General features: G+C 59.9%; 50 protein-coding genes, 1 tRNA gene and 1 riboswitch (1 of these 52 running past the window's edge). Of the genes, 27 read left to right on the forward strand and 24 right to left on the reverse strand.

The annotated features are described in order from the left end of the window. On the forward strand, positions 1-204 hold a 204-nt coding region (locus tag E4P32_RS24225), incomplete at its 5' end, for a hypothetical protein (RefSeq protein ID WP_209208172.1). 77 nt (positions 205-281) lie between these two features. Here the strand turns inward: E4P32_RS24225 and E4P32_RS16935 are convergent. Beyond that, positions 282-1,058, reverse strand: coding sequence for an enoyl-CoA hydratase (locus E4P32_RS16935; RefSeq protein ID WP_116436392.1), 777 nt, complete (start codon positions 1,056-1,058; stop codon positions 282-284). Between the two features lie 164 nt (positions 1,059-1,222). Between E4P32_RS16935 and E4P32_RS16940 the strand changes: the two genes are divergently transcribed. Then, complete coding sequence (locus E4P32_RS16940) at positions 1,223-1,660, forward strand: universal stress protein (protein ID WP_116436393.1); 438 nt, start codon at positions 1,223-1,225, stop codon at positions 1,658-1,660. An 85-nt stretch (positions 1,661-1,745) separates the two neighbouring features. Here E4P32_RS16940 and E4P32_RS16945 read toward each other — a convergent pair whose 3' ends face one another. Both E4P32_RS16945 and apaG read right to left on the reverse strand, forming a co-directional pair. Continuing rightward, complete coding sequence (locus E4P32_RS16945) at positions 1,746-2,948, reverse strand: murein transglycosylase A (RefSeq protein ID WP_116436394.1); 1,203 nt, start codon at positions 2,946-2,948, stop codon at positions 1,746-1,748. Between the two features lie 174 nt (positions 2,949-3,122). After that, the gene (gene apaG / locus E4P32_RS16950; protein WP_053195104.1) at positions 3,123-3,497 is read right to left on the reverse strand and encodes a Co2+/Mg2+ efflux protein ApaG; all 375 of its coding nucleotides are present in this window, start codon (positions 3,495-3,497) and stop codon (positions 3,123-3,125) included. 146 nt (positions 3,498-3,643) lie between these two features. On the opposite strand from apaG, the gene rpe reads away from it, so the two are divergent. From rpe to trpC, 7 genes are all read left to right on the forward strand, one after another. Beyond that, entirely contained in the window at positions 3,644-4,306 is a 663-nt protein-coding gene (rpe, locus tag E4P32_RS16955; protein WP_116436395.1) for a ribulose-phosphate 3-epimerase, read from the forward strand. Positions 4,307-4,326: 20 nt separating this feature from the next. Further along, entirely contained in the window at positions 4,327-4,995 is a 669-nt protein-coding gene (locus E4P32_RS16960) for a phosphoglycolate phosphatase (protein WP_116436396.1), read from the forward strand. A 288-nt stretch (positions 4,996-5,283) separates the two neighbouring features. Further along, positions 5,284-6,795, forward strand: coding sequence for an anthranilate synthase component I (trpE, locus tag E4P32_RS16965; RefSeq protein ID WP_116436397.1), 1,512 nt, complete (start codon positions 5,284-5,286; stop codon positions 6,793-6,795). After that, a complete protein-coding gene (locus E4P32_RS16970; protein ID WP_116436398.1) occupies positions 6,796-7,371 on the forward strand; it encodes an aminodeoxychorismate/anthranilate synthase component II in 576 nt (191 codons plus the stop codon). A 35-nt stretch (positions 7,372-7,406) separates the two neighbouring features. Beyond that, positions 7,407-8,444 (forward strand): anthranilate phosphoribosyltransferase, encoded by a 1,038-nt coding sequence (trpD, locus tag E4P32_RS16975; RefSeq protein WP_116436638.1) that lies wholly within the window; start codon positions 7,407-7,409, stop codon positions 8,442-8,444. 54 nt (positions 8,445-8,498) lie between these two features. Continuing rightward, positions 8,499-9,131, forward strand: a complete 633-nt coding sequence (locus tag E4P32_RS16980) for a LysE family translocator (protein WP_116436399.1) — start codon at positions 8,499-8,501, stop codon at positions 9,129-9,131. A gap of 25 nt (positions 9,132-9,156) precedes the next feature. Further along, on the forward strand, positions 9,157-9,957 hold the full coding sequence (gene trpC, locus E4P32_RS16985) for an indole-3-glycerol phosphate synthase TrpC (protein ID WP_116436400.1): 801 nt from the start codon (positions 9,157-9,159) through the stop codon (positions 9,955-9,957). 89 nt (positions 9,958-10,046) lie between these two features. Here the strand turns inward: trpC and E4P32_RS16990 are convergent, their stop codons facing one another. Further along, on the reverse strand, positions 10,047-10,808 hold the full coding sequence (locus E4P32_RS16990; RefSeq protein WP_116436401.1) for a 3-oxoacyl-ACP reductase family protein: 762 nt from the start codon (positions 10,806-10,808) through the stop codon (positions 10,047-10,049). 166 nt (positions 10,809-10,974) lie between these two features. On the opposite strand from E4P32_RS16990, the gene E4P32_RS16995 reads away from it, so the two are divergent. Then, a complete protein-coding gene (locus tag E4P32_RS16995; RefSeq protein WP_116436402.1) occupies positions 10,975-11,916 on the forward strand; it encodes a LysR family transcriptional regulator in 942 nt (313 codons plus the stop codon). A 4-nt stretch (positions 11,917-11,920) separates the two neighbouring features. On the opposite strand, the gene E4P32_RS17000 is transcribed toward E4P32_RS16995, so the two are convergent. The 8 genes from E4P32_RS17000 to E4P32_RS17035 all read right to left on the reverse strand — a co-directional run bounded on the left by E4P32_RS17000 (position 11,921) and on the right by E4P32_RS17035 (position 22,408). Next, the gene (locus tag E4P32_RS17000; RefSeq protein WP_116436403.1) at positions 11,921-13,378 is read right to left on the reverse strand and encodes a DHA2 family efflux MFS transporter permease subunit; all 1,458 of its coding nucleotides are present in this window, start codon (positions 13,376-13,378) and stop codon (positions 11,921-11,923) included. Positions 13,379-13,413: 35 nt separating this feature from the next. Continuing rightward, the gene (gene ubiB / locus E4P32_RS17005) at positions 13,414-14,985 is read right to left on the reverse strand and encodes a ubiquinone biosynthesis regulatory protein kinase UbiB (RefSeq protein WP_116436404.1); all 1,572 of its coding nucleotides are present in this window, start codon (positions 14,983-14,985) and stop codon (positions 13,414-13,416) included. Beyond that, positions 14,985-15,566 (reverse strand): sterol-binding protein, encoded by a 582-nt coding sequence (locus E4P32_RS17010; protein ID WP_233526763.1) that lies wholly within the window; start codon positions 15,564-15,566, stop codon positions 14,985-14,987. Before E4P32_RS17010 ends, ubiB begins: the two co-directional genes overlap by 1 nt. A gap of 118 nt (positions 15,567-15,684) precedes the next feature. Beyond that, complete coding sequence (locus E4P32_RS17015; RefSeq protein ID WP_116436405.1) at positions 15,685-16,656, reverse strand: TIM44-like domain-containing protein; 972 nt, start codon at positions 16,654-16,656, stop codon at positions 15,685-15,687. A gap of 35 nt (positions 16,657-16,691) precedes the next feature. Next, positions 16,692-17,426: a bifunctional demethylmenaquinone methyltransferase/2-methoxy-6-polyprenyl-1,4-benzoquinol methylase UbiE gene (ubiE, locus tag E4P32_RS17020; protein ID WP_116436406.1), complete on the reverse strand. Its 735-nt coding sequence runs from the start codon at positions 17,424-17,426 to the stop codon at positions 16,692-16,694. Between the two features lie 60 nt (positions 17,427-17,486). Then, the gene (locus E4P32_RS17025) at positions 17,487-17,903 is read right to left on the reverse strand and encodes a DUF971 domain-containing protein (protein WP_116436407.1); all 417 of its coding nucleotides are present in this window, start codon (positions 17,901-17,903) and stop codon (positions 17,487-17,489) included. A 60-nt stretch (positions 17,904-17,963) separates the two neighbouring features. Continuing rightward, positions 17,964-18,395, reverse strand: coding sequence for an HIT family protein (locus tag E4P32_RS17030; RefSeq protein WP_116436408.1), 432 nt, complete (start codon positions 18,393-18,395; stop codon positions 17,964-17,966). A gap of 2 nt (positions 18,396-18,397) precedes the next feature. Then, on the reverse strand, positions 18,398-22,408 hold the full coding sequence (locus tag E4P32_RS17035) for an FAD/FMN-binding oxidoreductase (protein ID WP_116436409.1): 4,011 nt from the start codon (positions 22,406-22,408) through the stop codon (positions 18,398-18,400). A gap of 369 nt (positions 22,409-22,777) precedes the next feature. Here E4P32_RS17035 and E4P32_RS17040 point away from each other — a divergent pair, with 369 nt between their 5' ends. Then, on the forward strand, positions 22,778-23,725 hold the full coding sequence (locus tag E4P32_RS17040) for a ZIP family metal transporter (RefSeq protein WP_116436640.1): 948 nt from the start codon (positions 22,778-22,780) through the stop codon (positions 23,723-23,725). On the opposite strand, the gene E4P32_RS17045 is transcribed toward E4P32_RS17040, so the two are convergent. After that, entirely contained in the window at positions 23,717-24,208 is a 492-nt protein-coding gene (locus E4P32_RS17045; RefSeq protein WP_116436410.1) for a YqaA family protein, read from the reverse strand. The two genes, E4P32_RS17040 and E4P32_RS17045, sit on opposite strands and share 9 nt — an antisense overlap. A 258-nt stretch (positions 24,209-24,466) precedes the next feature. Here E4P32_RS17045 and ilvA point away from each other — a divergent pair, with 258 nt between their 5' ends. The 6 genes from ilvA to rapZ all read left to right on the forward strand — a co-directional run bounded on the left by ilvA (position 24,467) and on the right by rapZ (position 30,586). Next, positions 24,467-25,993, forward strand: coding sequence for a threonine ammonia-lyase, biosynthetic (gene ilvA / locus E4P32_RS17050; RefSeq protein WP_116436411.1), 1,527 nt, complete (start codon positions 24,467-24,469; stop codon positions 25,991-25,993). Positions 25,994-26,055: 62 nt separating this feature from the next. After that, positions 26,056-26,910, forward strand: coding sequence for an NADPH-dependent 7-cyano-7-deazaguanine reductase QueF (queF, locus tag E4P32_RS17055; protein WP_116436412.1), 855 nt, complete (start codon positions 26,056-26,058; stop codon positions 26,908-26,910). 470 nt (positions 26,911-27,380) lie between these two features. Beyond that, positions 27,381-27,887, forward strand: a complete 507-nt coding sequence (locus E4P32_RS17060; RefSeq protein WP_116436641.1) for a hypothetical protein — start codon at positions 27,381-27,383, stop codon at positions 27,885-27,887. Between the two features lie 198 nt (positions 27,888-28,085). Next, positions 28,086-28,559 (forward strand): PTS sugar transporter subunit IIA, encoded by a 474-nt coding sequence (locus E4P32_RS17065; RefSeq protein WP_116436413.1) that lies wholly within the window; start codon positions 28,086-28,088, stop codon positions 28,557-28,559. 91 nt (positions 28,560-28,650) lie between these two features. Next, positions 28,651-29,589 carry an HPr(Ser) kinase/phosphatase gene (gene hprK / locus E4P32_RS17070; protein WP_034295585.1) on the forward strand — a complete coding sequence of 313 codons (939 nt, stop codon included), beginning with the start codon at positions 28,651-28,653 and terminating at the stop codon, positions 29,587-29,589. A 133-nt stretch (positions 29,590-29,722) separates the two neighbouring features. Continuing rightward, on the forward strand, positions 29,723-30,586 hold the full coding sequence (gene rapZ / locus E4P32_RS17075) for an RNase adapter RapZ (protein ID WP_199525696.1): 864 nt from the start codon (positions 29,723-29,725) through the stop codon (positions 30,584-30,586). 34 nt (positions 30,587-30,620) lie between these two features. Here the strand turns inward: rapZ and mutY are convergent, their stop codons facing one another. After that, positions 30,621-31,736, reverse strand: a complete 1,116-nt coding sequence (gene mutY / locus E4P32_RS17080) for an A/G-specific adenine glycosylase (protein WP_116436415.1) — start codon at positions 31,734-31,736, stop codon at positions 30,621-30,623. Further along, positions 31,733-32,563, reverse strand: a complete 831-nt coding sequence (gene mutM, locus E4P32_RS17085) for a bifunctional DNA-formamidopyrimidine glycosylase/DNA-(apurinic or apyrimidinic site) lyase (RefSeq protein WP_116436416.1) — start codon at positions 32,561-32,563, stop codon at positions 31,733-31,735. Before mutM ends, mutY begins: the two co-directional genes overlap by 4 nt. 279 nt (positions 32,564-32,842) lie before the next feature. Between mutM and E4P32_RS17090 the strand changes: the two genes are divergently transcribed. The 6 genes from E4P32_RS17090 to E4P32_RS17115 all read left to right on the forward strand — a co-directional run bounded on the left by E4P32_RS17090 (position 32,843) and on the right by E4P32_RS17115 (position 38,183). Next, on the forward strand, positions 32,843-34,609 hold the full coding sequence (locus E4P32_RS17090; protein ID WP_116436417.1) for a tetratricopeptide repeat protein: 1,767 nt from the start codon (positions 32,843-32,845) through the stop codon (positions 34,607-34,609). A gap of 45 nt (positions 34,610-34,654) precedes the next feature. Next, positions 34,655-35,290 (forward strand): outer membrane lipoprotein LolB, encoded by a 636-nt coding sequence (locus tag E4P32_RS17095; protein WP_116436418.1) that lies wholly within the window; start codon positions 34,655-34,657, stop codon positions 35,288-35,290. Between the two features lie 54 nt (positions 35,291-35,344). Then, entirely contained in the window at positions 35,345-36,214 is an 870-nt protein-coding gene (gene ispE, locus E4P32_RS17100) for a 4-(cytidine 5'-diphospho)-2-C-methyl-D-erythritol kinase (RefSeq protein ID WP_116436419.1), read from the forward strand. A gap of 83 nt (positions 36,215-36,297) precedes the next feature. Further along, positions 36,298-36,374, forward strand: a tRNA-Gln gene (locus tag E4P32_RS17105). A gap of 133 nt (positions 36,375-36,507) precedes the next feature. Beyond that, the gene (locus E4P32_RS17110; RefSeq protein ID WP_016832843.1) at positions 36,508-37,458 is read left to right on the forward strand and encodes a ribose-phosphate pyrophosphokinase; all 951 of its coding nucleotides are present in this window, start codon (positions 36,508-36,510) and stop codon (positions 37,456-37,458) included. Positions 37,459-37,574: 116 nt separating this feature from the next. Beyond that, positions 37,575-38,183, forward strand: coding sequence for a 50S ribosomal protein L25/general stress protein Ctc (locus tag E4P32_RS17115; protein WP_116436420.1), 609 nt, complete (start codon positions 37,575-37,577; stop codon positions 38,181-38,183). Between the two features lie 119 nt (positions 38,184-38,302). On the opposite strand, the gene E4P32_RS17120 is transcribed toward E4P32_RS17115, so the two are convergent. The 6 genes from E4P32_RS17120 to E4P32_RS17145 all read right to left on the reverse strand — a co-directional run bounded on the left by E4P32_RS17120 (position 38,303) and on the right by E4P32_RS17145 (position 48,898). Beyond that, positions 38,303-40,093, reverse strand: a complete 1,791-nt coding sequence (locus E4P32_RS17120; RefSeq protein ID WP_116436421.1) for a M61 family metallopeptidase — start codon at positions 40,091-40,093, stop codon at positions 38,303-38,305. 208 nt (positions 40,094-40,301) lie between these two features. Next, a complete protein-coding gene (locus tag E4P32_RS17125) occupies positions 40,302-41,765 on the reverse strand; it encodes a glutamate synthase subunit beta (RefSeq protein WP_116436422.1) in 1,464 nt (487 codons plus the stop codon). 113 nt (positions 41,766-41,878) lie between these two features. Further along, entirely contained in the window at positions 41,879-46,555 is a 4,677-nt protein-coding gene (locus E4P32_RS17130; protein ID WP_116436423.1) for a glutamate synthase-related protein, read from the reverse strand. A gap of 182 nt (positions 46,556-46,737) precedes the next feature. After that, entirely contained in the window at positions 46,738-47,475 is a 738-nt protein-coding gene (locus E4P32_RS17135) for a transposase (RefSeq protein WP_116436424.1), read from the reverse strand. Positions 47,476-47,576: 101 nt separating this feature from the next. Further along, positions 47,577-48,542, reverse strand: coding sequence for a TerC family protein (locus E4P32_RS17140; protein ID WP_116436425.1), 966 nt, complete (start codon positions 48,540-48,542; stop codon positions 47,577-47,579). A 35-nt stretch (positions 48,543-48,577) separates the two neighbouring features. Beyond that, on the reverse strand, positions 48,578-48,898 hold the full coding sequence (locus E4P32_RS17145) for a zf-TFIIB domain-containing protein (RefSeq protein ID WP_116436642.1): 321 nt from the start codon (positions 48,896-48,898) through the stop codon (positions 48,578-48,580). Positions 48,899-49,012: 114 nt separating this feature from the next. Here E4P32_RS17145 and nhaR point away from each other — a divergent pair, with 114 nt between their 5' ends. Beyond that, entirely contained in the window at positions 49,013-49,924 is a 912-nt protein-coding gene (gene nhaR / locus E4P32_RS17150; RefSeq protein WP_116436426.1) for a transcriptional activator NhaR, read from the forward strand. Between the two features lie 195 nt (positions 49,925-50,119). Here nhaR and E4P32_RS17155 read toward each other — a convergent pair whose 3' ends face one another. Then, entirely contained in the window at positions 50,120-50,983 is an 864-nt protein-coding gene (locus tag E4P32_RS17155) for a LysR substrate-binding domain-containing protein (protein WP_116436427.1), read from the reverse strand. A 222-nt stretch (positions 50,984-51,205) separates the two neighbouring features. On the opposite strand from E4P32_RS17155, the gene E4P32_RS17160 reads away from it, so the two are divergent. Next, positions 51,206-52,420, forward strand: a complete 1,215-nt coding sequence (locus tag E4P32_RS17160; protein ID WP_116436428.1) for a YbfB/YjiJ family MFS transporter — start codon at positions 51,206-51,208, stop codon at positions 52,418-52,420. Between the two features lie 75 nt (positions 52,421-52,495). On the opposite strand, the gene E4P32_RS17165 is transcribed toward E4P32_RS17160, so the two are convergent. Beyond that, on the reverse strand, positions 52,496-53,995 hold the full coding sequence (locus E4P32_RS17165; RefSeq protein WP_116436429.1) for an AMP nucleosidase: 1,500 nt from the start codon (positions 53,993-53,995) through the stop codon (positions 52,496-52,498). 586 nt (positions 53,996-54,581) lie between these two features. Between E4P32_RS17165 and E4P32_RS17170 the strand changes: the two genes are divergently transcribed. After that, the gene (locus tag E4P32_RS17170) at positions 54,582-55,649 is read left to right on the forward strand and encodes a type II asparaginase (protein ID WP_116436430.1); all 1,068 of its coding nucleotides are present in this window, start codon (positions 54,582-54,584) and stop codon (positions 55,647-55,649) included. 77 nt (positions 55,650-55,726) lie between these two features. On the opposite strand, the gene E4P32_RS17175 is transcribed toward E4P32_RS17170, so the two are convergent. After that, positions 55,727-56,302: a TMEM165/GDT1 family protein gene (locus E4P32_RS17175; protein WP_116436431.1), complete on the reverse strand. Its 576-nt coding sequence runs from the start codon at positions 56,300-56,302 to the stop codon at positions 55,727-55,729. A gap of 4 nt (positions 56,303-56,306) precedes the next feature. Next, positions 56,307-56,486, reverse strand: a riboswitch (yybP-ykoY riboswitch). A gap of 285 nt (positions 56,487-56,771) precedes the next feature. Here E4P32_RS17175 and E4P32_RS17180 point away from each other — a divergent pair. After that, on the forward strand, positions 56,772-57,671 hold the 5' portion of the coding sequence (locus E4P32_RS17180; protein ID WP_116436432.1) for a glucan biosynthesis protein D. The gene runs 714 nt beyond the window's last position; the window shows 900 of its 1,614 coding nt (coding positions 1-900); it begins with the start codon at positions 56,772-56,774; its stop codon lies off the right edge, out of view.

Consider the following 57,671-nt stretch of genomic DNA (forward strand, 5'->3'; position numbering starts at 1 on the left):
AACTTCTCACTTCCTGAAACCTTTTTTACTTCCTTTTCCCCACCTCCGGCGCGCTGCGTCTTGCTGTTTGCTGCGTCGCTCTGCAGCGGGGAGGCGAACTATAGCAAAGCTTTTCCCATCCGTGCAATACTTTTTGAAAAATTATTTAAACTTTTTATCCAACCGCTCCGCAAACCCGCTCCAGCTCTGGATTTGCAGCCGTAAATAATTTTAAAAACAAAAGCATGAAGCCCGCCCCTTGCGGGACGGGCTTCATTTTCAGTACAAATACCGGCAGCAGATTATTGATTCTTGAAGCTCGGCGCCCGCTTTTCCAGGAACGCCGCCATGCCTTCCGTCTGATCTTCGGTAGCGAAGCAGCTGTAGAACAAGGCGCGCTCATATTTGATGCCCTCGGTCAGCGTGGTTTCGTAGGCCCGGTTCACCGAATCCTTGACCATCGCCGCTACCGGTTGCGACATCTCGGTGATGACGATGGCTGCGGCCAAGGCCTCATCCATCAGCTTGTCGGCGGGGACCACGCGCGACACCAGTCCGGCGCGTTCGGCTTCCTGTGCATCCATCATGCGTCCGGTCAGGCACAGGTCCATGGCCTTGGCCTTGGAGACCGCGCGCGGCAGGCGCTGGGTGCCGCCGGCGCCGGGCACGATGCCCAGCTTGATTTCCGGCTGGCCGAACTTGGCGTTGTCGGCGGCGATGATGAAGTCGCACATCATCGCCAGCTCACAGCCGCCGCCCAGCGCGTAGCCGGCCACTGCTGCGATGACCGGCTTGCGCACGCGGCGGATGGTTTCCCAGTTTCGCGTGATGAATTCGCCTTTCAGCACATCCATGTAGTTATAGCGCGCCATCACCGAGATGTCGGCGCCGGCGGCAAATGCCTTTTCACTGCCGGTGACGATGATGCAGCCGATGTTTTCGTCGGCGTCGAAAGCCAGCAAGGCGTTGCCGAGGTCGATCATCAGCGCATCGTTCAGCGCGTTCAGGGCTTTGGGCCGGTTCAGGCGGATCACCGCAACCTTGCCAATGGTCTCGGTCAGAATGTTTTCGTAGCTCATCTGGTCTCCTCTATATAGGGGTAGCGCGATAGTTGAATGTACCTGCCGCGTCGATTGTAACGCCAATGAATTTGCGCCATGTCAAAGCCCCCAGGAATTTGTCCCGGCCGCCAAGGTCAGAGCCTATACTGGGGTATCCCTTCACAACAACAGAGGAGGATCATATGTTCAAGACCATTCTTGTCCCGACGGACGGATCGGAACGCTCCGACAAGGCCATCGCCAACGCCATCGACTACGCCCAGCACTGCAAGTCCAAGATCATCGGCATTTCTGTGGCCGAGCCCTATCCGTTCTCGCCGCTGGCCGAAAGCTCCATGGCAATTGACCCTGGGATCTACGAAGAGAATGTCCGCACCCTTGCGGAACAGCATGTGAAGAAGATTGCCGACGCCGCTCTGGCCGCCGGCGTGGAATGTGAAACCACGACGATACTGTCGTTCGCACCGGACGAAGAGATCGTCAACGCCGCCAAGAAATACGCCTGCGACGTTATCTTCATGGCCTCCCACGGACGCAGCGGACTCAGTCGACTATTTCTCGGAAGCAAGACACAGAAGGTGCTGGCGCACTCCACCATTCCCGTTCTCGTATTGCGCTGACCCTTACCAATAACAAAAAACCCGGCTTGCTCTATATAGGCAAGCCGGGTTTTTATTGGAAACGCCTCAATACAGGCGATCAACCTCAGGAATTCGGCAACAGCACCCACATCATGCCGCGCTGCTTCATGCCGCCGGCCTTTTCGCCCGCTTCATTGCCGAAACCCCAGAAGAAGTCAGCCCGCACCGCGCCGCGAATGGCGCCGCCGGTATCCTGCGCCAGCACCAGCCGCTGCAGAACCGCATCGCTATTGGGCTGCGTCGTCGCCAGAAACACCGGCGCCCCAAGCGGGATATGCTGCGGATCAACCGCAATCGAGCGCTGACCGGTCAGTGGCAAGCCCATCGCGCCTTTCGGCCCTTTAGACGGATCCGTGATTTTCTCTTCCTTGAAGAAGATATAGCTAGGATTGACATTCAACAGCTCGTTCTGGCGCGACGGATTGGCAATCACCCAGGCCTTGATGCCCTGCGCAGACGCCTGCGACAGAGTCATTTCACCCTTGTCGACCAGATAACGGCCGATCGACTTGTACGGATAACCGTTCTGATCGGCATAGGCCAGGCGCACGGTTTCCTGCGTATCGGTCAGCTGGACGCGGCCCGAACCCTGCACCTGCAGGAAGAAGGCCTCCACCGGATCATCCACCCAGACCAGCTCCTTGCCCGCCAGCGCGCCCGATTGCAGCAGCTCGGCGCGCGAGGAATACGGCACCACCTTGTTACCGACCACGCGCCCACGCAGGCGCATGTTCTTCAGCTCCGGATACAGGCTGGCCAGGTCAATGGTGAGCAAATCGTCGGGTGCTCTATATAGAGGGGTCTGATACGGCCCGCCGCGCTTGCGCGAACCGCGCAGCAAAGGCTCGTAGTAACCGGTCACCAGCCCGGTGTCACTGCCGTCCGGGTTGAATACCTTGTACGGCGTGAAGCCGGATTCGAAAAACGCGCGAATCGCACCCTCGTCATCGGCATTGACCTGGCGCGCCGCGGTGCAGGCGTTTTTCCATTCGGTGCGGCGGATCAGCGTCTGGCACGAGGTCAGGAAAGCCGGCCAGGCGTCGCGCAAGCTATCCCGGTCCCAGCCCGGCATGGCGGCGAAGCTGCTCTTTTGCATTCCCTGAGCCTGGCCTTCCGGCTGAGCCGGGGCGGTCGGCTTGGACGGCGTCACGGGCGGCGTCGGCTTGGCCGGCGGTAACGGCGTGGTGCTGCAGGCGGCAAGGGATACGGCGACGATGACGGCTAATGCGGGTAAACTGCGGCGGATGCTCGTTTGAATAAGTGACATTGAGGAAACATGAAATGTGGTGGTTAATACTCGAAGCCGGCGCAGCCTTCTTTATTTTCGTATTCATTGTCTGGTGGACCATGTTTTCCGGACGCAAGCCGGATCGATCCGCTCAGGCAAAAAATCCCGTCGATAAAAAAGACGACAGCCAGGCTTGAACCCTGGTGCAAACGCTTAATGCAGCGTGCGCGGCAGCGACAGGATGAACTCCGGGATCTTCACGTCGAACTGCTCGCCGTCCTCGGCGACGCAGAAATACTCTCCGTGCATCGAACCCTGCGGCGTCTGCAACGACGTGCCGCTGGTGTATTCGAACTGTTCCCCCGGTTGCAGGAAGGGCTGATGCCCGACGACACCCAGACCACGCACCTCTTCGGCGTGGTTGTTGGCGTCGGTGATGACCCAGTGGCGTGAAATCAGCTGGGCCGGCACCTGTCCGGAGTTGACGATGGTGATCGCATAAGCGAATACATAGTGCGAACGCGCCGGATCGGACTGCTCTTCCAGATATTGCGTCTTGACCGTCACCGTTAACTCATACGTCGCCATGCGGATTTCCTCGATTTTGTAAAAAGCCTGGCCCATTCCACACGAAATCAACCTCAAGTGCAAGGCTTGCAACAAAACCGTACGCGGCGAACGGGTAAAATAGCGCATCTTCAATCGCTCTACAGCCTTCCATAAGCCATATCGCCATGCCTAACTACCGTATCGCCCCCAGCATCCTGTCCGCCGACTTCGCCCGCCTGGGCGAGGAAGTCCGCAATGTCGTCGCTGCCGGCGCCGACATCATCCACTTCGACGTGATGGACAACCATTACGTTCCCAACCTGACCATCGGACCTTTGGTTTGCGAAGCCATCCGCCCGCATGTGCAGGTGCCGATCGACGTCCATCTGATGGTCAAGCCGGTGGATCGCATCATTCCCGACTTCGCCAAGGCCGGCGCCAACATCATCACCTTCCATCCGGAAGGCTCCGAGCACATCGATCGTTCGCTGCAACTGATCCGCGACAACGGCTGCAAAGCCGGTCTGGTGTTCAACCCGGGCACGCCGCTGCATTTCCTCGATCACGTCATGGACAAGATCGACATCATCCTGATCATGTCCGTCAATCCGGGCTTCGGCGGCCAGTCCTTCATTCCTGAAGCGCTCAAGAAGATCGCAGCCGTGCGCCGCCGCATCGACGAATCCGGCCGCGACATCATGCTGGAAGTCGATGGCGGCATCAAAATCGACAATATCGCAGCCGCCGCCAAGGCCGGCGCCGACACCTTCGTGGCCGGCTCCGCCATCTTCGGCAAGCCGGACTACAAGGCCGTCATCGACGCCATGCGCAGCGAACTGGCCAAGTAAAGCAATCCCGGAAAGATCCCATGCTCGACAACATCAAAGCCGCCATCATCGACCTCGACGGCACCATGCTCGACACCGCGCCGGATTTCCACGTCGCGGTCAACCGCATGCGCGCCGACCTGGGCCTGGGGCCGCTGGCGATGCAGACCATCGTCAATTTTGTCGGCAAGGGATCGGAAAACCTGATGCGCCGCGTGCTGGCTGTCGATTACGACGAAGACGGCGTGGAACAGCGCTTCGAGGAAGCTCTGGCGTCCTACCAGGAGCATTACCTCGCCATCAACGGCGACTACGCCACGCTCTACCCGAATGTGATCGAAGGCCTGCAGGCGCTCAAAGCCAAGGGCCTGCGCCTGGCCTGCGTAACCAACAAGCCGATTGCCTTCGCCCTGCCGCTGATGGACAAGAAAGGCCTGTATCCCTACTTCGACGTGATTTACGGCGGCGATTCCCTGCCGAAAAAGAAGCCCGATCCCCTGCCCTTGCTGCAGGTTTGCGCAGATTTTTCCCTGCAACCGTCGCAGGTGGTCGCCATCGGCGACTCGTCCAACGACGCGCAAGCCGCACGGGCTGCGGGTTGCAGGGTGTTGAACGTACCTTACGGCTACAATCACGGCGAACCTATACACAACGTCGATTCCGATGGTATAGTTCCAACGCTGCTGGATGCAGCGCACCAAATTTCGTAGTGAAAAAGCTTTCTTACTGAACACATACGACAAATGTTTCTCAACAAAAAACTCAACGCCAACAAATCAGCCGCCCCTGAGGCCTGGCTGTGGCGACGCTGGCAATCCTGGGCTAACTAACCCACGTCAGCTGCTGGCCGCTCCCGTTTTTCTTCCCCGCGTGCCAGCAAGTTTTTTGCAACACCCCCTGTTTAAACACATCGCTTTCGTCGGCACGCGCTTGCCGGGACGCTTCAAGTCGTCCTGCACCCTGCAACCCGTCTACAATAGCGGTCCTGGAGAGAAACGATGACCGAACTCGAATTCAAATCGCTGGCCGCACAAGGCTACAACCGCATTCCGCTGATCGCCGAAGCCTTCGCCGATCTGGAAACCCCGCTGACCCTGTACCTCAAACTGGCGCAAACCCAGAACGCCGGCAAGAACACCTTCCTGCTGGAATCGGTAGTCGGCGGCGAGCGTTTCGGCCGCTATTCCTTCATCGGTCTGCCGGCCACCACCAAGCTGCGCAGCTTCGGCAACAAGATCGAAGTCCTGAAGAACGACAAGGTCATCGAATCGCTTGAAGGCAATGCGCTCGAATTCATCGCCGAATTCCAGTCGCGCTACAAGGTCGCGATCCGCCCCGGCATGCCGCGCTTCTGCGGCGGCCTGGCCGGCTACTTCGGTTATGACGCCGTGCGCTACATCGAGAAGCGCCTGGCCGACAGCGCGCCGAAAGACGATCTCGGCCTACCCGACATCCAATTGCTCGTGACTGAAGAACTGGCCGTCATCGACAATCTCTCCGGCAAGCTCTACCTGATCGTCTACACCGACCCGTCGCAGCCGGAAGCCTTCAGCAAAGGCCGCCAACGCCTCAAGGATCTGCGCGCCATGCTGCGCCGTGGCGCCGATGCACCGGTCACCAGCGGCTCGGTGCGTACCGAAACGATTCGCGAATTCCCCAAGGATGAATACCTGAAGGCCGTCGCCAAGGCCAAGGAATACGTCATGGCCGGCGACCTGATGCAAGTGCAGATCGGCCAGCGCCTGAAGAAATCCTACGTTGACTCGCCGCTGATGCTGTATCGCGCATTGCGTTCGCTGAACCCGTCGCCGTACATGTACTTCTACAACTTCGGCGACATGCAGATCGTCGGCGCCTCGCCGGAAATCCTGGTGCGCAACGAAACCATCGGTCAAACCTCCGACGGCGAAGCACAAAAGAAGATCACTATCCGTCCGCTGGCAGGCACGCGCCCACGTGGATCGACACCGGAGCGCGACGCCCAGCTGGCCACAGAACTGCTGGCCGATCCGAAGGAAATCGCCGAACACGTCATGCTGATCGACCTGGCGCGCAACGACATCGGCCGCATCGCCGTCACCGGCAGCGTCAAGGTCACCGACCAGATGGTCATCGAAAAATATTCCCACGTGCAGCACATCGTCTCCAACGTCGAAGGCCTGCTCAAACCCGGCCTGTCGAATCTGGATGTGCTGAAAGCCACCTTCCCGGCCGGCACGCTATCGGGCGCGCCGAAAGTGCGCGCGATGGAAATCATCGACGAGCTGGAGCCAACCAAGCGCGGCATCTACGGCGGCGCCTGCGGCTACCTGTCGTTCGGCGGCGAAATGGATGTCGCCATCGCGATCCGCACCGGCGTCATCAAGGACGGCACGCTGTACGTGCAAGCCGCCGCCGGCATCGTTGCCGACTCGGTGCCGGAAATGGAATGGGAAGAAACCGAAAACAAGGCGCGGGCTGTGCTGCGCGCTGCCGAACAAGTGCAAGACGGACTGGATGGAGAAATCTAAATGCTGCTGATGATCGACAACTACGATTCCTTCACCTACAACATCGTCCAGTATTTCGGCGAACTCGGTGAAGAAGTGCTGACCATCCGCAACGATGAGATCACGCTGGCCGAAATCGAAAAACTGAATCCGGAACGCATCTGCCTGTCGCCCGGCCCTTGCAGCCCGAAAGAAGCCGGCATCTGCATCGACCTGCTCAAGCACTTTTCCGGCAAGCTGCCGATTCTCGGCGTCTGCCTCGGCCACCAGGCCATCGGCGAAGCCTTCGGCGGCAAGGTTGTGCGCGCCAAGCAAGTCATGCATGGCAAGACCTCGAAGATCGCCCATACCGGTGTCGGCGTGTTCAAGGACATCCCCAGCCCTTACACCGTGATCCGCTATCACTCGCTGGCCATTGAGCGCGCCTCGCTGCCCGACTGCCTCGAAGTCACCGCTTGGACCGACGATGGTGAAATCATGGGCGTGCGCCACAAGGAGTTCGATTTGCAGGGCGTGCAATTCCACCCCGAATCGATCCTCTCCGAACACGGCCACGCCTTGCTGAAGAACTTCCTGACCGGCACCGCCCGCTCTTGAACGCCGTCGTCCCGTTGACATCATCCGAGAACATCATGTCCATCACGCCACAAGAAGCCTTACTGCGCTGCATCGAGCACCGCGAAATTTTCCACGACGAAATGCTGACGCTGTTCCGTCAGATCATGAGCGGCGAGATGTCGCCCGTCATGATCGCCGCGCTCACCATGGGCCTGCGCGTCAAGAAGGAAAGCATCGGTGAAATCGCCGCCGCCGCGCAAGTCATGCGCGAGTTCGCCACCAAAGTGCCGATGGCCGACACCAGCAACCTGCTCGACATCGTCGGCACCGGCGGCGACGGCGCGCACACCTTCAATATTTCCACCGCATCGATGTTCGTCGCCGCCGCCGCCGGCGCGCGCGTCGCCAAGCATGGTGGCCGCAGCGTATCGTCGTCATCCGGCAGCGCCGACGTGCTGGAAGCCCTCGGCGCCGACATCAACCTGAAACCGGAACAAGTCGCGCAATCGATCGCCCAGACCGGTATCGGCTTCATGTTCGCCCCCAACCACCACGCCGCCATGAAGCACGCGGCGCCGGTGCGTAAGGAACTGGGCGTGCGCACCATTTTCAATATCCTCGGCCCGCTGACCAACCCGGCCGGCGCGCCGAACATCCTGATGGGCGTGTTCCATGCGGATCTGGTCGGTATTCAGGTACGCGTGCTGCAACGCCTCGGCGCGCAACATGCGATCGTGGTCTGGGGCCGCGACAATCTGGACGAAGTCACGCTGGGCGGCGCCACCATGATCGGCGAGCTGGTCAACGGTGAAATCCGCGAATATGAAATCCATCCGGAAGACTTCGGCATGAGCATGTTCGCCAGCCGCAACCTGCAAGTCGCCAATGCCAGCGAGTCGAAGGAAAAAATCTTCGAAGCGCTCAAGGGCGTGCCGGGTCCGGTGCACGACATTGTCGCCATCAACGCAGGTACGGCGCTGTATGCAGCCGGCATTGCGAGCTCGATCGAAGAAGGCCTGAACAAGGCGCGCGCGACCATTGCTTCCGGTGCGGCGCTGGCCAAGGTCGACCAGTTCGTGAATGCGACGAAGCAACTGGGCGGCAAAGGCTGATCTTTTAAAGCCACTATTTGGAACTGATCTTTTCACTGACGGAAAGGCGCACACATGATTCCCCTGAACGATTTGCTGATCTTCGCGCTGGCCGCATTGGTGCTGGTGCTGACTCCCGGTCCCAACATGATGTATTGCGTGTCGCGCTCGATCTGCCAGGGACGTGCGGCGGGGATGATTTCGCTGCTGGGCGTGGCGGCCGGTTTCGTGGTCCACATGCTGGCGGCGACCTTCGGCCTGACTGCCTTGTTCCTCGCGGTGCCGCTGGCCTATGACCTGATCAAGTATCTGGGCGCGGCTTATCTGCTATGGATGGCGTGGAATGCAATCAAGCCGGGCGGCGCGTCGCCGTTCCAGACCCAGGACCTGCCGCATGACAGCAATGCGACCCTGTTCCGCATGGGTTTCCTGACCAACCTGCTCAATCCCAAGGCGGCGATGTTCTACATGTCGTTCCTGCCGCAATTCATCCATGCCGAACACGGCCACGTGATGCTGCAAAGCCTGACGCTGGGCGTGACGCAGATCGCCGTCAGCTTCACCGTCAACGGACTTCTGATCCTGACGGCCAGCGCGATTGCCGGCTTCTTCTCCAGCAATCCGGGCTGGATGCGGGTGCAGCGTTATGTCATGGGACTGACGCTGGGCGCATTGGCGGTTCGGGTGGCGCTGGATCAGCGCAAGTAACATCAATAGTAATCAAGGAATTTTCATGTCTGACATCCTCAACAAGATCCTCGACGTCAAAGCTGACGAGGTCAAAGCAGCAAAAAAACACCGCGACCTCGCCAGCCTGCGTCGCGACGTCGAATCCGACACCGAAGCGCGCGCGCAATTGCGCGGCTTTGAAGCCGGCCTGCGCAGCAAGATCGCCGCGGGCAACGCCGGCATCATCGCCGAAGTCAAAAAGGCCTCGCCATCCAAAGGCGTGATCCGTCCCGATTTCAAGCCGGCCGAGATCGCCGTCAGCTACGCCGCTCACGGCGCAGCCTGCCTGTCTGTGCTGACTGACGTGCAATTCTTCCAGGGCGCGCCGGAATACCTCAAGCAAGCGCGCGCCGCCTGTGCGCTGCCGGTGCTGCGAAAAGACTTCATGATGGATATGTATCAAGTCTATGAAGCGCGCTCGTGGGGCGCCGATGCCATTCTGCTGATCGTGGCAGCGCTCGACCACGGCCTGATGACGGAGCTCGAAGCCTGCGCCCATGAACTCGGCATGAGTGTGCTGGTGGAAGTGCACGACGGCGTTGAGCTCGACGCCGCATTGAAACTGAAGACCGCGCTGCTGGGCATCAACAACCGCAACCTGCGTACCTTCGAAACCACGCTGGACACGACGCTGAATCTGTTGCCGCGTATTCCATCCGACAAACTGGTCATCACCGAATCGGCCATCGCCACACCGGACGACGTCAAGCGCATGCGCGACGCCAAGGTCAATGCCTTCCTGGTCGGCGAAGCCTTCATGCGCGCACCGGAACCCGGCGTCGAGCTGGCACGCCTGTTTGCTTGAGTTGGTCTGAATTTGCCCGATTGCCGGAGCAATAAAAAAGCGGAGCCCGAAAGCTCCGCTTTTTTTACGTCTATCGCTTTGTGAGTTGATCAGGCAGAGAAGCCGCCGTCGATCGTCAGGCTGGCGCCGGTGATGTAACCAGACTCAGGACCTGCCAGATACGCCACGAAGCTGGCGATTTCTTCTGCCTTGCCGTAGCGTGGCAACGCCATCAGGCCTTTCAGCGCGTCAGCGAAGTCGCTGTCAGCCGGATTCATGTCGGTGTCGACCGGACCAGGCTGCACGTTGTTGACGGTGATGCCGCGTGGACCGAGGTCACGCGCCAGGCCCTTGGTCAGGCCGACGATAGCCGACTTGCTCATGGCGTACACGGCGCCGCCGGCGAACGGCATGCGGTCGGCGTTGGTGCTGCCGATGGTGATGACGCGGCCGCCTTCACGCATGAAGCGCACGGCTTCCTGGGTGGCGACGAATACGCTGCGCACGTTCACGTCCAAGGTGCGGTCCAGATCTTCCAGCTTGAATTCTTCCACCGGGCCCATTGCCAGCACGCCGGCATTGTTGACCAGGATGTCGAGGCGGCCGAAGGTTTCAGCGGCGATGCGGATCGCTTGTTGCAACGCGGTGCTGTCCGAGCTGTCGGCCTGGATTGCGAGTGCACGACCGCCCTTGGCTTCAAGTTCGCTGACCAGCGCTTGCGCCTTGTCCGGCGAGCTGACGTAGGTGAAGGCGACGATCGCGCCTTCCTGCACCAGACGCTTGACGATGGCGGCGCCGATGCCGCGCGAACCGCCTTGCACAAAGGCAACTTTGTTGGACAGGTTCAGAGTGGTGTTGGTGTTTGCAGTCATGATATTGCTCCTTGTTTGGGTAAGAAAGAATGAACGTATGGCCTGCGGTTTCCTTGGGTTGGACTCGAATTCCGTTTGGCTTGGACTGAAGTATGGGGTAGCGATTATGTTTAAACTAGATAGCAATCACTATCTACTTTTTAAACATTATGTTTAAAATAGACCCATGGAATCCTTGACCAGCATTGAGTGTTTTGTCGCCTCGGCCGAAGCCGGCAGCTTCTCCGCAGCCGCGCGGCGGCTCGGCCTGACCTCCGCGGCGGTCGGCAAGAATGTCGCCCGGCTCGAGTCCAATCTGGGGGTGCGGCTGTTCCAGCGCAGCACGCGCAGCCTGCGCCTGACCGAAGCGGGGGAAAGATTCTTGCAGGAAGTCAGCGGCGGCCTGTCCAGCATCCAGAGCGCGGTCGCCAACCTGGCCAGCGCCGGCGGCCAGCCGGCCGGCGTGCTCAAGGTCAGCATGGGCACCGGCTTCGGCCGGGAATACATCGTGCCGCTGCTAGGTGGATTTCTGGAGCGGTATCCGGCCATCTCGCCGGACTGGCATTTCGACAATCGCCCGGTGGATCTGATTACGGAAGGTTTTGATGCGGCCATCGGTGGCAGCATTGAACTGCCGCCCGGCATCGTCGCGCGCGAGCTGGCGCCGGCGCATCGGGTTCTGCTGGCGTCCCCGGCCTATCTGGCGTCGCGCCCGCCTATCCAGACACCTGAAGACCTCGCCCAACACGACGGCATCCTGATCCGCTCGCCGCAGACCGGCCGCGTGCGTTCATGGACGCTGCGCAACGGCAAGGCACAAGGCAAGAATGACGGCATGCAGGCGGTGATCGACCTGAAGGTGAAAATGACCATGAGCGACCCCAACGCCGCCTGCGAGATCGCCGAGATGGGCCTGGGCATCACGCTGACCGCGATGCCGCACGCAGTGGTCTATCTGGACAAGGGATCGTTGGTGCGGGTATTGCCGGACTGGTATGTCGACGGCGGCATGCTGGCGCTCTACTTCGCCGCGGCGCGGCTGCTGCCGGCCAAGACGCGCGTGTTCGTCGACTATGTGGTGGAGCATTTCCGCAGCGAGCAACTGGCGCAACGGTTTTCGGCGTTCTGAAGAATTAGCTGCTCTTGGTCTTCGCTGCGCCGCGTACGCCGCCGCCGAGATTGTCGCCGGCGTCTTTCGCCAGGCTGCGATAGCCAAGCGCCGAACACAGCGTCAGCAAACCTGCCATGACAAACGCCCAGTGGAAATCGGTGACGGAGAAATGCGCTTCCCCGCCTGATGTAACTGCGACGTCGGCGCCGCCGTTGAAATACGACGCCACGCGCAACGCCAGCGCACCAAATGCAATCCCCATCCCAATCGTCATCTGCTGCGCCACGCTCCACAAGGTGGAAGCGGCGCTCTTTTGCGCTTCGCTGACGTCCGCGTAGGCCAGGGTCGCCAGCGTGGTGAACTGCATCGAGCGCGACAGACCGTAGATGAAGATCGTCATCAGCACCACCGGCACCGGCGTCGTTGCGGTGAGCAGACCGCACGCCAACACGAACACGCCGGCAATCGCCGCGTTGTTCAGCGCCACGCGACGGAAGCCGAAACGCTGCAGCACGCGCGTGGTGAACATCTTCATGCCCAGGTTGCCGAGCGCACTGGCCAGCAGCAGCAAGCCGGAATGGAATGCCGACAAACCGAAGCCGATCTGGAACAGCAGCGGCAACAGATATGGCACCGCCTCGATGCCGATGCGCGTGAACGAACCGGCGACGACGGTCACATTGAATGTCGGCACCTTGAGCGTGGAATAGTCGAGCAGAGGATGTTCGCGGCGCATGCCATGCCGATACGAAAACACGCCAAGCGCGATCCCGCCGGCGATGAACAGCACTGCCACCAGCAAATTGGTTTCGGTGTGGCTGGCCAGCTCGGTGCCGTACAGGAGCGAAGTCAAGGCCGTGCCGCTGAGGAAGAAGCCGACCATGTCGAGCGGCTTGCGCTGGTTGTCGCGCTCGTTGGGAACGATGCTGAGCACCGCGATCAACGCGGCGATGCCGAACGGCACGTTGATCAGGAAGATCCAGTGCCAGGAAAAATAGGTGGTGATGAAACCGCCGAGCGACGGCCCCACGACCGGCGCCACGATCGCCGGCCAGGTGATCGTCGAGATTGCCTTCATCAGCTTGTCCTTGCTGGTGTTGCGCACCACGATCAGGCGACCGACCGGCACCATCAGCGCCCCGCCCATGCCTTGCAAAATGCGGGCGGCGGTAAATTCAAAGACGTTGCCGGAAATCCCGCACAGCACCGACGCCAGCGTGAAGATCACGATCGCCGAAGCAAACACCGTTCGCGATCCGATGCGATCGGCGATCCAGCCGCTGATCGGGATGAACACCGCCAGCGTCAGCATGTAGGCGGTCATGCCCAGACTCAGCTCGTTCGGCCCCACCTTGAACGCCTGCGCCATCTGCGGCAATGCCGTCGCAATGATGGTGGTGTCGAGGTACTCCATGAAGAAGGTCGCCGCCACGATGAACGGCAACCAATGTGCGCGCGATGGAGTCTGTGCGGCTGTCATCCCTGTTCCGTCCCTGTTTTTATTCTTGTAACGCCTCAGTAGCGCAGGAAATGCAGCAGCACCTGCACCACGATGATCCCGCCGATCAGACCGCCGCCGAAATACACGATCACCCCCAGCAGCAGATTGGTGCGGCGCTGTTCGGCCACCAGCTTCCTGAGCAGGTCGGCGTTCTGGTCATGCTTGCCGCCTTCAGTCGCCATCGTCAGCGCCTGATGCGCCAGCCGTGGCAATTGCGGCAACAAGCGGCTGTAGCGCGGCACTTCGACCTTGAGCTGCTGGATGAAGCCGCGCCAGCCGATCTGCTCGTTCATCCAGCGTTCCAGATACGGTTTCGCGGTTTTCCACAAATCGAGTTCGGGATCAAGTTGGCGACCCAGGCCTTCGACGTTGAGCAGCGTCTTTTGCAACAGCACCAGTTGCGGCTGCACTTCGACATTGAAGCGGCGCGATGTCTGGAACAGGCGCAACAGCACCTGGCCGAACGAGATGTCTTTCAGCGGCCGGTCGAAAATCGGTTCGCAGCAGGCCCGTACCGCCGCCTCGAGTTCGTCGACGCGCGTGTCTTTCGGCGCCCAGCCGGATTCGATGTGCGCTTCGGCAACGCGCTTGTAATCACGCTGGAAGAACGCCAGGAAATTCTGCGACAGGTAATCCTTGTCGAAGTCGGTCAGCGTGCCGACGATGCCGAAGTCGAGCGCGATATAGCGACCGAAGGTGGCGGGTGCGGTCGACACCAGGATATTCCCCGGATGCATGTCGGCATGGAAGAAACCGTCACGAAACACCTGCGTGAAAAAGATCTCGACGCCGTCGCGCGACAGCTTGCTCAGGTCCACGCCTTCGGCCTGGAGACGCTCGGTCTGGCCGATCGGAATGCCGTGCATGCGTTCCATCACGATCACCGACGAGGAACAATAGTCCCAGTACATCTCCGGCACCATCAGCAGATCGGAGTTGGCGAAGTTGCGGCGCAGCTGACTGGCGTTGGCGGCCTCGCGCATCAGGTCGAGTTCGTCGTGCAGGTATTTGTCGAACTCGCCGACGACTTCCTTGGCCTTGAGCCGGCGCCCGTCGGCCCACAGACGCTCGACCCAGTCGGCGGCGATGTGCATCAGGCCGATATCGTGGTCGATGGTGCTGCGCATGCCGGGACGCAAGACCTTGACGGCGACTTCGGTGCCGTCTTTCAACGTGGCGAAGTGCACCTGCGCAATCGAGGCGGACGCAATCGGCGTGCGGTCGAAGCTGGCGAACAAGACATCGGGATGCGCGCCCAGCGATTTCTCGATCTGCGCAATCGCGAGGTCGGAATCGAACGGCGGCACCCGGTCCTGCAAGCGCGTCAGCTCATCGGCGATGTCCAGCGGCAGCAGGTCGCGCCGCGTCGACAGCACCTGGCCGAACTTGACGAAGATCGGACCGAGGTCTTCCAGCGCACGGCGCAGGCGTTCGCCGCGCGGCGTGGAAATATCGCGCCAGAAAAAAATGCCGTTGAGCAGGCGCGTGATACGCGGCGTGTCGAAGCCGGAGATGGCGATTTCATCGAGGCCGTAGCGTATCGCCACGCGTACGATCTTGAACAGACGCAGGGAACGCAAGAACATCAGCGGCGCTCCAGCTTCTCTATCCGCTTGGACAGGCGTTCGAGATCGTCGCGCAGCTTGACGACCTCGCTGGAAAATTCACTCATGACATGCGGGCGTATCAGCATCGGTTGTTCTTCCAGGAAGTATTCGGCGACATTTTCGGCGAGTTGTTTTTGCGTGGTCTGCGCCGCAGCGGCAATCGACTTGGCGCCGGACACGATGCGCGTGGCGGCGATATCGCCGACCACCTTGCCGAGGTCTTCTTCCGCATCCCAGCGCAGCGACTGGCTCAGCTGGGAAATGGCATTGGCGAAGTCGGCATCGCCTTCGATCCTGACGTAAGACACGGCGCGCTCGCGGTTGGCCAGGATCAGTGGCAAATCGGACAACTTCAGGTGGATGGTCACGGCCGGCACGGCGTTGTCGTCGGCATTCTTGAGGAAGCCGTCGCCGGTGACGGTGAGCATCAGTTGCGCCACGCCGGCGTCGATGCAAGCGGTCTTGTCGCGATGGGCAATGAGCTTGGCCTGCGCCCACGGCTCTTGCGCGAGCAAATGGTTGATGACGGCGGCAGCTGGACGCAAGAGGGAAGAGAGCATGGGAGTTCGCGGCATCAAAAAAGAAAACCGCCCGAGGGATGTCGGGCGGTTTCAAGTTTAACAGTTCTTGGCGCTGCCCAGTAAGTCGGCAGGCCGGATGATGACAGCAGCTGCGAGCTTAGACCTGCTGAATACCAGCCAGCACCCAACCGCTCGCGCCGTTGACCGGCTTGGACAGATTCCAGATTTCCGCGAACGGTTCGGCCGAGGCGTCCGGCGCTTCCTTGATCAGGCCGGTGAACTTGATGGTCGCGAGGTAATCGTGCTCCAGCGTTTCAATGCCGAGCAATTCGCCGTCGATCTGGACGACGTCGGTGTTGTTTGCCACGGTGCCGCGTTCCTGCAGTTGCAGACGCAATTCGCCGAACATTTCCGGCGTGGTGAATTCGCGGATGTCGTTGATGTCGCCCTTGTCCCATGCCGCTTGCAAGCGGATGAAATAGGTCTTGCCGCTGCGCACGAAACCGGCCACGTCGAAATCCGACGGGATGCCCCACGGGATGATCGGGGCGTTGGCGGCGGTGGCCGCTGCCGAGCCGAATTCATTGTTACCTTGCAGCGATGCAGGCGCCTGCACGCCAACCGGCTCGATACGCGAACCGATTTCGGGCGTATAGACCGCCGGTTCGGGTGCGCTGGCGTAAGCCGGCTGTGGAGTGAAGCTGTTGTTGCCGGCACTGCCCGTATTGCCGCCACTTTTTCTCGTGAACATGCGGAACAGGAACATCGCGACGAAAGCCAGCAGCGCCACCATAAGGATGGTGCTGAGCATGCTTGCCATGGCGCCGCCCATGCCGAAATGCGACAGCAGTGCGCCCAGGCCGAGGCCGAGCAAGGCGCCGCCGAGGATGCCCTTCCACGGGCTGGCCGGTTTCGGCGGCACCGATTGCGGTGCTGCAGCCGGCGCGGCCGGTTTGGCGGGTGCGACATTGGATGGCGATTGCGCCGGACGCGTCGGCGCCTGGCGCGCGTAGTTCGACGACTGCTTGCCGAACGAACCGCCGCCGCCGAGACGCTTGGCTTCAGCGCCCGACATCGCGACGGTCATGGCCGTCACTGCCAGCATGAGGATGACGAAGAATTTTTTCACACGAACTCCTGCTTAAATTGTCTCCAGCCCAGGGCTTAGAGTTTGATACCCGTATGCAAGGCGGCAACGCCCGCAGTCAGGTTGTAATACTGCACACGCTCAAGGCCGACGTCTTCCATCATCTTCTTCAGCGTTTCCTGATCCGGATGCATGCGGATCGATTCAGCCAGATAACGATAGCTTTCGGCGTCGTTGGCGACTTTCTGTCCCAGCCACGGCAGCACGGAGAAAGAATAGACGTCGTACGGTTTTTTAAGCGGCTCCCAGACCTTGGAGAACTCCAGCACCAGCAGCTTGCCGCCCGGCTTCAGCACGCGGCGCATTTCCGACAAGGCAACATCCTTGTGAGTCATGTTGCGTAGGCCGAAAGCGACCGACACGCGATCGAAGTAGTTGTCCGGGAACGGCAGTTTCTCCGCGTCGCACAACAAGGTGGGGGTCGGGATGCCCTTATTCAATAGGCGGTCGCGGCCCACGCGCAGCATCGATTCATTGATGTCGGTAAGCCAGACTTCGCCGCTCGGACCGGCCTGTTTGGCGAAAGCCTTGGACAGGTCGCCGGTGCCGCCGGCGATGTCGAGCACCTTGAAACCGGGACGAATACCGGCCTGGGCGATGGTGAATGCCTTCCAGATCCGATGCAGGCCGGCCGACATGAAGTCGTTCATGACGTCGTACTTGGCGGCGACGGAATGGAAGACTTCCGCGACTTTATGGACCTTGTCGTCTTCCGAAACAGTCTGATAACCGAAGTGGGTGGTGTTGGTCATGTGGCAACCTGAAATAAGGAATTCAAATAAGGCGACATTATAAGGGGTGGTCCGCGGCGCTCAATGATGATGGCCGCAGGCGCTGCCGCCGGCCGAACTCATGTCCTGGTCGCGACCGCTTTCGCGCGTGAAACCCGCCGCTTCCAGCTTTTGCAGATAGTTTTCCCACATGGCATCCTGGTCGCGTCCCAGTTGATACAGGTACTCCCAGGTAAAAATGCCGCTGGAATGTTCGTCCGAGAATATCGGTTTGATGCCGTAGTTGCCGACAGGTTCGACGCCGACGATGCCGACTTCACGCTTGCCGGTCTGCAGGGTTTCCTGACCGTGACCGTGGCCGCGCACTTCAGCGGAGGGCGAATACACGCGCAGCAGTTCGAACGGGATCGAGAACTGGGCGCCGTCGTCGAAGGCGACTTCCATCACGCGCGACTGCGTGCGGACCTTGAAGGATACGGGTGTGGGACCGGAGCTCATTGCGTGCGCTTCCTATTGTGTGGTGTCTTGCGAGATGAGGACGCAGGCAGTTGCCCGCAGTCAGGCTGCTGCCGCCAGTTCGCGCGCAATCGCGGCGCGCAGCTTGGGCAGCAAGGCGGTACGTCCGGCGAGGGATGCAGCGGCACTATCGCGGCGCGCCTCGGCCCAGACCGGGCTGGGGAAATGCGCGTCGTCGAGGTAGCGGGGAATCACGTGCCAATGCACATGCGGCGTCATGTTGCCGAGGCTGGCGACGTTGATTTTTTCGGGTTGCATGACTTCGCGCACGGCCGTTTCGACCGCCCACACCGCAGACATCACGGCGCTGCGGTCTGCCGGCGCGAGATCCGTCATTTCCTTGACGTGACCATTCCAGATCACGCGGCAGAAGCCGGGGTAAGCCGGCTCGTCGACCAGCACGACGCGCAAGCTGCCGCTGTTGAACAGCAGCTCGCCGCCGTCGCCGTCGCACAAATCGCAGGCACTCGTCATACTTACACCAGCACGCGTTCGATGCCGCCGTTGTTGGCGCGGGCCACGTAATCAGGCAACCAGTTTTCGCCGAGCAAATGCTTGGCCATTTCGACCACGATGTAATCGGCGGTGGTGCCCGAATCTTCGTTGTAGCGCGACAAACCCTGGAAGCACGATGGGCAGGAAGTGAGAATCTTGACGTCGCCGTCGAAGCCATCCGCGCGCACCTTGTCGGCGCCCTTGCGCATTTCTTCTTCCTTGCGGAAGCGCACCTGGGTCGAGACATCCGGACGGCTCACGCCGAAGGTGCCCGACTCGCCGCAGCAGCGATCGTTCTTCTCGATCTTTTGCGCGTCAATGGTGGTGATCAGCGCGTTGACGGTCTTCAGCGGATCCTGCAACTTCATCGGGCTGTGGCAAGGGTCGTGGTACATGTAGCGGGTACCGGTGACGCCTTCCAGGCGCACGCCCTTCTCCAGCAGATATTCGTGGATGTCGATAATGCGGCAACCCGGGAAGATCTTCTCGAATTCATAACCCTGCAACTGGTCGTAGCAGGTACCGCAGGACACCACGACGGTCTTGATGTCGAGGTAGTTCAGCGTGTTCGCCATGCGATGGAACAGCACGCGGTTGTCAGTGATGATCTTTTCGGCCTTGTCGAAATCGCCGCTGCCGCGTTGCGGATAACCGCAGCACAGGTAGCCTGGCGGCAATACGGTCTGCACGCCGACGTTCCACAGCATCGCCTGCGTGGCGAGGCCGACTTGCGAGAACAGACGCTCCGAACCACAACCCGGGAAGTAGAACACCGCTTCGGTTTCCGCCGTGGTGGTCTTCGGATCGCGGATGATCGGCACGATCTTGTCGTCTTCAATATCCAGCAAGGCGCGCGCAGTCTTCTTCGGCAGGTTGCCCGGCATCTTCTTGTTGATGAAGTGGATCACCTGCTCCTTGATCGGCGCCTTGCCGACCGTGGCCGCAGGTTTCTGCGTCTGCTTGCGGGCGAACTTCTTGAAGATGTCGTTGCCCAGGCGCTGCGCCTTGAAGCCCCAATCGGTCATCACCTTGCGCGTGGCGTTGATGGTGGCCGGATCGGTCGCGTTGAGGAAGAACATCGCCGCGGTGGTACCTGGATTGAACGACTTCTTGCCCATCTTGCGCAGCAGATTGCGCATGTTCATCGAGACGTCGCCGAAGTCGATGTCGACCGGGCAAGGCGTCACGCACTTGTGGCAGACGGTGCAATGGTCGGCGACGTCTTCGAACTCTTCCCAATGCTTGATCGACACGCCGCGGCGGGTCTGCTCTTCGTACAGGAACGCTTCGACCAGCAACGAGGTCGCCAGGATTTTATTCCGCGGCGAGTACAGCAGGTTGGCGCGCGGCACGTGGGTCGCACACACCGGTTTGCACTTGCCGCAACGCAGGCAGTCCTTGACGCTGTTGGCGATGGCGCCGATATCGCTTTGCTGCATGATCAGCGATTCGTGGCCCATCAGGCCGAAGGACGGCGTATAGGCGTTGGACAGGTCGGCTTCAAAGCCGGGCAGGTTCAGCAGCTTGCCCTTGTTGAAACGGCCTTCCGGATCGACGCGTAATTTGTAGTCGCGGAATTCGCTGATTTCATCTTCGGTCAGGAATTCGAGCTTGGTGATGCCGATGCCGTGCTCGCCGGAAATCACGCCGTCCAGCGAACGCGCCAGCGCCATGATGCGCGCCACGGCTTCGTGAGCATCCTGCAGCATCTGGTAGTGATCGGAGTTGACCGGCAAGTTGGTGTGCACGTTGCCGTCGCCGGCATGCATGTGCAGCGCCACGAACACGCGTCCGCGCAGCACGCGCTTGTGGACTGCGTTGCACTCTTCGAGGATCAGCTTGAATGCGCCGCCGCTGAAAATCTGACGCAGCTGCGCGCGCACTTCCTGCTTCCACGACACGCGCACGGTGCGGTCCTGCACGACGTGAAACACGTTGGCGTCAGGCTGGTCGAGCAAGCGCTGGTCGAATACCGGCAACAACTTGTCGAGACCCAGCGCGGCCATTTCATCCTTGGCCGCGCTCAACGGCTTGTCGAGATTGGCCAGCAGATAGGTCCAGCGCGCCTGGGTCCTGGCAATCAGGTCTTCAGCCTGATGCACGCGGTCTTCCAGCATTTCCGCAGCGGGAATGTCTTCGCCTTCGGCGTCGTCGCTCTTGCCCAGCGGCAGATTGCCCTTGACGAAGAAAGCGTTGAGCTCTTCCAGGAATTGCAGCTTGTTCTTGATCGACAGTTCGATGTTGATGCGCTCGATGCCGTCGGTGTACTCACCCATGCGCGGCAGCGGAATCACTACGTCTTCGTTGATCTTGAAGGCGTTGGTGTGCTTGGCGATGGCGGCGGTGCGCGAACGGTCGAGCCAGAACTTCTTGCGCGCTTCCGGGCTGATCGCGACGAAACCTTCGCCGACGCGATTGTTGGCCATGCGGATCACTTCCGAGGCGGCTTGCGCCACGGCGTTTTCGTCGTCGCCCACGATGTCGCCGATCAGCACCATCTTCGGCAACACGCCGCGTTTGGACTTGGTGGCGTAGCCGACTGCGCGCAGATAGCGCTCGTCCAGATGCTCCAGGCCGGCCAGGATGGCGCCGCCCTTTTTGGTTTCGGCGTCGAGGTAATTCTTGATTTCAACGATCGACGGAATCGCCTCACGCGCCTGACCGAAGAACTCGAGGCAGACGGTACGCGTCTGCTTCGGCATCTTGTGCAGGATCCAGCGCGCCGAAGTGATCAGGCCGTCGCAACCTTCTTTCTGAATACCAGGCAAACCCGAGAGGAATTTGTCGGTGACGTCTTTGCCCAGGCCTTCCTTGCGGAACTTGCGGCCGGCGATCTCGAGGATTTCGGTTTTGAAGACGTCGGTCTTCTGGCCTTTTTCGCCGGGATGCGACCACTCCAGCTTGAAGCTTGCCAGTTCGACGTCGTGGATCTTGCCGAGGTTGTGATCCAGGCGCGTGACTTCGAGCCAGTCGCCTTGCGGATCGACCATGCGCCAGCTGGCCAGGTTGTCGAGCGCGGTGCCCCACAATACGGCCTTCTTGCCGCCGGCGTTCATGGCGACGTTGCCGCCGATGCACGACGCTTCAGCCGAGGTAGGGTCGACCGCGAACACGAAGCCGGCTTTTTCAGCGGCGTCCGAGACGCGCTTGGTGACCACACCGGCGCCGGAATAAATCGTGGCGTATGGCTTGTCGAGGCCAGGCAGGACTTCCATCTCGACGGCGCCAAGCTGCTCCAGCTTTTCGGTATTGATGACGGCCGACATCGGCGTCAGCGGAATCGCGCCGCCGGTGTAACCGGTGCCGCCGCCGCGCGGGATGATGGTCAGACCAAGTTCGATACAGGCCTTGACCAGGCCGGCCATCTCGTCTTCGCTGTCGGGTGTCAGCACGACGAACGGATACTCGACGCGCCAGTCGGTGGCGTCGGTCACGTGCGAGACGCGCGACAGGCCGTCGAACTTGATGTTGTCCTTGGCGGTATAGCGGCCCAGAACCTTGGTGGCGCGCTTGCGCAGGTCGTAGGTGTGCTTGAATTCTTCGCCGAAATCAGCGATGGCCTTGCGTGCCGCCTTGATCAGCAGCTCGACATTGGCGCTGCGGCGCGCAGTATCAGCAGCCGCGGCATCGCCCGATTCGGACTGATTGACGTCGATGCGGCGCTTGTCCACTTCGGCCAGGCGATGGTGCAAGGCTTCGATCAATGCAGCGCGACGCTTGGGATTGTCCAGCATGTCGTCCTGCAGATACGGGTTGCGGCGCACCACCCAGATGTCGCCCAGCACCTCGTAAAGCATGCGTGCGGATCGACCGGTCTGGCGCTTGCTGCGCAACTCGTCGAGCACGCGCCACGCGTCTTCGCCCAACAGCCGAATCACGATTTCACGGTCGGAGAACGAGGTGTAGTTATAGGGAATTTCGCGCAAGCGCGTGGGGCTGGCACCTTGCGGTGCGTCAGTGAGCAAAGCCTGGATTTTTGCGGGGGCGTTCATTAATTTTGGAAAAAAATCTGCTGCCGGATATGCATTTTATCTTATTGCCGTCGCTCGCGAGGGAATGCCCTTACTTTCGGAAGAACAATGCGAAATGGTTCTTATTTGCGAAAAATCGCTACAATTGAGGCGATTTCCGCATCGCAACATAGTCGTCGCTATTGAATCAATAAATACAATCAATTTTTAAATATTGATCGTATAAATCTATTATTGACGCATCCCGACCTTTCCTTCGCCAACGGAGAATGCTATGTTGCAATTACTGATTACCGAAATTCTGGAAAATCTAGCCATCACCCTCGCCGAATACGCCGAGTGCAAAGCTTAGGACAGCCATCCGCCAATCCGATCCCGAGGATGACTGCCATGATACAAGCCCAATTGCGCGAACAATTCCCTGTCGAATCGACACCCGTAGTCCCTCCTTCCCAACCCGGATTCTGGGCCGGCCTGCGCTTGCGCCAGATCGCCATGCTGGCGGTCGGACTGGTGTTCGTCCTGGTCAAATCCTACGAAAGCCTGCAGGCCTTTTTCCTGGCCCATCCCGAAGTCAAGATGGCGCTGCTCGGCTCGTCCGCTGCGGCCGGACTGACGGCGCTGGGCGCACTCGGGGTGCTGTTCACGCGGCGCATTTCCGAACGCACGCAAGATGTGCTGCTTGGTTACGGCGGCGGCATCATGCTGGCGGCCAGCGTGTTTTCGCTGATCATTCCGGCCATGAACCAGGCGCAGACACTGGGCTATGAAAAAACCGGCGCGGTGCTGCTGACCGCCACCGGCATCATGGCCGGCGGCCTGTTCGTGCTGGCGATCAACCATCTGATACCGCACCAGCATTTCATCGCGCCCAATCCGGCGATCCAGGCTATGCGCACCAGCCGCATCTGGATGTTCGTGATGGCCGTGACGATCCACAATTTCCCCGAAGGCTTGGCGATCGGCGTGGGTTTCGGCGGCGACGATGTGGGCAAGGCGATTGCGCTGGCGACCGGCATCGGTATCCAGGATATTCCGGAGGGGCTGGTAGTAGCGCTGGCCTTGCGCTCGCTCGGTTATTCGCCGTGGAAGTCGGCCGGAGCAGGCATCCTGTCCGGACTCGTGGAACCGATCGGCGGCGTGCTCGGCGCGCTCGCCACCGGCGTGTCGGCCACGGCCTTGCCATGGGCTTTGGCCGGCGCAGGCGGCGCGATGCTGTTCGTGATCAGCCACGAAGTGATTCCGGAATCGCACCGGCAAGGCCATGAGACCCAGGCCACGCTCGGTCTGCTGGCCGGCTTCGTGACGATGATGCTGCTCGATACGCTGCTAGGCTAGCCAGTTCGCGATGCCGCGCCAGAAACCGTCCGGTACGTTGAGCAACAGCCAGGTCATGAACAGATAGCGCAGGAATTTGCCGATCATCATGTAAAACACCGACGGCCAGAACGGCAGCTTCAGCCAGCCGGCCAACGTGCAAATCGGATCGCCGACGCCCGGCAGCCAGGCCAGCAGCATGGTCTTGGGGCCGAAGCGTTCCAACCAGTGGAACCAGCGGCTGCTGCGTTCACGCGCAAAGGTCTGCTTGGCGCCGTAACCCATCCAGTAATCCACCATTCCTCCCAGCGTATTGCCCACCGTTGCCACCAGAATGACCGGCCAGAACATGTCGGCGTTGGCCTTGATAACCGCAAACACGGCCGGCTCCGAGCCGAGCGGCAGCAATGTCGCCGAGATGAAGCTGATGAAAAATACCGACGTCAGCCCGACGCTCGGTACGGCAAGGAAGTTCAGCAACCACAAAATGGCGGATTCAATCATGCAGACAAGATAAGCAGGAGTGGTGGGAGAAAATTGACGCGCATTAGCGCTGTTTGACTGCAGATGACAGCAAAAGCGAATTCTTCAAGCGGAAAAAAACCGGCGTTTCATATGCTGCATCCGCATGCGGATATAAGCCTGTCAGTCGCCTCCATTATAATGATCAGTTCGCCGCGCCCCTGCGTTTCCCGATCTGCCATCGGAAAACAGCGTGAGAATCGCAGTCCCAAACTGCGCCAACCGTGCCTTTAGCTGACTATGACCACCGATTATCTGCAAAAAATCCTTACCGCCCGTGTCTACGACGTTGCCGTTGAAACGCCGCTGGAAATTGCGAACACGCTGTCGCAACGGATGGAAAACCGGATTTACTTCAAACGTGAAGACATGCAGAGCGTGTTCAGCTTCAAGCTGCGCGGCGCGTACAACAAGATGGCGCACTTGCCGCCGGCGCAACTCAAGCGCGGCGTGATCTGCGCCTCGGCCGGCAACCATGCGCAAGGCGTTGCACTGTCGGCGGCCAAGCTCGGCTGCCGCGCCGTGATCGTGATGCCGACCACCACGCCGTCCGTCAAGATCGAAGCCGTCAAAGGCCGTGGCGGTGAAGTCGTGTTGTTCGGCGACTCGTTCACCGACGCCTACAACCACGCACTGACGCTGGAAAAGAAACTCAAGCTGACCTTCGTCCATCCTTTCGATGATCCTTATGTCATCGCCGGCCAGGGTACCGTCGGCATGGAAATCCTGCGCCAGCACCCCGACCCGATCCACGCCATCTTCGTCGCCATCGGCGGCGGCGGCCTGATCTCCGGAATTGCCGCCTACGTCAAGGCGGTGCGGCCCGACATCAAGATCATCGGCGTGCAAACCACCGACTCCGACGCCATGGCGCGCAGCATCAAGGCCGGTCGCCGCATCACCCTGCCCGACGTCGGCCTGTTCTCGGACGGCACGGCGGTCAAGCTGGTCGGCGAAGAAACCTTCCGCATCACGCGCGCGCTGGTGGACGACATCATCCTGGTCGACACCGACGCCGTGTGCACCGCGATCAAGGATATCTTCCAGGACACGCGCAGCATCGTCGAACCGGCCGGTGCACTGGCCGTGGCCGGCGCCAAGGCCTACATCGAACGCGCCAAGAACACCAAGAAGCCGATCAAGAATCAATCCCTGATCACCATCGCCTGCGGCGCCAACATGAACTTCGACCGCCTGCGTTTCGTCGCGGAAATGGCGGACGTCGGCGAGGCGCGCGAAGCGGTGTTCGCCGTGACGATTCCGGAAGAACACGGCAGCTTCAAACGCTTCTGCGAAGTGGTCGGCCCGCGCAACGTGACCGAGTTCAACTATCGCATCAGCGACGCCAAAGCGGCGCACATCTTCGTCGGCATCCAGACCAGCAGCGCCGACGAACCGGCCAAGATCGCCAAGACCTTCGAGAAGAACGGCTTCAGCACGCTCGACCTGACCCACGACGAACTGGCCAAGGTGCACATCCGCCATCTGGTCGGCGGCAAGAGCTCGCTGGCACAGGACGAACTGCTGTATCGCTTTGAATTCCCCGAGCGTCCGGGCGCGCTGATGCGCTTCCTCAGCACCATGAATCCGAACTGGAACATCAGTCTGTTCCACTACCGCAACCAGGGCGGCGACGTCGGCCGCATCCTGGTCGGCCTGCAGGTGCCGAAGAAGGAAATGAAGACCTTCCGCGCCTTCCTCGACAATCTCGGCTATCGCCATTGGGATGAAAGCAAGAACCCGCTGTACAAACTGTTCCTGGGCTGATGCCGCCGAGGACGCAATAGAGATTTCAGAAGCGATTTCAGAAGCACGAAGGAAGCAAGACCATGAATCACGCCAACACCAACGCCAGCAACTCGCCCGACACCTCGCCGCTGGGCAAGTCGTCCGCCTATCCGGACGCCTACGATCCGGCATTGCTGTTCCCGATTCCGCGCCAACCCAAACGCGACGAACTGGGTGTAACCGGCACGCTGCCGTTCTTCGGCGTCGACATCTGGAATGCGTATGAAGTGTCATGGCTGAACCAGCGCGGCAAGCCGCAGATCGCCATCGCCACGTTCATGATCCTGGCCGATTCGCCCAACATCATCGAATCGAAGTCGTTCAAGCTGTATCTGAACTCCTTCAACCAGACCCGCCTCGATGACCAGCAGGCTTTGATCGCGCTGTTGCAGAAAGATCTGTCGGCGGCCGCCGGCGCCGGCGTACAGGTGACGCTGACCGAACCGGGCGCGTTTTCGGCCTTGCAGATGGGCGAGCTGAGCGGCATGCTGCTCGATCGACTCGACATCGAAGTCGTCGATCACCATCCGGATCCGTCGTTGCTGTCGGCCAACCACGATGAAGCGATCGTCGAAGAAACGCTACTGTCGCATCTGCTCAAATCCAATTGCCCGGTCACCGGCCAGCCGGATTGGGGCAGCGTGCAGATTCATTACGTCGGCGCACCGATCAATCAGGAAGCGCTGCTGAAATACCTGATCGGTTTCCGCGAGCACAACGAATTCCACGAGCAATGCGTCGAGCGTATTTTCGTCGACGTACTGCGCCAGTGCCGTCCGCAAAAATTGGCAGTCTATGCACGCTACACGCGTCGCGGCGGCCTCGACATCAATCCGTGGCGCAGCAATTTTTCGGCCGCGCGTGCACCTTCCAACCTGCGCAACGCGCGGCAGTAAGTCTTCACCGGCGGCGATTTTTCAGGCACCGCCGGTTTTTTGTTACAAAACCATTACATCGTGAAGCCTGCCGCGTAACGCTCTTCCCTCGCGGCAGGTGGCGTTTTCGCGCATTTCCTTCGCAACATTTTGAAACGATTTATCCGCATTGCATAAAACTTCTTGTGCAATGATCCGGTCTCACTCTCGACTCCATCAGCACGCAATGCTCAACGCTCGTCCCGGGCATCGCCACGTCGATTTTTTTACGGCGAAGAAAGCTGGTCAGTTTCCTGCCGGCAGCAATCGCATTTATCAATTTGGTTTGTGCAGCGCCGATTGCAATCGCCTGTCGACACCATCAACAAACAGTGACAAACAGTGAAATAGCCAATAAAAATATGAGCCAATTACTTTCCTCCCTTCGCTCCTCCCGCACCTTGCTCGCCGGCGCCTTCGCACTTGGCTGCGCTGTGACCTCGCTGCCCGCCATGGCGCAGCAGAGCGATGAATTCAGCTGGTGGCAATCCATCAAGGATCACGCCTCGGAAATCGTCGACAAGGGCGACGACGCGATCTATGTGTCGGGACTGGCGCATCACGGGCGCAGCACCTATACCAAGGAAAAGCTCGATCAGCTGAACGAACATGCCTGGGGGCTTGGCTACGGCAAGACCATGCGCAACGAGCGCGGCAACGACGAGTCGCTGTACGGTTTCGTGATCAAGGATTCGCATCGCCACCCGCAAATCATGGCCGGTTACGCTTATGAATGGGTCTATCCGATCGGCCGCACACCGTTGGAAGTGGGCATCGGCGGCACCGCCATGCTGATGAGCCGTCAGGATTATTTCGGCGGCGTGCCATTCCCGGTGCCGCTGCCGCTGGCTTCGATCGGTACCAAGAAAGCCAAGGTCATGTTTGCTTATGTCCCGCGTTTCTCGTCGAACAAGAACAGCGGCGACGTATTGCTGGTTTTTGGTCGCATCGAGATGTAATCCGGGCTGTCATTTCAACCTGCGGCGTTTCGCCTGGTTCGCCTGTAAAGCAAGCCTGTCGCGCCGCTGCGGCGGCTTGCCGGGCTTCTTCTCGACAATACTGTTGTTTGCATTGAAGCAACGCCGGAATTCATTGCGTAACTCCCAAAGAAGCCTATAATCCTGCACAAAAGCCTATCTAGCGCCTTCTTTTGTGTCATGACAAATCTTGCAAAAATCCTCTCCCCAGAGAACGTCATTCTGGATCTGGAAGTCTCCAGCAAAAAACGAGCATTCGAACAAGCCGGACTTACCTTTGAAAACAACAGCGGCATCGCCCGCTCGACGGTTTCAGAAAACCTGTTTGCACGCGAACGACTCGGTTCAACGGGACTGGGCCACGGCGTCGCCGTTCCGCACGGCCGCATCAAGGGGCTGAAAGCACCGCTGGCGCTGTTCATGCGCCTGGCTGAAGCGATTCCTTTCGAGTCTCCTGACGGCGAACCGGTCAAGCTGCTGATCTTCCTGCTCATTCCCGACAACGTCACCCAGCAGCACCTGGAAATCCTGTCCGAAATTGCAGAGATGTTTTCGGACAATGCCTTCCGCAATGAATTGATTTCCGACCCGGACCAGGCGTCGGTCTATTCGCGCCTGGTGACCTGGCAGCCGTCGCTGGAAAAAACCAATTAAACGAAGCGCCGCGAACGATGCGATATTTTTCGCACCAGTTGCTCATACAGCCTCAACCACGCTTTGACCGCCCTATCGGAATCGGAGAACCATGCCTGCATTTACCGCGTTATCGATACAGCAACTGTATGAAGAAAATCGCGAATCGTTGCAACTGGGCTGGTTTGCCGGTTTCCCCGGCGGTGAACGCCTGATCTCCGGCGACGCCGCCTCCGCAGCCGACCAGGTTGGTCACCTTAACCTGATCCACCCGGGCCGTATCCAGGTCTTCGGCCACCAGGAAACCGAGTACTACCAACGCCTGTCGAACACCTCACGCGCCTATCAGACCGCGGAACTGGTCGCCGGCGAACCGCCCGCCTTCATCATCGCGCAAGGGCTGGCGACACCGCCCGACATCCTGGCGATCTGCGACGAAAAAAACATCCCCCTGTTCTCGACGCCGCTGCCGGCAGCGCAAGTCATCGATTACCTGCGCGTCTACCTGTCCAAAAAACTGGCACAGCAGATCACCATGCACGGCGTCTTCATGGACGTGCTCGGCGTGGGCGTGCTGATTACCGGCGAATCGGGACTGGGCAAAAGCGAACTCGGTCTGGAACTGATTTCACGCAGCCACGGCCTGGTGGCCGACGATGCGGTCGAATTCGCGCGTATCGCCCCCAACATGATCGAAGGCCGCTGCCCACCGCTGCTGCAGAATCTGCTGGAAGTGCGCGGCCTCGGACTGCTCGACATCAAGGCCATCTTCGGCGAAACCGCAGTACGCCGAAAAATGCGCCTGAAGCTGATCGTGCATCTGGTCCGCCGCAGCACGCTGGAAGAAAACTACGAACGCCTGCCGCTCGACGCGCAGTTCGAAGACGTGCTGGGCTTGCCGATCCGCAAAGTGGTCATTCCCGTGGCGGCCGGCCGCAATATCGCGGTGCTGCTGGAAGCGGCAGTACGCAACACCATCCTGCAATTGCGCGGCATCGACACGCTCAAGGAATTCATCGATCGCCAGCGCAAGGCGATGAACGGCGAATAAACCGGCGAGCGGAGAAAAGCAAAGTCCGGTAAAGATTTTTATGCGCCGTGCAAACAGGCCGCGCACGCGTTAAGCTGACAAGATACTGACCCACACTCAGACTTAGACTCTAGCTTGGGGTATCATCCTACTCATGCGTATCGTTCTTATTACCGGCATATCCGGCTCCGGCAAATCAGTGGCTCTCCACGTACTGGAAGACGCCGGCTATTTTTGCGTCGACAATCTGCCGCCGGCCCTGCTGCGCAATCTGGTGGAAACCCGCCAGAAAGAAGGCGACGAGGCCATGGCCGTGGCCACCGACGCGCGCAGCGCCGACTCCTTGGCCGGCCTTGGCCCCGACATCCAGTGGCTGAAAGACCAGGGCCATGACGTCAAGGTATTCTTCCTGACCGCCACCACCGAATCGCTGATCACGCGTTTTTCAGAAACGCGTCGCAGCCATCCGTTGTCGCATCGCCTGCTGCCCAACCAGAATCCGAGCGATCGCATGACGCTGACCGAGTGCATCCACAAGGAGCGCGAGATGCTGAGTGTGGTCGAAGGGCTGGGTCACGTGATCGACACCTCCAACCTGAGCGCCAACAAGTTGCGCGCCTGGATCCGCGATCTGATCGACACCAGCCGCGCCAGCCTGACGGTGCTGTTCGAATCCTTCGCATTCAAGTTCGGCGTGCCGCTCGATGCCGACCTGGTGTTCGACGTGCGCATGCTGCCCAATCCGCATTACGACCTGCGCCTGCGGCCACTGACCGGGCGCGATGCACCGGTGATCGAGTTCCTGGAAGATTTACCGGCGGTGCAGGATCTGCTCGGCGACATCCGCAACTTCGTCGAGAAGTGGCTGCCGTCGTTCAAGCGCGACAACCGCAGTTATCTCACCGTCGCCATCGGCTGCACCGGCGGCCAGCACCGCTCGGTGTACATCGTCGAGCAACTGGCGAAGCATTTTGCGGCGCAAGAAAATGTCGTTGTGCGGCATCGCCAGCTCAGCTGACGCAAGACCAACAAGACCGACGACGCGGACGACCTCAGCTCAGCAAGTCCTCGGTCTGCAATACACCCAACAATAATTTCTTGACCGGTGCCGGTAACGGCGCGTCGGCCAGTTGCGCGATCGGATACCAGACATGGACCGACTCTGCGACGTGTGGAAGACGCTTCTCCAGCACCACCTGGTACGGTGAAATGTGCAGCTTGAAATGTGTAAAGACATGCGAGAACGGCTGCAGTTTTCGGCACGCGGCAATCACGCCGAACGGTTGCATCGCCATCTCCACAGCAGTGCCGAAGGCGTCGGCGTCAGGGCTCAGCGGCAATTCCGGCAGAGACAGCAAGCCACCCCAGATGCCGCTGTCGGGACGCTGCTCAAGCAATACCTCGTTGCCTTCGCTGATCACCAGCATCATGGTTTCTTTTTCCGGCACCGCCTTCTTCGGCTTGCGCACCGGCAGCTCCGCCGTGCGGCCGGTGGCCAGCGCCACGCAGCGCGGCGCAAGCGGGCAACGGTCGCAGGCCGGCTTGCCGCGTACGCACAAGGTCGCGCCGAGGTCCATCAATCCTTGCGTATAGGACTCCATGTCGGTCTGCGGCAGCAGCGCCACCGCGCGCCGCCACAACTGATCTTCGACAGCCTTGGCGCCAGGAAAACCTTCGACGCCGAATACGCGCGCAAACACCCGCTTGACGTTGCCGTCCAAGATCGCTGCACGCTTGCCGTAAGAAAACGCAGCGATCGCCGCCGCCGTCGAACGGCCGATGCCTGGCAGGTCTGCCAGCAACTCGGGATCATCCGGGAAGCGGCCGCCGTATTCCGCTGTCACGCGCTGCGCGCAGCGATGCAGGTTGCGTGCACGAGTGTAATAACCGAGTCCGCTCCAGTGCGACATCACCGCTTCGGACGGTGCCGCCGCGAGGCTCTCAACGGTAGGAAAACTCTGCAGGAATTTCTGATAATACGGAATCACCGCCGTGACCTGCGTCTGCTGCAGCATGATTTCCGACAACCAGATGCGATAGGCGTCACGGGTGTTTTGCCACGGCAGCGCATGGCGGCCGTGCTGCTTTTGCCAGCCGATCACTGCCGCAGAAAAGGTCGGGTCGGCGAAATCCTGCGTCGCCTCGGTATTGTTGAGGACTCGCTTCATCGCTGGCAGACCACGCAATAGAAGGTGGAACGCTGGCCCTGCTTGATCTGCCTGATCGGCGTGGTACAGACACGGCAAGCCTGCCCGGTGCGGCTGTAGACGAAATAACTTTGCTGGAAATATCCCGACTGGCCATTGACGGCGATGAAATCGCGCAGGCTGCTGCCGCCTTGTTCGATGGCGGCAGCCAGCGTTTCGCGGATCGCGATCACCAGTTTTTCGTAGCGTGGCAGGCTGATCTTGCCGGCCGCCGTCTTGGGATTGATACCCGCCTTGAACAGGCTCTCCGACGCATAGATGTTGCCGACGCCGACCACGATGTCGCCGGCCAGCAGCACCTGCTTGATCGGCGCGCTGCGGTTGCGCGTCTGGCGATGCAGCTCGCGCGCGGAGAATTTGTCTTCCAGCGGCTCCAGGCCGAGCCCGCGCAACAGCGTGTGCTCTTCGATGTCGCCGTCGGCATTGTCATGCCACAGCACGGCCCCGAAACGCCGCGGATCGGTCATGCGCATGATGTTCTTGACCGGCTTGCCGACCACCAGGTCAAAGTGATCGTGCTTTTGCGGCGCGATACCCGGCGGCAAAATGCGCAGATGTCCCGACATGCCAAGATGCACGATCAAGGTGCCGTGATCGAAATTGATCAGCAGGTATTTGCCGCGCCGCCCGGTGGATCGGATGATGCGTCCGGCCAGCCGCTCGTTCAGATCGACAGGAAACGGCCAGCGCAATCCGGTGTGGCGCATCACCACTCCCGCAACCGTCTGCCCCTCGAGATGGGGAGCGACGCCGCGCCGGGTAACTTCTACTTCGGGTAATTCGGGCATGGAACGATGACTTTTTGGCTGGACTGAATTGGCTATCGGAAGAACAAATGAGGCCGCACGCGGTTAAACGCAAGACGGCTATGATAAATCACCTGCGATCACCAGCAATCACATGCGAGCAGACGCAGGCAGATGGTTTACACTCGCTTACACCAAGAAGTACACGGTTGAGCGTAAAATTAATATTTGCCTGCCCGTCTGTTCATTCTTGCCGGACTATTTCCAGATTACTCAGGATTACACTTGAAAAAACCTCTCGCCATTGTAACGCTCTCCCTCATGCTTTCCGCATGTGCAAGCCTGCAGCAACCCAGCGAGACCGATGCGGCTCCCGCTGCGGGCGGCAAGAAACAAACCCTGGTCAAGGCCTCGTCTGCACGCAAGGGACAAACCAAGGCCAAGGCCCAGCAGCCGGAAGACGTCGTGCCGCCGGCCGAGCTCAGCGAAGAAATCCTGTTCAAGATCCTCAGCTCCGAAATCGCCTTCCAGCGCGGTCAATGGCAAGCTGCTTATGTGACCTTGCTGGGCACGGCTCAGCAAACCCGCGATCCGCGCCTGGCCAAACGCGCCGCTGAAATCGCCCTCGCTGCGCGCCGCCCCAACGAAGCGCTGGCTGCCGTGCGCCTGTGGACCGAACTGGCGCCACATTCGGATGAAGCCCTGCAAAATTACCTCGGCCTGATCATGTTGGGCGACAACATCGGCGAAATCCAGCCGCTCTTGACCCAACGCCTGGCCGAAGCCGCCCCGCAGGCGCGTGGCCCGATGATCCTGCAAATCCAGCGTTTGCTCAGCCGTGCGCGCGACAAGACCGCTGCATTCAACATCCTGCAAGCGGTGACTGCACCGTATCCGAACCTGGTTGAAACTCATCTCGCGCTGTCTCAAGGCGCATTCGCCAACCGCGATGCAGTGCGCGCGCGCGACGAAGCCAATCAGGCGCTCAAGCTCAAGCCGGATTCCGAACTGGCGATCCTGACGCTGGCGCAAGTCACCCAGGATCCGACGGAAGCCATGAAGCTGGTGGCTGATTTCCTGAAAAAATATCCTGACGCGCGCGAAGTCCGCATCGCCTATGCGCGAGGCCTGGTTGAGCAAAAGCAGTTCGAACAGGCGCGCAGCCAGTTCCAGACGTTGCTGAAAGACGATCAGGAAGATCTGACTACGCTGTTCGCGCTCGGCATTCTGAACGTGCAGACCAATCATCTGCCGGAAGCCGAGACTTACCTCAAACGCTATCTCCAGGTATTGGCAACCCAGCCCGAAGATGAACGCGACCCGACCCAGGCCCTGCTGCTGCTGTCACAGATCGCCGAAGAGCGTAACGACGTGCCGGGCGCACTGAAATGGCTGGAACAGGTCGAACCGGGCGAAGCCTATATCAATGTGCAGATCCGTCGCGCCCAGTTGCTGGCAAAACGCGGCGACATCAACGGCGCCCGCGCCGTCTTGCAACAGGCGCAGGCCGAAGCCGGCAACGACCGCGAACAAATGCAGCTGATCCAGGGCGAAGCCCAGGTTCTGCGCGACGGCGAGCGTTACCAGGAGGCCGCCGACGTGCTGTCGGCCGGACTCAAGCGCTACCCGGAAAGCACCGACCTGCTGTACGACTACGCCATGGTCACCGACAAGACCGGCAACTACAAGGACATGGAAACCGCGCTGCGCAAGATCATCGAACTGGCGCCCAACAACCAGCACGCCTATAACGCGCTCGGCTATTCGTTCGCTGATCGCAACATCCGCCTGCCGGAAGCGGTCACGCTGATCAAGAAAGCCGTACAGCTGGCGCCGGAAGACGCTTTCATCGCCGACAGTCTGGGCTGGGCTGAATTCCGCCTGGGCAACCTCGAGGAAGCGGAAAAGGAATTGCGCCGCGCCTACGGCCTGCGTCCCGATCCGGAAATCGGCATCCACCTCGGCGAAATCCTGTGGGCGCGCGGCAAGCAGGATGAAGCCAAACGCCTGTGGCGCGAAGCCCAGTCGAAAGATCCGAAGAACGACGTCCTCAAGAGCACGCTGGATCGCCTCAAGGTGCAGTTGTAATGCCGACGGCGATTCAATGCTGATGCAAGGACACGGTTACTAGTCATGATGCGATTTTTCAGACATGCGGCCGCAACCGGCCTGGTGCTGCTGGCCGCCGGTTGCGCCAGCCTCTCTCCGCAAGACGGCAAAGACAACGGTCCCGCACTGGAGCGCCGTTACAGCGACGCCATCGATCTCGGCGGCCGGCTATCGGTGCGCTATGAGCAGGATGGGCGCGACCAGGCCGTACACGGCAGTTTCACCTGGAACCAGAGCGCGCGCCATGTCGTGGTGACCTTGTTGTCGCCGCTGGGACAAACCCTGGCCACGATCGACATCAAGCCCGGCATTGCCGTATTGACACAATCGGGCAAGCCGCCGCTGACCGCCGCCGACGTCGACATTCTCACCGAACAGGCGCTGGGCTGGCCCTTGCCGATTTCAGGCCTGCGCGACTGGCTGCAAGGCTTCGGACGCGGTGCCGACGGCAAACTGTTCGTAGCCCAGCCAGCCGCCGACACCGTGCGCCAGACGACGCGCGACGGTTGGAGCCTGAGCTACGGCGAATGGCAGGAAGGCGCGGCCAACACCGCCTCCAACCATCCCAAACGCATCGACCTGGCGCGTGAGACAAAACAAGCCGGTCCGGTCGCCATCCGCATCGTGATCGACAGTTGGAAAAACACCGGCGCTCAGTAATCACGAAACCGCCGGCGTTTTGACGTCCTCCCATTCGCTTTCCAGAATCATTCCATGCCAGCAAGCCTTTACGACTGCCCTGCGCCAGCCAAACTGAACCTGTTCCTGCACGTGACCGGCCGTCGTACGGACGGCTATCACCTGCTGCAAACGGTGTTCCAGCTGGTCGACCGCAGCGACGCGCTAGATTTCACGGTGCGCGACGACGGCGTCATCCATCGGACCAACGACATCCCGGGCGTGCCCGCGGACACCGACCTGGTGGTGCGCGCCGCGCGCCTGTTGCAGGCGGCGGGGGGTACCCCGCGGCTAGGCGCAGATATCACCGTGCGCAAGCAATTGCCGATGGGCGGCGGCCTCGGTGGCGGTTCCTCGGACGCCGCGACCACGCTGATGGTGCTCAATCATCTGTGGCAAACCGGCCTGACGCGCGCACAATTGATGGCGCTGGGCCTGCAGCTGGGCGCCGACGTGCCGTTTTTCGTGTTCGGCGGCAATGCCTTCGCCGAAGGCGTGGGCGAAGAACTTTTGCCCCTGAAAACCGCCGATTGCTGGTTCGTGGTGATTGAACCGGGCGTATCTGTTCCCACTGCGATAATTTTTTCGTCGCAGGAATTGACAAGGGATACGAAAGTGGTCAAAATAACGGACTTTCCTGAAGCGCATAATCTTCTTTACAGCGGCTTCGGGAGAAACGACTTAGAAGTGGTGGCTGCCAGGCAGTTTCCTCCTGTCGCTGATGCCATCAAGTGGCTCAAGACATTTGGAAATGCAAGGATGACCGGATCCGGCGCTTGTGTGTTCTGTGCTTTTGAACATGAACATCAGGCCGACGAAGTGCTGAAACAGATGCCTTCACAATGGACCGCGTGGAAAGCCAAAGCGATGCAGGAACATCCTCTCGCCCATTTGACAAAGTCGTAGCCAAGAATTGGTTTGACGGCGAATGACAGACGATGCAAGCAAGAAGCGCAACGGATCGTTCGGCGACAGACAGCAGATTGCGTAGGGGAATCGCCAAGTTGGTTAAGGCACTGGATTTTGATTCCAGCATTCCAAGGTTCGAATCCTTGTTCCCCTGCCATTAAATTTGGGCAATAGTGAAGCGCCCATAAAGAAATAGAAAAGCCAAAGAGATAAGCCGCCAACGCAAGACTGTACAAGTCGAGCATTGTCGGCTTTTCGACTTTTAAACGATTGCATTCAGGGATACCCACATGGCAAACGAAAACCTGATGGTTTTTACCGGCAGCGCCAACCCAGAACTGGCGCAAGGCGTCGTTGAAAAACTCGGTATCCCTCTGGGCAAGGCCAATGTGTCGAAGTTCTCCGACGGCGAAGTGATGGTCGAGATCAACGAAAACGTCCGCGGTAAAGACGTCTTCGTGCTGCAGTCCACCTGCGCACCGACCAACGACAACCTGATGGAAATCATGATCATGGTCGACGCGCTCAAGCGCGCATCGGCCGGTCGTATCACCGCCGCGATTCCTTACTACGGCTATGCGCGCCAAGACCGCCGTCCGCGTTCCGCCCGTGTTGCGATTTCGGCAAAAGTCGTCGCCAACATGCTGCAGGAAGCCGGCGTTGAACGCGTCCTGATCATGGATCTGCACGCCGACCAGATTCAGGGCTTCTTCGATATTCCGGTCGACAACATCTATGCATCGCCGATTTTGCTGGGCGATCTGGTGAGCAAGAACTACGACGACCTGCTGGTCGTATCGCCTGACGTCGGCGGCGTGGTGCGCGCCCGTGCGTTGGCGAAGCGCCTCGGCTGCGACCTGGCGATCATCGACAAACGCCGCCCGAAGGCGAACGTGTCGGAAGTCATGAACATCATCGGTGAAGTCGAAGGCCGCAACTGCGTGATCATGGATGACATGGTCGATACCGCCGGCACGCTGACCAAGGCTGCCGAAGTCTTGAAAGAGCGCGGCGCCAAGAAGGTTGTCGCCTACTGTACGCACCCTGTGCTATCCGGCCCGGCGCTGGACCGCATCGCCAATTCGCCGCTGGACGAGCTGGTCGTCACCGACACGATTCCACTGTCGGACGCCGCCAAGGCCTGCGGCAAGATTCGCCAACTGACTTGCGCCAGCCTGCTGGCCGAGACATTCAAGCGCATCAGCAAGGGCGACTCGGTGATGTCGCTGTTTGCGGAATAAGTTTTAGCTGTAGATTCAGTTTTAATCCCGTCATGCAAATGACGGGATCCTTGAATCCCCTGGTCGCGGGGGATTTTTAACGCGAGACGAAAGTCCCGCAACCTTTGGAGTTTCACATGAAAGTTATCGCATTTCCACGCAAAGAGCAGGGGACCGGAGCGAGCCGCCGCCTGCGTATTGCTGGTCAAACACCAGCCATCGTCTACGGTGGCACAGCTGCACCGCTGAACATCGCTCTGGACCACAACGCGCTGTACCACGCGTTGAAGAAAGAAGCCTTCCACTCGTCGATCCTGGATCTGGAAATCGAAGGCAAGGTTGAACAAGTTCTGCTGCGCGACTTCCAAGTCCACGCATACAAGCAACTGGTTCTGCACGTTGACTTCCAACGCGTCGATGCATCGCAAAAGATCCACGTCAAGGTGCCACTGCACTTTGTGAACGCTGACATCTCCCCAGCCGTCAAGCTGGCATCGGGCATCATCAGCCACGTGCAAAGCGAACTGGACATCTCCTGCCTGCCTAAGGATCTGCCGGAATTCGTTTCCGTTGATCTGGCCGCACTGGAAGTCGGTCACTCGATCCACTTGGCTGACCTGAAGCTGCCAAACGGCGTGACTGCTGTTTCGCAAGAAAACCTGACTATTGCTACCGCTTCGGTACCAGCAGGCAAGGTTGAAGCTGAAGGCGCAGCACCTGCAGCAGGCGAAGCAGAAGCGAAGTAATCTTCGATTCAGGCTAGCATCAGCAGCAAATAAAAAACCCGCTTCGGCGGGTTTTTTTATTGCCTGCATTTCCGGCACAGGCCCGGCGTCGGCAACAAGCCGACGCCATCGCACCAGGACTACCGTCCCAACCACGCCTTGCGCTTGCGTACCAAAGCAAGCGGCTTGTCTTGCGCCGTCAGCGTTACTTGCGGCGCGCCGTCATTCTTCAGCTTGACCTTGAAACACATCAGCTCGTCGCGACGGAACACGTGCAATTCAACCACGTCGTTCTCGTTGTAACGCGCCAGCAAGCCGTCCATGCCTGCCGGTGGAATACGTACGCCGTCAAGCGCCACCAGGCGATCGCCCGCCGACAATCCGGCGCGCTGCCCTGCTCCGCCTTCATATACACTGGCAAGCTTGGCGTCGCCGCCATCGCGCGTCACACGAACATTCATGCCCGGTTTGACGTCCTTGCGCACGTCCGCATAGGCAACGCCGAACGGCGCCATCAACGACTCCAGCGGCACATCTTCGGTGCCACGGATATAGCGGTCGAAGAAGCGCTTCAGCTTTACGCCGCTGACTTCTTCGAACAAGGCCTCCGCCTCCTCCTCACCGACACCCTTGCCGCCCTTGCGACTATAGAAATCACGGCCGTACTGCTGCCACAGCGCCAGCATCACGTCGTCCAGCGATTTGCGGCCATTGGTTTCGGTGCGGATCGTCAGGTCGAGACCCAGCGCCACCAGTGAACCCTTGGTGTAATAGCTGACGATGGCGTTCGGCGCGTTTTCATCCTGGCGGTAGTATTTGACCCAAGCGTCGAAGCTCGATTCGGCCACGCTCTGCTTGCGGCGGCCGCTGCCGCGCAAGACGCCATTGACGGTCTTCGACAGCATTTTCAAATAATCCGGTGTATCGATCAGGCCGGTGCGCACCAGGAACAGATCGTCGTAGTAACTGGTGAAACCCTCGAACAGCCACAGCAGCGAGGTGTAGCCCTCTTCCCGCAAATCATACGGCGCGAACATCGCCGGCTTGATGCGCTTGACGTTCCAGGTGTGGAAATATTCGTGGCTGCACAGGCCGAGATAGGTGCGATAGCCATCGGTCGATTCCGCCTTGCCCTTGACCGGCAGATCGCTGCGCGCGCAGATCAGCGCGGTCGAAGCACGATGCTCCAGACCGCCGTAGCCATCGCCGACGACCATGGTCATGAAGACATAACGCGACATCGGCGCGCGCTTGCTTTTCGGTTCGAAGAAGGCGATCTGTGCTTCGCAGATTTTCTTGAGATCGGCGGACAAGCGCGCCAGATCCAGGTTCGGCACATTGCCGGTGATGACGATATCGTGCGGCACGCCATGCGCCGTGAACGTGGCCAGCGCAAAGTCGCCAAGCTCGACCGGATGATCGATCAGCTCGTCGTAATCGCCGGCGACATAGGTGCCGAAGCCATAACGCTTGGCCTTGAGTTCCGGCAGGGACGTCGCCACGCGCCAGCGCTTGTAGGCGTCGCCGTCCGGACGACGAATGTCGACGACGTGCTCCGCTTGCTCCTGCCCCTCGACGCGCAAGAACACGCTGGTGCCGTTGAAGAAGGCGTGGGTCTGGTCCAGATGCGCGGTGCGCACCGACAAGTCCCAGGCGTAGACCTGATAGCTCAGCGTCAGCGGGCCTGTACACGGCGCAGCGCGCCAGGTGTGTTTGTCGAGTTTGCGCAGCGCGACTTTCTTGCCGCCGGCCTCACCGCGTAGCTGGACAATGTTGCGCGCGAATTCGCGAATCATGTAGCTGCCGGGAATCCACGCCGGCAAGGAAAATACCTGGCCGTCGGCAGCCGGCGCATCGACCGTCAGGGTGACGTCGAATACGTGGGCGGCGCAGTCGTTGGAGGTGATGCTGTAGCGAATCGGGGTGGTCATGTTGTTCTTCGGTTATCGTCGGCAGGAGCGAGGACAGGCCGTGTCTGAAAAGTGAAATTCAATTGTACTTGAGCAAGGCTGATCCGGGCTGACGCAGGGCTGATTTTGGAGGATCACCGCCCGCCTTTTCCAGCACCGGAAAGCAAGAAGCCGGAAAGACTTTCGTCAATCCGGCTTTTTTACTGCGTTCGCTTTTTACAGTGTCGTATCAGCGTGGCAGCACCGACGAGCCCATCAGGAACTCATCAACGGCGCGTGCGCATTGACGGCCTTCACGGATCGCCCACACCACCAGCGACTGGCCACGACGCATGTCGCCTGCGGCAAAGACCTTGTCGACCGAAGTCTTGTAGCAGCCTTCGCCGTCAGTTGTCGCCTTAACGTTGCCGCGCTGGTCCTTGTCGACGCCGAACGCTTCCAGCACTTGCTGCACCGGCGAGACGAAGCCCATGGCCAACAGCACCAGGTCGGCCTTCATTTCGAATTCGGAATTCGGCACTTCCTGCATCTTGCCGTCCTTCCATTCGACGCGCGCGGCGATCAGTTTTTCAACCTTGCCGTTCTTGCCTTCCAGACGCTTGGTCGCCACAGCCCAATCGCGGTCGCAACCTTCTTCATGCGACGATGACGTGCGCAGCTTGGTTGGCCAGTACGGCCAGACCATCGGCTTGTTTTCCGTTTCCGGCGGTTGCGGCATCAGTTCGAACTGGGCTACCGAAGCAGCGCCGTGACGGTTCGAGGTACCGACGCAGTCGGAGCCGGTATCGCCGCCGCCGATCACGACCACGTGCTTGTCGGTCGCCATGATCTGGCCCTTGAGCTTGTCGCCGGCGTTGACCTTGTTTTGCAGCGGCAGGAATTCCATGGCGAAATGCACGCCCTTCAATTCACGGCCCGGCACCGGCAAGTCGCGTGGCAGTTCTGCACCGCCGGCGATGACGACGGCATCGAAGTCTTTCTTCAGGTCGTCAGGGGAAACCGTTTCCTTGGACCAGTTGGTGATGTTGGTCGGGAAATCCTTGCCCACCAATGTGCTGGTGCGGAAGACAACGCCTTCGGCTTGCATCTGTTCGACGCGCAGGTCGATGTGCGACTTTTCCATCTTGAAGTCGGGGATGCCGTAACGCAGCAGGCCGCCGACGCGATCGTTCTTTTCGAACACGGTAACGTCATGGCCGGCGCGCGCCAGCTGCTGTGCGGCAGCCATGCCGGCAGGACCGGAGCCGACCACGGCGACCTTCTTGCCGGTCTTGACGGCGGCCGGTTGCGGCGTGACCCAGCCGTTTTCCCAGCCCTTGTCGATGATGAAGTGCTCGATCGACTTGATGCCGACGGCGTCGCTGTTGATGCCCAGCGTGCAGGCGGATTCGCACGGCGCCGGGCAGATGCGGCCGGTGAACTCGGGGAAGTTGTTGGTCGAGTGCAGCGTGTCCAGCGCTTCCTTGTAGTCGCCGCGATAGACCAGGTCGTTCCAGTCGGGAATGATGTTGTTGACCGGGCAGCCGTTGTTGCAGAACGGGATGCCGCAATCCATGCAACGTGCGCCTTGTACTTTGGCTTCCGCGTCGCCCAGGTGCAGGACGAATTCCTTGTAGTGCTTCATGCGCGACTGCGGCGCTTCGCTCGCCTCTTTCAGGCGCTCATATTCCATAAAGCCGGTTACTTTACCCATTTTCCACTCACATTCTTCGCTAAGGATAGGCGGCGGGCGATTCTGTCGTTGTCGTTATCAGAATCGCCGGCCTTGCGTTATTTCAGATCTGGCCGAGGACCGAGGGTTGCGGCTTACGCCGGAACCTTGTCCTTCGGGGCCGCTTTGGCTGCATGGAGTTCGCCCAGCGCACGTTTGTACTCGGTCGGGAAGACCTTGACGAACTTGCCGCGCGACGCCGCCCAGTTGTCCAGCAGGTAGCGCGCGCGCGTGCTGCCGGTGTACTTGAAGTGACGCTCGATCAGGCCGCGCAGGATGACTTCATCGGTCTGAGCGTTGCCGCCGCGTTGCAGGCTGTGCCAGATGGCGCGATCGGTCGAGGCTTCCTGTTCGGTGTCCGACAGGACCTTGTCCAGCGCGACCATGGCCAGGTTGCATTTGCCCGTGAAGTCGCCGGCTTCGTCATAGACGTAAGCGATGCCGCCGGACATGCCTGCGGCAAAGTTACGGCCGGTTGCGCCCAGCACGACGACGGTGCCGCCGGTCATGTATTCGCAACCATGGTCACCGGTGCCTTCAACCACGGCGATGGCGCCGGAGTTGCGCACCGCGAAACGCTCGCCGACCACGCCGTTGATGAATGCCTCGCCGGAGGTCGCGCCGTACAGCACGGTGTTGCCGGAGATGATGTTGTCGACCGCACGGCCGCGGAACTCGGTGTTCGGACGCACGATGATGCGGCCGCCCGACAAGCCCTTGCCGACGTAGTCGTTGCCTTCGCCGACCAGATCCAGCGTTATGCCATGCGCCAGGAACGCGCCGGCCGATTGACCTGCGGTGCCTTGCAGCTGGATGTGGATGGTGTCGTCCGGCAGACCTTCGTTGCCGTAACGCTTGGCCACTTCACCCGACAACATGGCGCCGACGGTGCGGTTCAGGTTGCGGATCGGCGAGATGAAGGAAACCTTCTCGCCCTTTTCCAGCGCGATCTTGGCTTGTGCGATCAGCTTGTGATCCAGCGCCTTGTCCAGACCGTGATCCTGGCTTTCGGTATGGAAGTACGGTGTTGCGCTGACCGGTTGATAGAAGATCTTGCTGAAGTCCAGACCTTGCGCCTTCCAGTGCTGGATGGCCTTGGTGCGGTCCAGCAGGTCGGAACGGCCGATCAGTTCGTTGAAAGTACGGATGCCCAGTTGCGCCATGATCTGACGCGCTTCTTCCGCGATGAAGAAGAAGAAGTTGACCACGTGTTCAGGCTTGCCGGAGAACTTGGCGCGCAGGACAGGATCCTGAGTCGCCACGCCGACCGGGCAAGTGTTCAGATGGCACTTGCGCATCATGATGCAGCCTTCGACCACCAGCGGTGCGGTGGCGAAACCGAATTCGTCAGCGCCCAGCAGCGCGCCGATGACGACGTCGCGACCGGTCTTCATCTGACCGTCGGCCTGCACGCGGATGCGGTTGCGCAGACCGTTCAGCACCAGAGTCTGCTGGGTTTCGGCCAGGCCGAGTTCCCATGGGGAACCGGCATGCTTGATCGAGGACAGCGGCGATGCACCGGTGCCGCCGTCATGGCCGGCGATCACGACGTGATCCGACTTGGCCTTGGCAACACCTGCGGCAACCGTGCCGACGCCGACTTCGGACACCAGCTTGACCGAGATCGAGGCGCGCGGATTGACGTTCTTCAGATCGTGGATCAACTGCGCCAGATCTTCGATCGAATAGATGTCATGGTGCGGCGGCGGCGAGATCAAGCCGACGCCCGGCACCGACACGCGCAATGTCGCGATGTAATCGGTAACCTTGTGGCCCGGCAGCTGACCGCCTTCGCCCGGCTTCGCGCCCTGCGCCATCTTGATCTGGATCTGGTCGGCGGAGATCAGGTATTCAGCCGAAACGCCGAAACGACCGGATGCCACCTGCTTGATGCGCGAACGCAGCGAGTCGCCGGCTTGCAGCGGGATGTCGACTTCGATGACGTCCTTGCCGATTTCCGATGCCAGGGTTGCGCCCTGCTTGATCGGGATGCCCTTCAGTTCGTTGCGATAGCGATTGACGTCTTCGCCGCCTTCGCCGGTGTTGGACTTGCCGCCGATGCGGTTCATCGCAATGGCCAGCGTGGCGTGCGCTTCGGTCGAGATCGAACCCAGCGACATCGCGCCGGTGGCGAAACGCTTGACGATTTCCTTGGCCGGTTCGACTTCATCGATCGAGATCGCCTTCGACGGATCGATCTTGAATTCGAACAGGCCGCGCAAGGTCATGTGGCGCTTGGATTGATCGTTGATGATCTGCGCGTATTCCTTGTACGAATTGAAGTTGTTCGCGCGGGTCGAGTGTTGCAGCTTGGCGATCGCATCCGGCGTCCACATGTGTTCTTCACCACGGATACGGAAGGCGTATTCGCCGCCGGCGTCCAGCGCGTTGGCCAGCACCGGATCGCTGCTGAAGGCAGCACGGTGAAGGCGCAGCGCTTCTTCGGCGACTTCGAACACGCCGATGCCTTCGACGTTCGATGCTGTGCCCTTGAAGTACTTGTCGACCAGCGCCTTGTTCAGGCCGATGGCTTCGAAAATCTGCGCGCCGCAGTAGGACATGTAGGTCGAGATACCCATCTTCGACATGACCTTCAGCAAGCCCTTGCCGATCGCCTTCTGGAAGTTGTAGATCGCCTTGTCGCCCGACAGCTCGCCCGGCAAACCCTTGGCCATTTCGGTCAGGGTGTCCATCGCCAGGTACGGGTGGATCGCTTCCGCGCCATAGCCTGCCAGCAGTGCGAAGTGATGCGTTTCACGTGCGGAACCGGTGTCGACCACCAGACCGGTCGAGGTACGCATGCCTTTGCTGACCAGATGCAAGTGAATCGCGGAAGTCGCCAGCAGCGCAGGAATCGCGACTTGCTCGGAGTCTACCTTGCGGTCCGAAATGATCAGGATGTTGTGGCCCGACTTGACGGCGTCCACCGCCTTGGCGCACAGCGATGCCAGGCGTGCTTCGATGCCTTCCTTGCCCCATGCGACCGGATAGCAGATGTTCAGTTCGTGCGACTTGAACTTGCCACCAGTGTGCGCGCTGATGTTGCGCAGCTTGGCGATGTCGGCATAGTCCAGAATCGGCTGCGACACTTCCAGGCGCATCGGCGGGTTGATGTTGTTGGTGTCGAGCAGGTTCGGACGCGGGCCGATGAAGGACACCAGCGACATGACCATGGCTTCGCGGATCGGGTCGATCGGCGGATTGGTCACTTGCGCGAACAATTGCTTGAAGTAGTTATAAAGCGTCTTGTTCTTGTTGGACATGACGGCCAGCGGCGAGTCGTTGCCCATCGAACCGATAGCCTCTTCACCGGCCGAGGCCATCGGCGCCATCAGGAACTTGACGTCTTCCTGGGTGTAGCCGAACACTTGCTGACGATCCAGCAGCGGGATGGTGGAACCGGATTCGAACGGCTCGGCCTTCAGTTCGTCGAGCTTGACGCGCACCGACGAAATCCATTGCTTGTACGGCTTGGCGTTGGCGTAAGTGTCCTTCAGTTCCTTGTCGTCGATGATGCGACCGGCGTCCAGGTCGATCAGGAACATCTTGCCCGGTTGCAGGCGCCATTTCTGGATGATCTTCGATTCAGGAATCGGCAGCACGCCGGATTCGGACGCCATCACGACCAGGTCGTCATCGGTGACGATGTAACGTGCAGGACGCAAACCGTTGCGGTCGAGCGTGCCGCCGATGTGGCGGCCGTCGGTAAACGCCAGGGCGGCCGGGCCGTCCCATGGTTCCATCATGGCGGCGTGGTATTCGTAGAAGGCGCGACGGTTGTCGTCCATCAGGGTGTGGTTTTCCCAGGCTTCCGGCACCATCATCATCATGGCTTGCGCCAGCGGATAACCCGCCATCAGCAACAGTTCGAGCGCGTTGTCGAAACAGGCGGTGTCGGACTGGCCTTCATAAATCAGCGGGAACAGCTTCTTCAGGTCGTCGCCCAGCACGGCCGACTGCATCACGCCTTCGCGCGCGCGCATCCAGTTGAAGTTGCCCTTGACGGTGTTGATTTCGCCGTTGTGGGCGATCAGGCGATACGGGTGAGCCAGCGGCCATTCAGGGAAAGTGTTGGTCGAGAAGCGTTGGTGCACCAGCGCCAGCGCGGAAACGCAGCGCGGATCTTGCAGGTCCTTGTAGTACACGCCGACCTGGTCGGCCAGCAACAGGCCCTTGTAGACCACGGTGCGCGCCGACATCGACGGCACGAAGAATTCCTTGCCGTGGATCAGGTTCAGCGCCTGGATAGCGTGGCCGGACGACTTGCGGATCACGTACAGTTTGCGTTCCAGCGCGTCGGTGACCATGATGTCCGGACCGCGGCCGATGAAGATCTGGCGGATGACCGGTTCTTTTTCACGCACGGTCGGCGACATCGGCATGTCCATGTCGACCGGCACGTCGCGCCAGCCCAGCACGACCTGGCCTTCAGCCAGCACCGAACGCTCGATTTCCTGTTCACAGGCGATGCGGGAAGCGTTTTCCTTTGGCAGGAAGACCATACCGACGCCGTATTCGCCAGGCGGCGGCAGTTCGACGCCCTGCTTGGACATTTCTTCGCGATAGTACTGATCCGGGATCTGGATCAGGATGCCGGCGCCGTCGCCCATGAGCGGATCTGCACCGACCGCACCCCGGTGGTCCAGATTCTTCAGGATGAGCAAGCCTTGCTCAACGATGGAATGGTTTTTCTTGCCCTTGATATGGGCGATAAAACCGACACCACAGGCGTCGTGTTCATTAGCTGGGTCGTATAGGCCTTGCGCGTGCATAACGGTGCTCCACCACTTTGAGAGTAAGGGTTTAAGGATAGTGCACTGCACCCAAATCTTCAATAAGAACAAAAGGGGTCAGAGTAAAATTAAAAACCTTAGAATTTTTAATAATTTTTAATTGGGGACAGAGTAATCACATTTATTGGATCAACTCTCTAACTCTTTGTATTCATTGAGAGTTATTCAGGAATAATGTCCGCTTCCTCTTTGTCCGAAGAGGCAGCCCCATCAATTTTCTTCACCGGCCGGCCGCGCTTTGCCGGACTGACCCGGCGGCTGACCTGCTTTTCCAGCCCGCTTTTGTACTCTTCCGCACCCAGCGCCCAACCCTTCAGCGTGGCCTGACTGATAGCATCGACCTCGGCCTGCCCCAGCGATTGCTCCGCTTCCAGCTTGTAGGCGATTTCGCGGTCAAACGGCGTGTTGCCCAGCGCCCAATACACGCTGTGGTCGGTAATCAACGGGTCCGGCTTTGCGCCAATGTGATGCATGTAACTCGACCAGGGGTAGTCCAGTGCACTCCCGACCAGGCCGTTGCGCACCGGATTGAGCTCGATGTAGCGACTGCACAGCAGCAGGTAGCGCTCCGCATCCAGCACCGTCGCCTTGTAGCGTCCCTGCCACAGGGTGCCGCTGCGCTGGTATTTCTGGTTGATGTAGGGCACGTAATACCGGCCTACCCATTGCATCATTCGTGCCAGCCCGTCAGCATCCGCCGGCGTGGCGAGCAAATGCACGTGGTCCGGCATCAGGACGTAAGCGTGAATGGCGACCTTGAAGCGCTTCGCGCCTTCCTTGAGCCAGTCGAGGAAGGCCGCATGGTCAGCGGCGTCGCGGAACACAACCTGGCCGTCGTGGCCGCGCTGGATGATGTGATGCGGCTGATGCGGAACAACCAGGCGGGGCAGGCGAGCCATAAGAGGAAGGATGGAAGGATCAAAAGAAAAGGGCCGGAGCGATTCACGATTGTAAATCACTCCGACCCTAATTTATTCAGCCTTCACGGATCTAACCGGTATCAGGCTGACACTTTCTTTTTGGACAACACCAGGCTGATCAGCACCGATGCCAGGAGGATTGCAGCAACCACCAGCAGCGACAGCATCACCGGAATGTGGAACCAGTACGCCAGCAGCATCTTGCCGCCCACGAACACCAGCACCAGCGCCAGACCGTACTTGAGATAGTGGAAACGGTCCGCCACGTCAGCCAGCAGGAAGTACAGCGCCCGCAAACCCATGATCGCAAACATGTTCGACGTGAACACGATGAACGGATCGGTGGTGATCGCAAAAATCGCCGGGATGCTGTCAACCGCGAAAACCAGGTCCGTCACTTCGATCAGGATCAGCACTAGCATCAGCGGCGTGAAATAGCGCACACCGTTGCGCATGGTGAAGAACTTCTCGCCGTCGTACTCGTTGCTGATCCGCATGTGCTTGCGCAGGAATTTCAACAGCGGATTGTCGTTGAGGTCGCTCTCCTTGTCCGCAAAGATCAGCATCTTGATGCCGGTCACGATCAGGAAGGCGCCGAACAGGTACATGATCCAGCTGAACTGTGCGATCAGCCATGCGCCCAGCAAGATCATCACGGCGCGCATGATGATGGCGCCGACCACGCCGTATAACAACACGCGCCGCTGCATTTCCGCCGGCACCGCGAAGTAGCCGAAGATCACCAGGAACACGAAGATGTTATCCACCGACAGCGACTTCTCGATCAGGTAGCCGGACAGGAACTCCAGGCTCTTCTGATTTGCAAATTCACGTCCGATGCTGTGATCCAGATACCACCACAGCAAACCGCTGAACAGCAGCGCCAGCATCACCCACGCCGCCGACCAGCCCAGCGCTTCCTTGACGGTCACCTTGTGCGCATGGCGACCGCCCAGCACCAGCATGTCGAACGCCAGCATACCCAGCACGAATACGATAAAGCCGCCCCACATCAGCGGACTTGCAAAACTTTCTACACCGTTCACGGTATTTCCCCTTTGGTTATATGTTCGTTACTACATCAGTCGAAATCGAAAATCTCGCCCAGAAAACCTTTCTTCTTGCGCGAGCGGTAATCCGAATGTTCCTTGTACTCACGGCCGTGGCCGAAGCGGTCGTCGTAACCGCGCTGTTGCGGTGCCGGCTGCTGCGACGCATATTGCGGCGGCGGCGCCGGAGCGCGCACGGCCGCTTGCGGCGCTGCGGCTTGCGCGCGTTCGATCAACTTGTCTAGCTCGCCGCGATCGAGCCAGACGCCGCGGCATTGCGGGCAGTAATCGATCTCCACGCCCTGACGATCGCTCATGCTCAGATTGACGGTAGTGCAAACGGGACATTTCATGTTGGCCTCCATGGCTGTGCAATAGACAGGTGCCACTTTAGCCAAATCCGATACTCTTGAAAATTCGAATATACTTTTCATTCTCTTCGTAAAAACCGATGTATTGAAAACACCATGGCCGCGCTCAATTACAAACATTTGCACTACTTCTGGACCGTCGCCAAGACCGGCGGCATCGCCCGCGCCGGTGAGCGCCTGCACCTTACCGCGCAGACCATCAGCGGGCAGATCACCCTGTTCGAGGAGACGCTCGGCTACAAGCTGTTCAACCGCGTCGGCCGCAAGCTGGAACTCAACGACGCCGGCCGCACCGTGTTTGCGTATGCCGACCAGATTTTCACCCTCGGGGAAGAACTCGAAGAAGTGATGCGCTTTCGCCCCGGCGGCAGACCGCTGCAGTTCCGTGTCGGTGTCGCCGATGCCGTACCCAAGACCATCGCCTACCTGCTACTGGAAACTGCGTTGAAGCTGGAAGATCCGGTGCGCATTGTCTGCCGCGAAGGCAAGCTCAACAACCTGCTCGGCGACCTCGCCATCCATCGGCTCGACATTGTCATCGCCGACAGCCCGATGCCGGGCAACATTGACGTGCGTGGCTATAGCCACTTGCTGGGCGAATGCAGCACCAGCTTTTTCGCCACGCCTGCGCTGGCCAAAGTGCACAAGAAGAATTTTCCGCAGAGTCTGGATGGCGCCCCCTTCCTGATGCCCGGTGAAGACGCTGCGGTGCGTCCCAGATTGCTGCGCTGGTTCGAGAAGGAAAAGATACGTCCGCAGATTGCCGGCGAATTCGATGACGGCGCTTTGCTGAACGCGTTCGGCGAAGCCGGCACCGGCATCTTTGCCGCCCCCTCGGCGGTCGCCGCGCAACTGAAGCAGCAACTCGGCGTGGTGCAGATCGGCCAGACCGAACAGATCACCGAACAGTTCTACGCGATTTCGGTGGAGCGTCGCCTGACGCATCCGGCGGTGCTGGCGATCCAGTCCGCGGCCCGAGAAAGCCTGATCATTCCAAAAGGGAAATAAAGGAAAATGATCGCGCCGAAAGTGACGCACAAAGAAAAAACCCCACGCGCCTTGCGGCTCGCGGGGTAAATCCCATTCTCGGGGGAGAGAATGGAGGGGGAAACCAGACTATAAAAAAAGCATTGCCTGACCGCAGCGTTTTTTACAAATTGTTACGCCGATCCGACCTGGGGTTCAGCGATGCACCGCGAAGCGTCAGGACTCAGTCAGCAACAAGGTGCGCAAGGCATCGTAAACCGTTGTCTGTTGATCATGTCGACAAATCAGATACGTGGTGATGCGACCATCCTTGCCTAAAGAATAGGTCGAAAAATTCTGTTGTCCATGCATATTTAATATCGTTCGCGGAACAAATGCGATCCCGGCGCCGGCCGCGACGCATGCCAGCATCGCGTGATACGACCCCAGTTCAAGCAAACGCGCCGGCCGACGCCCCTTGATCGTCCCGGACGCGTACCAGTGTTCGGCGCGCTTGCGATAGGCGCAACCTTGCTCGAACACAATCAACGTCTCGACGGTGAGGTCATCCGGGCTCTTCACCCGTGCATGTCCGCGCGGCACCACGATCACCAGCTCTTCCTGATACAGCGGCGTTGCCACAAAGACACCATCATCAATCGGCCCGGCCACCAGGGCGGCGTCCAACTTGAAAGCGCGCACCTGGTCGATCAGCATCTGCGAGGCAGACGTGGTCAGTTCCAGCTGCACCTCGGGCCAGCGCTGGTGAAATGCCGCCAGCGGCCCCGGCAAACGGCTGGCCGCAGTGCTTTCCATCGCCCCCACACGCAAGCGGCCGCGCGGTCCTTGCGGCAACACCGCCTGGCGCGCCTCCTGCACCAGCCCGAGGATGCGCTCGGAATAATCGAGCAAGATCTCGCCGGCCGGCGTCAGCAGCAGCCGCTTGCGATCGCGGATGAACAGCGGCACGCCGACCGACTCTTCCAGCTGGCGGATGCGCGTGGTGACGTTCGACTGCACGCGATGCAGGCGCTCGGCGGCGCGCGTGATGCCGCCTTCGCTGACCACGGCGCGAAAAATTTCAAGTGCGGCAATTTCCATGCTGTTCTCCTGTGGATGGCGCGTACGCCGCCAGCCTTGCTGCAATAACTTTCATCAAACATCCCTAAAACAGATGAATCCATTCTTATTATTCATTTTTTAGGATGATAAAGACAAGCTACCATTACGCCATCAGCAATATTCGCGCAATAACAGAAATGCCGCGGCAGCGCAGCTCCTCAAGCGCGCAACCCTCGCCGACCGGCATCACCACGGGAAGACATGACTACTCAGCATATCCAGGACACGCAAGCCAACCGCAAGACCGCCTTGCGCATCGCCCTTTCCGGCCTGATCGCGCTGTCGGTGGCCATGGGCATCGGCCGCTTCGCCTTCACACCGCTGCTGCCGATGATGCTGCACGATCAGACCATCGACCTCAATAGCGGCGGCTGGCTGGCGACGTCGAATTATCTCGGCTACTTTATCGGCGCCCTGCTGTGCGCGTTCTGGCGCGGCCTGCCGCCAACGCGCACGATCCGCGCCGGGCTGCTCGCGACGGTGCTGCTGACGGCGGGGATGGGCGCCTTCCATGCGCCAGGCCTGTGGCTGCTGCTGCGTCTGTTGTCGGGCATGGCCAGCGCATTGGTGTTCGTCTACAGCTCCGGCTGGTGCCTGCAGCGACTGGCACAATTACAATTTCCGGCTTTGGGAGGAATCATCTATTCCGGTCCCGGCCTGGGCATCATGCTGACCGGCCTGTCGAGCAGCGCCATGGTGGCCGGCGGCTGGCATGCGGCAGCCGGGTGGCTGGCGTTCGGCGTGATGGCGGCGTTGCTGACGCTGCTGGTGTGGAAAACCTTCCGCGGAGAAGTTGACCTGCGCGCCGGCGCCGCTGCCGCTCAGGAGTACACCGAGCCCGCAGCCGTAACGCGCGAAGTCCGCTGGCAGGTGCTGGCCTACGGCCTGGCCGGCTTCGGCTACATCATCACCGCGACCTTCCTGCCGGTGATTGCACGCCAGGCGTTGCCGGGGTCGTCCTGGCCCGATTTCTTCTGGCCGCTGTTCGGACTGTGTGTGGCGCTAGGTGCGCTCGGCGCAACACGCATCCCGGTGCATGCCGACCAGCGCCTGCTGCTGGCAATCAGTTATGTCATGCAGGCGATCGGCGTCATCATCAGCGCGATCCTGCCCAACGAGTTCGGCTTCGCGCTGGGCAGCATCCTGCTGGGCCTGCCGTTCACCGCCATCACGCTGTTCGCCATGCGCGAAGCGCGCCGCCTGCGCAGCCATCACGCACCCGGATTGATGGGCCTGATGACCGCTTCCTATGGCATCGGCCAGATCGTCGGTCCGCCGCTGGCGACCAAACTGGTGCACGTCAGCGGCTCGTTCACGCCGTCGCTGTCGATTGCGGCTGCCACGCTGCTGGCAGGGGCTGCGCTTTACGGCTGGCTTGCCGCACGCGACCGGAACAGTAAGCTTGCACCGGCATAGAAAGCCGGAAGCATAAAAAAAGCGCCGATGCGATCTCTTGCACCGGCGCTTTTTGTTTGCGTCCCAATCAGTGAATCAACGGAACGCCGGCTCGCCGAAGCTGCGCAGCTTGCGGCTGTGCAGCTGCTCTACGCCATGGTTGCGCAGTAATTCCAGTGCGCGAATGCCGATCTTCAGATGCTGCGCCACGCGCTGCTCGTAGAAACGATTCGCCATGCCCGGCAATTTGATTTCGCCATGCAGCGGTTTGTCCGACACACACAACAGCGTCCCATAAGGCACGCGGAAGCGGAAACCGTTGGCCGCCACCGTGGCGCTTTCCATGTCGAGCGCAATCGCCCGGCTCTGGCTGAAGCGCAGCAAGGGCGTGCGGTGGTCGCGCAACTCCCAGTTGCGGTCGTCGACCGAGGCCACGGTGCCGGTGCGCATGATGCGTTTGAGCTCGTAGCCTTCCAACTGCGTGATGCTCGCCACCGCGTCCTGCAAGGCCAGCTGTACTTCGGCCAGGGCCGGGATCGGCACCCACAACGGCAGGTCATCGTCGAGCACGTGATCGTCGCGTACGTAAGCATGCGCCAGCACGTAGTCGCCCATGCGCTGCGACGACGACAGGCCGGCGCAATGACCGAGCATGATCCAACCGTGCGGACGCAGCACGGCGATGTGGTCCGTGATGGTCTTGGCGTTGGAAGGCCCGACGCCGATGTTGACCAGCGTGATGCCGGAGCCGTCGGAACGCTGCAGATGATAGGCAGGCATTTGCGGCTGGCGCAGCGGCGCCGTGCCGGAACCGGCCACGCCCTTCATGCCTTCGACGTTGGCGTTGGGTGTAGTGACGTTGCCGGGTTCGACGAAGGCGGTGTATTGCTGGCGGTAGGTGCGCAGTTCCGGATCGTCGGTGGCCTGCATCAGTTCGCGGCCCATGCGCACGAACTCGTCGACATAGAACGCATAGTTGGTGAACAGTACATAGCGTTGAAAATGCTGGGGCGCAGTTGCCGTGTAATGGCGCAGGCGATGCAGCGAATAATCGATGCGCGGCGCGGTGAACAGCGCCAACGGATGCACGCCGTCGCGCCAGCCGCCGTTGTCGACTTCATAGGTGCCGTTGACGATGCGGTCGTCCATCTCGGCCAGGTCCGGCAAGTCGAACACATCAGGCAGCAGACGCAGATGCTCGGGATCGAGATCGCCTTCGACGTGGATGCCTTCGGCAAAGGCGAAGTGCACGGGAATCGGCAACTCGCTGACGCCGACCTCGAGCGGCTCCTGGTGATTCTGCAGCAGCAGCGTGAACTGGCTCAGCAGGTAATTCTTGAACAGCGTCGGGCGCGTCAGCGTGGTCTGATAGGTGCCGGGACCGGCAACGAAGCCGAATGACTGGCGCGTATCGGTATGGGTGACTTTCTCGGTGGTGATGCGCACGAAGGGATAGCACGCTCGCACACGGTCCTGCAGCACTTCGCCTTTGGCGAACAGCTTGAAGGCGTCACGGAGGATGGCGGTGTTGCTCTCATAGATCTCGATCACACGATCGACCGCCGCTTGCGGATCGGTAAATTTTTCGGTCAACAACTTGGCTCCAATCAATTCCGGTTCACGGGCTCATGACGCTTGGCCCCGGTTCGGTATGAATTCAACAAGAATTCATCTCGGCAACGTCCGATTTCATTGTACCTATATAAACAAAAAGGCCAACTGAATTCCGGAGATTGACGCGTCGCGCAACGACGTCGCGTTGATTTTCCCGCTGCTCGCAATTCTTGAATAGAATCAAATATTCCACCCGCTGATTTTTTCATTTAACAAAAATCAGGAGTGTGAAAAATTCAAAGTATCGAAACATCGTGCTGCGTGGTTTTCTGCATTCCTCTCAGTATGCAAATACCGCTCCGACGACGGTCGATTAGAGTGCAAAAGGGGATTTTTCCCGCCCTCAAAAAGCGCATCCGGCGCACCCCTTGCGGGCACAAAATCGGCGTCGCAATCGACGTATAAAAATACTTCCAAAAATCCCTCGACATATCTTCTAAGTCACGCCAATGAGTGCTATCTTGGCTGCTCTCCGCGCCTCACAAGGGCAAGCGTCGGCGTGCATCTGCTCGCGCTGAAACGCATGGAGAAGAGACGACAAAAACATACTTTAATCAAGAGGAACGACATGCATTCCAAAAAGATATTCGGCCAGTTTCTGATCCTGGCCTGTGCCGCCCTGGTCTCCATCGCGCACGCGCAAAAACTTCCCAACGTCATGATCCTGGCAACCGGCGGCACCATCGCCGGCACCGGCGCATCGAGCACGACAACCGTCGGCTACACCGCTGCAAAAATCGGCGTTGAAGCGCTGATCGACGCCGTTCCGGAACTCAAGAAAGTCGCCAACGTCAAGGGCGAGCAAGTGTTCCAGATCGCCAGCGAAAACATGAACAACGACTACTGGCTCAAGCTGTCCAAGCGCGTGAACACGCTGCTGGCGCAAAGCGACGTTGACGGCATCGTGATCACGCACGGCACCGACACCATCGAAGAGACCGCCTACTTCCTCGACCTGACCGTGCACAGCAAGAAGCCGGTGGTGATCGTCGGCTCCATGCGTCCATCGACAGCGATCAGCGCCGACGGCCCGATCAACCTGTACAACGCCGTCCTGCTGGCAGGCAGCCAGGAAGCCATCGGCAAGGGCGTATTGGTCACACTGAACGATCAAATCAATGCTGCGCGCGAAGTCACCAAGACCAACACCTCGACACTGGATACTTTCAAGACGCCTGAACTGGGTTTCCTGGGCTACATCCAGGGCAGCAAGCCGTTCTTCTATCGCCAGTCGACCCGCAAGCACACTGTTGATTCCGAATTCGACATCTCGAAGCTGGATGTGCTGCCGCAAGTCGACATCGTCTACGGCTACGCCAACATGAACCCGATCGCGCTGAACGCCTTCGTCGCCGCGGGCGCCAAGGGCATCATCCACGCCGGTGTGGGTGACGGCAGCCTGAACAACATGGTGGCGCCATCGCTGAGCGAAGCGCGCAAGAAAGGCGTTGTAATCGTTCGCGCCAGCCGCGTCGGCCAAGGCATCGTGGCGCGCAACGGCGAAGCGGATGACGACAAGCTGGACTTCGTCGTCTCCGACACGCTGAACGCACAGAAAGCCCGCATCCTGCTGATGCTGGCGCTGACCAAGACCAGCGACACCAAAGCAATCCAGAAGATCTTCTATACGTATTGATCACTATCTGACGCAGCAAGAAAAACGGCCCGCAATGCGGGCCGTTTTTTATTGTGCGCGAAGAGTTGCGCCGGGCATCAGAAGCCCAGCGATTTGCCGGCGCCCAGCAGCGTCGCCACACCGATGAGCGCAAATATCAGCGCCGCAATGCTGTGCACGATGCGCACCGGAATCTTGCCGGCGATACGGTCGCCCAGCAACACCGCCGGCACATTGGCGATCATCATGCCCAGCGTCGTTCCCGCCACCACCGGGATGAAGGCGTGGTACTGCGCCGCCAGCGCCACCGTCGCCACCTGCGTCTTGTCGCCCATCTCGGCGAGGAAGAAGGCAATCACGGTGGTGCCGAACACGCCGAAGCGCGCGAACTTGGCTTCGCTCTCGTCGAACTTGTCGGGAATCAGCGTCCAGATCGCCATGCCGATGAAGGAGATGCCCAGCACCCAACGCATGGTTTCGGGCGAGACCAGCGACGTGATCCATGCACCGAGCGCGCCGGCAAAGGCGTGATTGGCAATGGTCGCCACCAGAACGCCCAGAATGATGGGAATCGGTTTGCGGAATTTTGCAGCGAGGATAAAGGCCAGCAGTTGCGTCTTGTCGCCGATTTCAGCTAAAGCGACTACGCCGGTAGAAATGAGAAATGCATCCAATTGGGGTCTCCATGGCCGGACAAAAAAACGATTGACCACACCTCTCCCCGGCCATTCCGGAGGCAATGTGGTCAAAGGTCTTGTCAAGCTTTTAGGACCGCTTATGCCATGGTCGTGTGGACCAAGTATGTTGACATAAGCCCCTCCTCAGGGCGGAAGGCGACTACTCCCCAATGACCGGCGAATTTTACTCAATTAATTTTTATGCGTCCATAGAAAATACATAAAGAAACAGGAACCAAGCCCGGGGATGAGACTCTTTATCAAGTAGCTTTCAGGAAATCATGACGGTCCGATACCAAGCGCCCACGCGGGTGCCCCCGTCATGCTAGGATTTCCGCCTTGCCGCGTCTTCATTCATCGCATTCAAGCTGGTTTGCTTCACTGATGCGATCCACTTGCATACGCTGCGCTCCCGACCAACCTTTGCTGTTTTCACGCAGCATTATTCATTCGACATCTATTGCCCATGATCAATCGACGCACCTTCCTGAGCTCTGCCACAGCGACCGCCGCTCTCGCCGCCCTCGGCATTCCTCCCGAAGCGCTCGCCGCCAATCGCATCAAGCTCGGCAATCCTGCGCCCTTCTCGTTCGACGCGCTGATCGCACAAGTGCGTACGGCCGCGCAATCGCCCTACAAGCCGCAGAACAAACCGCCGGCCGAGATCCTCGACAAGATCGATTACGAGGCGCACGGCAAGATCAAATTCAATACCGATGCATCGCTGTTCGCCAATGGTCCCGGACAATTCCCGGTGACCTTCTTCCATCTCGGCCGCTTCTTCCAGGCGCCGGTGCACATGTACACGTTGGAGGGAACAGGCAACAACGCCAAGGCGCGCGAAATCCTGTACGACGAGAGTTATTTCGACATGCCGGCCGACAGCCCCGCGCGCAAGCTGCCGCGCGGCAGCGGCTTTGCCGGTTTCCGCTTCCAGGAAAGCCGCAGTGGCGATCAGGCCAAACTCGACTGGCGCAAGAACGACTGGGTGGCTTTCCTCGGCGCCTCCTATTTCCGCGCGATCGGCGACCTGTATCAGTACGGCCTGTCGGCGCGCGGCATCGCCATCGACGTCGCCCAGGCCGGCAAGCCGGAAGAGTTTCCCAACTTCACGCACTTCTATTTCGAAACGCCGGCCGACAAGAGCGACACCGTCGTGGTGTATGCCGTGCTCGACGGCCCCAGCATCGTCGGTGCTTACAAGTTCATCATGCGCCGCGGCGCCGACGTCGTCATGGATGTCGACTGCGCACTGTTCCTGCGTCAGGACGTGGGACGTCTCGGCATCGCGCCGGCCACCTCGATGCTGTGGTATTCCGAAGCCGTCAAAGGCACCGGCGCCGACTGGCGTCCGGAGGTGCACGAC

This window comes from Herbaspirillum sp. 3R11 (genome assembly GCF_004563925.1).
GTDB lineage: Bacteria > Pseudomonadota > Gammaproteobacteria > Burkholderiales > Burkholderiaceae_D > Herbaspirillum.

Bases quoted from the DNA above. Each gene is read 5' to 3' on its own strand.
- E4P32_RS16935 (WP_116436392.1), bottom strand. From the start codon at position 1,058: ATGAGCTACGAAAACATTCTGACCGAGACCATTGGCAAGGTTGCGGTG.
- E4P32_RS16940 (WP_116436393.1), top strand. From the start codon at position 1,223: ATGTTCAAGACCATTCTTGTCCCGACGGACGGATCGGAACGCTCCGAC.
- E4P32_RS16945 (WP_116436394.1), bottom strand. From the start codon at position 2,948: ATGTCACTTATTCAAACGAGCATCCGCCGCAGTTTACCCGCATTAGCC.
- apaG (WP_053195104.1), bottom strand. From the start codon at position 3,497: ATGGCGACGTATGAGTTAACGGTGACGGTCAAGACGCAATATCTGGAA.
- rpe (WP_116436395.1), top strand. From the start codon at position 3,644: ATGCCTAACTACCGTATCGCCCCCAGCATCCTGTCCGCCGACTTCGCC.
- E4P32_RS16960 (WP_116436396.1), top strand. From the start codon at position 4,327: ATGCTCGACAACATCAAAGCCGCCATCATCGACCTCGACGGCACCATG.
- trpE (WP_116436397.1), top strand. From the start codon at position 5,284: ATGACCGAACTCGAATTCAAATCGCTGGCCGCACAAGGCTACAACCGC.
- E4P32_RS16970 (WP_116436398.1), top strand. From the start codon at position 6,796: ATGCTGCTGATGATCGACAACTACGATTCCTTCACCTACAACATCGTC.
- trpD (WP_116436638.1), top strand. From the start codon at position 7,407: ATGTCCATCACGCCACAAGAAGCCTTACTGCGCTGCATCGAGCACCGC.
- E4P32_RS16980 (WP_116436399.1), top strand. From the start codon at position 8,499: ATGATTCCCCTGAACGATTTGCTGATCTTCGCGCTGGCCGCATTGGTG.
- trpC (WP_116436400.1), top strand. From the start codon at position 9,157: ATGTCTGACATCCTCAACAAGATCCTCGACGTCAAAGCTGACGAGGTC.
- E4P32_RS16990 (WP_116436401.1), bottom strand. From the start codon at position 10,808: ATGACTGCAAACACCAACACCACTCTGAACCTGTCCAACAAAGTTGCC.
- E4P32_RS16995 (WP_116436402.1), top strand. From the start codon at position 10,975: ATGGAATCCTTGACCAGCATTGAGTGTTTTGTCGCCTCGGCCGAAGCC.
- E4P32_RS17000 (WP_116436403.1), bottom strand. From the start codon at position 13,378: ATGACAGCCGCACAGACTCCATCGCGCGCACATTGGTTGCCGTTCATC.
- ubiB (WP_116436404.1), bottom strand. From the start codon at position 14,985: ATGTTCTTGCGTTCCCTGCGTCTGTTCAAGATCGTACGCGTGGCGATA.
- E4P32_RS17010 (WP_233526763.1), bottom strand. From the start codon at position 15,566: ATGCTCTCTTCCCTCTTGCGTCCAGCTGCCGCCGTCATCAACCATTTG.
- ubiE (WP_116436406.1), bottom strand. From the start codon at position 17,426: ATGACCAACACCACCCACTTCGGTTATCAGACTGTTTCGGAAGACGAC.
- E4P32_RS17025 (WP_116436407.1), bottom strand. From the start codon at position 17,903: ATGAGCTCCGGTCCCACACCCGTATCCTTCAAGGTCCGCACGCAGTCG.
- E4P32_RS17030 (WP_116436408.1), bottom strand. From the start codon at position 18,395: ATGACGAGTGCCTGCGATTTGTGCGACGGCGACGGCGGCGAGCTGCTG.
- E4P32_RS17035 (WP_116436409.1), bottom strand. From the start codon at position 22,408: ATGAACGCCCCCGCAAAAATCCAGGCTTTGCTCACTGACGCACCGCAA.
- E4P32_RS17040 (WP_116436640.1), top strand. From the start codon at position 22,778: ATGATACAAGCCCAATTGCGCGAACAATTCCCTGTCGAATCGACACCC.
- E4P32_RS17045 (WP_116436410.1), bottom strand. From the start codon at position 24,208: ATGATTGAATCCGCCATTTTGTGGTTGCTGAACTTCCTTGCCGTACCG.
- ilvA (WP_116436411.1), top strand. From the start codon at position 24,467: ATGACCACCGATTATCTGCAAAAAATCCTTACCGCCCGTGTCTACGAC.
- queF (WP_116436412.1), top strand. From the start codon at position 26,056: ATGAATCACGCCAACACCAACGCCAGCAACTCGCCCGACACCTCGCCG.
- E4P32_RS17060 (WP_116436641.1), top strand. From the start codon at position 27,381: ATGGCGCAGCAGAGCGATGAATTCAGCTGGTGGCAATCCATCAAGGAT.
- E4P32_RS17065 (WP_116436413.1), top strand. From the start codon at position 28,086: ATGACAAATCTTGCAAAAATCCTCTCCCCAGAGAACGTCATTCTGGAT.
- hprK (WP_034295585.1), top strand. From the start codon at position 28,651: ATGCCTGCATTTACCGCGTTATCGATACAGCAACTGTATGAAGAAAAT.
- rapZ (WP_199525696.1), top strand. From the start codon at position 29,723: ATGCGTATCGTTCTTATTACCGGCATATCCGGCTCCGGCAAATCAGTG.
- mutY (WP_116436415.1), bottom strand. From the start codon at position 31,736: ATGAAGCGAGTCCTCAACAATACCGAGGCGACGCAGGATTTCGCCGAC.
- mutM (WP_116436416.1), bottom strand. From the start codon at position 32,563: ATGCCCGAATTACCCGAAGTAGAAGTTACCCGGCGCGGCGTCGCTCCC.
- E4P32_RS17090 (WP_116436417.1), top strand. From the start codon at position 32,843: ATGCTTTCCGCATGTGCAAGCCTGCAGCAACCCAGCGAGACCGATGCG.
- E4P32_RS17095 (WP_116436418.1), top strand. From the start codon at position 34,655: ATGATGCGATTTTTCAGACATGCGGCCGCAACCGGCCTGGTGCTGCTG.
- ispE (WP_116436419.1), top strand. From the start codon at position 35,345: ATGCCAGCAAGCCTTTACGACTGCCCTGCGCCAGCCAAACTGAACCTG.
- E4P32_RS17110 (WP_016832843.1), top strand. From the start codon at position 36,508: ATGGCAAACGAAAACCTGATGGTTTTTACCGGCAGCGCCAACCCAGAA.
- E4P32_RS17115 (WP_116436420.1), top strand. From the start codon at position 37,575: ATGAAAGTTATCGCATTTCCACGCAAAGAGCAGGGGACCGGAGCGAGC.
- E4P32_RS17120 (WP_116436421.1), bottom strand. From the start codon at position 40,093: ATGACCACCCCGATTCGCTACAGCATCACCTCCAACGACTGCGCCGCC.
- E4P32_RS17125 (WP_116436422.1), bottom strand. From the start codon at position 41,765: ATGGGTAAAGTAACCGGCTTTATGGAATATGAGCGCCTGAAAGAGGCG.
- E4P32_RS17130 (WP_116436423.1), bottom strand. From the start codon at position 46,555: ATGCACGCGCAAGGCCTATACGACCCAGCTAATGAACACGACGCCTGT.
- E4P32_RS17135 (WP_116436424.1), bottom strand. From the start codon at position 47,475: ATGGCTCGCCTGCCCCGCCTGGTTGTTCCGCATCAGCCGCATCACATC.
- E4P32_RS17145 (WP_116436642.1), bottom strand. From the start codon at position 48,898: ATGAAATGTCCCGTTTGCACTACCGTCAATCTGAGCATGAGCGATCGT.
- nhaR (WP_116436426.1), top strand. From the start codon at position 49,013: ATGGCCGCGCTCAATTACAAACATTTGCACTACTTCTGGACCGTCGCC.
- E4P32_RS17155 (WP_116436427.1), bottom strand. From the start codon at position 50,983: ATGGAAATTGCCGCACTTGAAATTTTTCGCGCCGTGGTCAGCGAAGGC.
- E4P32_RS17160 (WP_116436428.1), top strand. From the start codon at position 51,206: ATGACTACTCAGCATATCCAGGACACGCAAGCCAACCGCAAGACCGCC.
- E4P32_RS17170 (WP_116436430.1), top strand. From the start codon at position 54,582: ATGCATTCCAAAAAGATATTCGGCCAGTTTCTGATCCTGGCCTGTGCC.